The sequence below is a fragment of the Lysinibacillus sp. K60 genome (genome assembly GCF_019731275.1).
Lineage (GTDB): Bacteria > Bacillota > Bacilli > Bacillales_A > Planococcaceae > Lysinibacillus > Lysinibacillus capsici.
The window spans coordinates 173015-230685 of the sequence record NZ_JAASJR010000004.1; the positions used below are offsets into that span (position 1 = coordinate 173015).

The 57671-nt window shown below is 37.7% G+C and carries 51 protein-coding genes, 1 riboswitch and 1 other annotated feature (2 of these 53 running past the window's edge); of the genes, 17 read left to right on the forward strand and 34 right to left on the reverse strand.

Annotated features, from left to right (window positions below; genetic code table 11):
* Both HCH28_RS11185 and HCH28_RS11190 read right to left on the reverse strand, forming a co-directional pair.
* Window positions 1–975, reverse strand: partial view of a DRTGG domain-containing protein gene (locus HCH28_RS11185; RefSeq protein ID WP_004226205.1) — the 5' portion only. The gene continues 333 nt to the left of window position 1, outside the view; only the first 975 of its 1308 coding nucleotides appear in the window; it begins with the start codon at window positions 973–975; the stop codon falls past the left edge of the window.
* Window positions 976–1127: 152 nt separating this feature from the next.
* Window positions 1128–1811, reverse strand: a complete 684-nt coding sequence (locus tag HCH28_RS11190; RefSeq protein WP_221680990.1) for a metal-dependent hydrolase — start codon at window positions 1809–1811, stop codon at window positions 1128–1130.
* A 232-nt stretch (window positions 1812–2043) separates the two neighbouring features.
* Between HCH28_RS11190 and HCH28_RS11195 the strand changes: the two genes are divergently transcribed.
* On the forward strand, window positions 2044–3132 hold the full coding sequence (locus tag HCH28_RS11195) for a M24 family metallopeptidase (protein ID WP_221680991.1): 1089 nt from the start codon (window positions 2044–2046) through the stop codon (window positions 3130–3132).
* A 51-nt stretch (window positions 3133–3183) separates the two neighbouring features.
* Here the strand turns inward: HCH28_RS11195 and ald are convergent, their stop codons facing one another.
* Window positions 3184–4299, reverse strand: a complete 1116-nt coding sequence (gene ald, locus HCH28_RS11200; RefSeq protein ID WP_004226195.1) for an alanine dehydrogenase — start codon at window positions 4297–4299, stop codon at window positions 3184–3186.
* 421 nt (window positions 4300–4720) lie between these two features.
* Between ald and HCH28_RS11205 the strand changes: the two genes are divergently transcribed.
* The gene (locus tag HCH28_RS11205) at window positions 4721–5170 is read left to right on the forward strand and encodes a universal stress protein (protein ID WP_004226191.1); all 450 of its coding nucleotides are present in this window, start codon (window positions 4721–4723) and stop codon (window positions 5168–5170) included.
* 61 nt (window positions 5171–5231) lie between these two features.
* Here the strand turns inward: HCH28_RS11205 and HCH28_RS11210 are convergent, their stop codons facing one another.
* The 5 genes from HCH28_RS11210 to mbcS all read right to left on the reverse strand — a co-directional run bounded on the left by HCH28_RS11210 (window position 5232) and on the right by mbcS (window position 10301).
* Window positions 5232–6161, reverse strand: coding sequence for a class I SAM-dependent methyltransferase (locus HCH28_RS11210; protein WP_221680992.1), 930 nt, complete (start codon window positions 6159–6161; stop codon window positions 5232–5234).
* An 89-nt stretch (window positions 6162–6250) separates the two neighbouring features.
* Window positions 6251–6754, reverse strand: a complete 504-nt coding sequence (gene tpx / locus HCH28_RS11215) for a thiol peroxidase (protein ID WP_004226187.1) — start codon at window positions 6752–6754, stop codon at window positions 6251–6253.
* 124 nt (window positions 6755–6878) lie between these two features.
* Window positions 6879–7505 carry an RDD family protein gene (locus HCH28_RS11220; protein ID WP_221680993.1) on the reverse strand — a complete coding sequence of 209 codons (627 nt, stop codon included), beginning with the start codon at window positions 7503–7505 and terminating at the stop codon, window positions 6879–6881.
* A gap of 12 nt (window positions 7506–7517) precedes the next feature.
* Window positions 7518–8531, reverse strand: coding sequence for a signal peptide peptidase SppA (gene sppA, locus HCH28_RS11225; protein ID WP_048393549.1), 1014 nt, complete (start codon window positions 8529–8531; stop codon window positions 7518–7520).
* 186 nt (window positions 8532–8717) lie between these two features.
* Window positions 8718–10301, reverse strand: coding sequence for an acyl-CoA synthetase MbcS (gene mbcS, locus HCH28_RS11230; RefSeq protein WP_221680994.1), 1584 nt, complete (start codon window positions 10299–10301; stop codon window positions 8718–8720).
* A gap of 190 nt (window positions 10302–10491) precedes the next feature.
* Window positions 10492–10589, forward strand: a riboswitch (TPP riboswitch).
* A gap of 84 nt (window positions 10590–10673) precedes the next feature.
* Between mbcS and thiM the strand changes: the two genes are divergently transcribed.
* From thiM to thiE, 3 genes are read left to right on the forward strand one after another with little or no spacing between them, the layout of a single operon-like run.
* Window positions 10674–11441 carry a hydroxyethylthiazole kinase gene (gene thiM / locus HCH28_RS11235; RefSeq protein WP_221680995.1) on the forward strand — a complete coding sequence of 256 codons (768 nt, stop codon included), beginning with the start codon at window positions 10674–10676 and terminating at the stop codon, window positions 11439–11441.
* Window positions 11429–12253 carry a bifunctional hydroxymethylpyrimidine kinase/phosphomethylpyrimidine kinase gene (gene thiD / locus HCH28_RS11240; RefSeq protein ID WP_221680996.1) on the forward strand — a complete coding sequence of 275 codons (825 nt, stop codon included), beginning with the start codon at window positions 11429–11431 and terminating at the stop codon, window positions 12251–12253. The genes thiM and thiD overlap by 13 nt, the downstream gene beginning before the upstream one ends.
* Window positions 12243–12887 (forward strand): thiamine phosphate synthase, encoded by a 645-nt coding sequence (gene thiE, locus HCH28_RS11245; RefSeq protein ID WP_221680997.1) that lies wholly within the window; start codon window positions 12243–12245, stop codon window positions 12885–12887. The genes thiD and thiE overlap by 11 nt, the downstream gene beginning before the upstream one ends.
* A gap of 71 nt (window positions 12888–12958) precedes the next feature.
* On the opposite strand, the gene HCH28_RS11250 is transcribed toward thiE, so the two are convergent.
* The 5 genes from HCH28_RS11250 to ezrA all read right to left on the reverse strand — a co-directional run bounded on the left by HCH28_RS11250 (window position 12959) and on the right by ezrA (window position 18047).
* The gene (locus tag HCH28_RS11250) at window positions 12959–13177 is read right to left on the reverse strand and encodes an alpha/beta-type small acid-soluble spore protein (RefSeq protein ID WP_004226165.1); all 219 of its coding nucleotides are present in this window, start codon (window positions 13175–13177) and stop codon (window positions 12959–12961) included.
* A gap of 145 nt (window positions 13178–13322) precedes the next feature.
* Window positions 13323–14531 carry a tRNA uracil 4-sulfurtransferase ThiI gene (gene thiI, locus HCH28_RS11255; protein ID WP_048393538.1) on the reverse strand — a complete coding sequence of 403 codons (1209 nt, stop codon included), beginning with the start codon at window positions 14529–14531 and terminating at the stop codon, window positions 13323–13325.
* Window positions 14532–15683, reverse strand: a complete 1152-nt coding sequence (locus HCH28_RS11260) for a cysteine desulfurase family protein (protein WP_221680998.1) — start codon at window positions 15681–15683, stop codon at window positions 14532–14534. It lies immediately after the preceding gene.
* 106 nt (window positions 15684–15789) lie between these two features.
* Complete coding sequence (locus tag HCH28_RS11265; protein ID WP_221680999.1) at window positions 15790–16257, reverse strand: GNAT family N-acetyltransferase; 468 nt, start codon at window positions 16255–16257, stop codon at window positions 15790–15792.
* Window positions 16258–16346: 89 nt separating this feature from the next.
* The gene (ezrA, locus tag HCH28_RS11270) at window positions 16347–18047 is read right to left on the reverse strand and encodes a septation ring formation regulator EzrA (RefSeq protein ID WP_221681000.1); all 1701 of its coding nucleotides are present in this window, start codon (window positions 18045–18047) and stop codon (window positions 16347–16349) included.
* Window positions 18048–18210: 163 nt separating this feature from the next.
* Between ezrA and hisJ the strand changes: the two genes are divergently transcribed.
* Window positions 18211–19005: a histidinol-phosphatase HisJ gene (gene hisJ / locus HCH28_RS11275; protein WP_221681001.1), complete on the forward strand. Its 795-nt coding sequence runs from the start codon at window positions 18211–18213 to the stop codon at window positions 19003–19005.
* A 25-nt stretch (window positions 19006–19030) separates the two neighbouring features.
* Complete coding sequence (locus tag HCH28_RS11280) at window positions 19031–19510, forward strand: GAF domain-containing protein (RefSeq protein WP_221681002.1); 480 nt, start codon at window positions 19031–19033, stop codon at window positions 19508–19510.
* Between the two features lie 89 nt (window positions 19511–19599).
* Here the strand turns inward: HCH28_RS11280 and HCH28_RS11285 are convergent, their stop codons facing one another.
* Entirely contained in the window at window positions 19600–21483 is a 1884-nt protein-coding gene (locus HCH28_RS11285; protein WP_221681003.1) for a sensor domain-containing diguanylate cyclase, read from the reverse strand.
* Between the two features lie 468 nt (window positions 21484–21951).
* On the opposite strand from HCH28_RS11285, the gene rpsD reads away from it, so the two are divergent.
* Window positions 21952–22554 carry a 30S ribosomal protein S4 gene (gene rpsD, locus HCH28_RS11290; protein ID WP_004226141.1) on the forward strand — a complete coding sequence of 201 codons (603 nt, stop codon included), beginning with the start codon at window positions 21952–21954 and terminating at the stop codon, window positions 22552–22554.
* Window positions 22555–22699: 145 nt separating this feature from the next.
* Here the strand turns inward: rpsD and HCH28_RS11295 are convergent, their stop codons facing one another.
* The gene (locus HCH28_RS11295) at window positions 22700–22936 is read right to left on the reverse strand and encodes a hypothetical protein (protein ID WP_221681004.1); all 237 of its coding nucleotides are present in this window, start codon (window positions 22934–22936) and stop codon (window positions 22700–22702) included.
* A gap of 520 nt (window positions 22937–23456) precedes the next feature.
* Here HCH28_RS11295 and HCH28_RS11300 point away from each other — a divergent pair.
* Window positions 23457–24662, forward strand: coding sequence for an iron-containing alcohol dehydrogenase (locus HCH28_RS11300; protein WP_004226138.1), 1206 nt, complete (start codon window positions 23457–23459; stop codon window positions 24660–24662).
* A gap of 141 nt (window positions 24663–24803) precedes the next feature.
* Window positions 24804–25607 (forward strand): cobalamin-binding protein, encoded by an 804-nt coding sequence (locus HCH28_RS11305; protein WP_221681005.1) that lies wholly within the window; start codon window positions 24804–24806, stop codon window positions 25605–25607.
* A 50-nt stretch (window positions 25608–25657) separates the two neighbouring features.
* Here the strand turns inward: HCH28_RS11305 and tyrS are convergent, their stop codons facing one another.
* The gene (gene tyrS, locus HCH28_RS11310; protein WP_221681006.1) at window positions 25658–26926 is read right to left on the reverse strand and encodes a tyrosine--tRNA ligase; all 1269 of its coding nucleotides are present in this window, start codon (window positions 26924–26926) and stop codon (window positions 25658–25660) included.
* A gap of 83 nt (window positions 26927–27009) precedes the next feature.
* Window positions 27010–27218, reverse strand: a binding site (T-box leader).
* 102 nt (window positions 27219–27320) lie between these two features.
* Between tyrS and HCH28_RS11315 the strand changes: the two genes are divergently transcribed.
* Window positions 27321–30353 carry a transglycosylase domain-containing protein gene (locus tag HCH28_RS11315; RefSeq protein WP_221681007.1) on the forward strand — a complete coding sequence of 1011 codons (3033 nt, stop codon included), beginning with the start codon at window positions 27321–27323 and terminating at the stop codon, window positions 30351–30353.
* Window positions 30354–30486: 133 nt separating this feature from the next.
* The gene (locus HCH28_RS11320; RefSeq protein WP_221681008.1) at window positions 30487–31368 is read left to right on the forward strand and encodes an NAD-dependent epimerase/dehydratase family protein; all 882 of its coding nucleotides are present in this window, start codon (window positions 30487–30489) and stop codon (window positions 31366–31368) included.
* A gap of 105 nt (window positions 31369–31473) precedes the next feature.
* Here HCH28_RS11320 and HCH28_RS11325 read toward each other — a convergent pair whose 3' ends face one another.
* The 5 genes from HCH28_RS11325 to acsA form a co-directional block, all read right to left on the reverse strand.
* Window positions 31474–32604, reverse strand: a complete 1131-nt coding sequence (locus HCH28_RS11325; RefSeq protein WP_221681094.1) for an acetylornithine transaminase — start codon at window positions 32602–32604, stop codon at window positions 31474–31476.
* Between the two features lie 73 nt (window positions 32605–32677).
* Entirely contained in the window at window positions 32678–33463 is a 786-nt protein-coding gene (gene argB, locus HCH28_RS11330) for an acetylglutamate kinase (RefSeq protein ID WP_221681009.1), read from the reverse strand.
* Window positions 33426–34658 carry a bifunctional glutamate N-acetyltransferase/amino-acid acetyltransferase ArgJ gene (gene argJ / locus HCH28_RS11335; protein ID WP_221681010.1) on the reverse strand — a complete coding sequence of 411 codons (1233 nt, stop codon included), beginning with the start codon at window positions 34656–34658 and terminating at the stop codon, window positions 33426–33428. Before argJ ends, argB begins: the two co-directional genes overlap by 38 nt.
* Before the next feature lie 56 nt (window positions 34659–34714).
* Window positions 34715–35749: an N-acetyl-gamma-glutamyl-phosphate reductase gene (argC, locus tag HCH28_RS11340; protein ID WP_221681011.1), complete on the reverse strand. Its 1035-nt coding sequence runs from the start codon at window positions 35747–35749 to the stop codon at window positions 34715–34717.
* 237 nt (window positions 35750–35986) lie between these two features.
* The gene (gene acsA / locus HCH28_RS11345) at window positions 35987–37714 is read right to left on the reverse strand and encodes an acetate--CoA ligase (RefSeq protein ID WP_370635378.1); all 1728 of its coding nucleotides are present in this window, start codon (window positions 37712–37714) and stop codon (window positions 35987–35989) included.
* Between the two features lie 321 nt (window positions 37715–38035).
* On the opposite strand from acsA, the gene HCH28_RS11350 reads away from it, so the two are divergent.
* Genes HCH28_RS11350 through HCH28_RS11360 form a run of 3 tightly spaced genes read left to right on the forward strand, consistent with a single transcriptional unit; the run spans window position 38036 to window position 40500 of the window.
* Window positions 38036–38668: a GNAT family N-acetyltransferase gene (locus HCH28_RS11350; RefSeq protein ID WP_221681012.1), complete on the forward strand. Its 633-nt coding sequence runs from the start codon at window positions 38036–38038 to the stop codon at window positions 38666–38668.
* 24 nt (window positions 38669–38692) lie between these two features.
* Window positions 38693–39340, forward strand: a complete 648-nt coding sequence (locus HCH28_RS11355) for an acetoin utilization AcuB family protein (RefSeq protein ID WP_004226115.1) — start codon at window positions 38693–38695, stop codon at window positions 39338–39340.
* The gene (locus HCH28_RS11360) at window positions 39340–40500 is read left to right on the forward strand and encodes an acetoin utilization protein AcuC (protein WP_221681013.1); all 1161 of its coding nucleotides are present in this window, start codon (window positions 39340–39342) and stop codon (window positions 40498–40500) included. The genes HCH28_RS11355 and HCH28_RS11360 overlap by 1 nt, the downstream gene beginning before the upstream one ends.
* Window positions 40501–40685: 185 nt before the next feature.
* On the opposite strand, the gene ccpA is transcribed toward HCH28_RS11360, so the two are convergent.
* Entirely contained in the window at window positions 40686–41690 is a 1005-nt protein-coding gene (gene ccpA / locus HCH28_RS11365; protein ID WP_221681014.1) for a catabolite control protein A, read from the reverse strand.
* 174 nt (window positions 41691–41864) lie between these two features.
* Window positions 41865–42950 (reverse strand): bifunctional 3-deoxy-7-phosphoheptulonate synthase/chorismate mutase, encoded by a 1086-nt coding sequence (locus tag HCH28_RS11370; RefSeq protein WP_004226108.1) that lies wholly within the window; start codon window positions 42948–42950, stop codon window positions 41865–41867.
* A gap of 173 nt (window positions 42951–43123) precedes the next feature.
* Here HCH28_RS11370 and pilM point away from each other — a divergent pair, with 173 nt between their 5' ends.
* Entirely contained in the window at window positions 43124–45277 is a 2154-nt protein-coding gene (gene pilM / locus HCH28_RS11375; protein WP_221681015.1) for a pilus assembly protein PilM, read from the forward strand.
* A gap of 53 nt (window positions 45278–45330) precedes the next feature.
* Here pilM and HCH28_RS11380 read toward each other — a convergent pair whose 3' ends face one another.
* From HCH28_RS11380 to HCH28_RS11420, 9 genes are all read right to left on the reverse strand, one after another.
* Window positions 45331–45831 carry a YtxH domain-containing protein gene (locus HCH28_RS11380; protein WP_221681016.1) on the reverse strand — a complete coding sequence of 167 codons (501 nt, stop codon included), beginning with the start codon at window positions 45829–45831 and terminating at the stop codon, window positions 45331–45333.
* A 135-nt stretch (window positions 45832–45966) separates the two neighbouring features.
* Window positions 45967–46470, reverse strand: a complete 504-nt coding sequence (locus tag HCH28_RS11385) for a DUF948 domain-containing protein (RefSeq protein WP_004226103.1) — start codon at window positions 46468–46470, stop codon at window positions 45967–45969.
* A gap of 109 nt (window positions 46471–46579) precedes the next feature.
* Window positions 46580–47893 carry a UDP-N-acetylmuramate--L-alanine ligase gene (gene murC, locus HCH28_RS11390; RefSeq protein WP_221681017.1) on the reverse strand — a complete coding sequence of 438 codons (1314 nt, stop codon included), beginning with the start codon at window positions 47891–47893 and terminating at the stop codon, window positions 46580–46582.
* Window positions 47894–48122: 229 nt separating this feature from the next.
* Window positions 48123–51281, reverse strand: coding sequence for a DNA translocase FtsK (locus HCH28_RS11395; protein WP_221681018.1), 3159 nt, complete (start codon window positions 51279–51281; stop codon window positions 48123–48125).
* Between the two features lie 262 nt (window positions 51282–51543).
* Entirely contained in the window at window positions 51544–52158 is a 615-nt protein-coding gene (gene ytpR, locus HCH28_RS11400; RefSeq protein WP_221681019.1) for a YtpR family tRNA-binding protein, read from the reverse strand.
* A 2-nt stretch (window positions 52159–52160) separates the two neighbouring features.
* On the reverse strand, window positions 52161–52979 hold the full coding sequence (locus tag HCH28_RS11405) for a DUF1444 domain-containing protein (RefSeq protein ID WP_221681020.1): 819 nt from the start codon (window positions 52977–52979) through the stop codon (window positions 52161–52163).
* Between the two features lie 70 nt (window positions 52980–53049).
* A complete protein-coding gene (locus HCH28_RS11410; protein WP_221681021.1) occupies window positions 53050–53568 on the reverse strand; it encodes a hypothetical protein in 519 nt (172 codons plus the stop codon).
* A gap of 94 nt (window positions 53569–53662) precedes the next feature.
* Window positions 53663–54184 (reverse strand): DUF84 family protein, encoded by a 522-nt coding sequence (locus HCH28_RS11415; protein ID WP_221681022.1) that lies wholly within the window; start codon window positions 54182–54184, stop codon window positions 53663–53665.
* 59 nt (window positions 54185–54243) lie between these two features.
* Window positions 54244–55320, reverse strand: a complete 1077-nt coding sequence (locus HCH28_RS11420; protein WP_221681023.1) for a M42 family metallopeptidase — start codon at window positions 55318–55320, stop codon at window positions 54244–54246.
* 164 nt (window positions 55321–55484) lie between these two features.
* Here HCH28_RS11420 and HCH28_RS11425 point away from each other — a divergent pair, with 164 nt between their 5' ends.
* On the forward strand, window positions 55485–55799 hold the full coding sequence (locus HCH28_RS11425; RefSeq protein WP_004226089.1) for a hypothetical protein: 315 nt from the start codon (window positions 55485–55487) through the stop codon (window positions 55797–55799).
* 52 nt (window positions 55800–55851) lie between these two features.
* Here the strand turns inward: HCH28_RS11425 and HCH28_RS11430 are convergent, their stop codons facing one another.
* Together HCH28_RS11430 and HCH28_RS11435 are read right to left on the reverse strand one after the other, a co-directional pair.
* Window positions 55852–57078 carry a carboxylate--amine ligase gene (locus HCH28_RS11430; protein WP_066037570.1) on the reverse strand — a complete coding sequence of 409 codons (1227 nt, stop codon included), beginning with the start codon at window positions 57076–57078 and terminating at the stop codon, window positions 55852–55854.
* 128 nt (window positions 57079–57206) lie between these two features.
* Window positions 57207–57671, reverse strand: partial view of a YtnP family quorum-quenching lactonase gene (locus tag HCH28_RS11435; RefSeq protein WP_221681024.1) — the 3' portion only. It continues 399 nt past the right edge of the window; 465 of the gene's 864 nt are visible here — the last part of the coding sequence; its start codon lies beyond the right edge, outside the window; its stop codon occupies window positions 57207–57209.

The window sequence follows — 57671 nt, forward strand, 5'->3', positions numbered from 1 at the left end:
ATTTTTCACTAAATCATCAATCGTTTCACCGTGCTGTGGCTGTCTTTGTGCTAATTGCAACGCCTTCAGTACATCTTGACGGCTAATAACACCCTGTAAAATATTGTCGTCATCTACAATTGGTAAGAGATCAATCCCCTCCCAAATCATTCGATGCCCTGCAGAAGCGACACTCATTTTCATGGATCCCGCAATCGGGTTTTTCGTCATTACTTTTTCAATAAGCTCGTTTTCTTCACGACCAATGACGTCTTTTACGGTAATCATACCGACCAGTTTATTTTGGTGGGTAACTACAGGAAATGCACCATGGGTAGTTCGTTCATTCAGCTTCTGGAAATGATGAATTGTTTCATCATTTTTTAATGCTGCAGTGTCAGTCATTGGTACATAAATGTCTTCGATAAAAAGAATATCTTTTTTAATCAACTGGTCATAGATTGCCCGATTAATCATTGTTGCTACTGTAAACGTATCGTAGCTTGTTGAAATAATTGGTAAATCCAATGAATCTGCAAGCAACTTATTATCTTCCGTAGTATCAAAACCGCCCGTGATTAAAACAGCTGCACCCGCTCGAAGGGCATTTTCATGTGCTTTAATACGGTTACCAACAATTAATAAGCTACCTGCATCCGTGTAACGCATCATGTCCTCTAATTGCATGGCACCAATAACAAATTTTGTTAGTGTTTTATGTAGACCTGATTTACCACCTAAAACTTGGCCATCTACAATATTAACAATTTCTGCAAAAGTTAAGCGCTCAATATTTTCTTTCTTTTTTTTCTCAATACGAATTGTTCCAACACGTTCAATAGAACTTACTAAGCGACGATTTTCAGCTTCCTTTATTGCACGGTAAGCCGTTCCTTCACTCACTTGCATTTCCTTTGCTATTTGCCGTACTGAAATTTTATCGCCCACGGGTAGTGACTCGATGTATTGTAAAATTTTCTCATGTTTTGTAGACAAAATATCACCTATTTCCTAAGCTTCAATTCTGCTCTTAGTGTACCATATTTTTTAAGAAAATATTTAATATAAAGTGATGAAATTGTTTAACTTTCCCCATCATTTCAACTACCAGCGTGGTGTCAATTCATATAGTACAGCATTACCAACGATTAGAAACAGTTTACTTTTTCGCCAGCTTTCAAAATTTGAACTTCTGTATTTTGTACTAAATCTGCAAAAATTTGCGGATCTTGCTCGATTGGTGGAAAAGTATTGTAATGAATCGGTACGACAATTTTCGGTTTTAAAAACGAAACTGCACAGGCTGCATCCTCTGGCCCCATTGTAAAATTATCACCGATCGGTAAGAATGCAATATCAATTGGATGTCGTTCACCAATTAGTTTCATATCACCAAAAAGAGCTGTATCACCCGCATGATAAATCGTTAATCCTTCAATAAATAATAAAATTCCAGCAGGCATGCCCATATAAATAATTTCGTTATTTTCTGTTACATAAGAAGATCCATGAAAGGCTTGTGTAAACTTTACTTTACCGAAGTCAAATTCCTTCGCACCACCTATATGCATTGGGTGTGTTTTTACACCTTGCCAAGAAATCCAATTAGCCAGCTCATTTGGCGCAATCACTAGCGCATCTTTTTTCTTCGCTAATTCTACTGTATCTCCAACATGATCATTATGGCCATGTGTAAGTAAAATAATATCTGGCGCTTCATCAGCCACTTTTAAGTCTGTTTGCCCATTGCCATTAATAAAAGGGTCAATTAATATCGTTTTTCCATTTGATTCAATTTTTACAACTGAATGCCCATGATAACTTATTTTCATCTTAACATCCTCCTCGGTTAACAAATACAGTTCAACATTTTAATTCGCTACCCATGCGCTTTTTCCCTTTTTTTGATATGCTTGTACAGAGAATAATGGTAGTTTTCTCTAACAGCCTTATACCCTGTTAGAGCATAATTATTCAGTACTCGATAAGAATCCTCGCTACTTTTTTCGGCAGTCGAAGCTTTCTTACGTAAAATTTTCCATGCAATAAAAGGAGGACATATTGATGTCGAAGGTTGAAGAAATCCAACGTTACTTGCAGCAAAATCATATCGATGCAGCGTTCGTAACAACACCTGACAATGTTTTTTACGTTTCAGGCTTTAAAAGTAATCCACATGAAAGATTACTAGGAGTCATGATTTTTAAAGATGTGGAGCCTTTTCTAATTTGTCCACAAATGGAGATTCCAGATGCAAAGGCTGCTGGTTGGTCTTATGAGGTAATTGGTCATCAAGATACAGAAAATTCGATGGAAGTTCTTGCTCAAGCGATCGTAGCACGCCAAATCACCCCAGCTACATTTGCTATTGAAAAAGCACAACTCATTGTTGAGCGCTTGGAAGCATTACAACAATCTTTCCCTCAAGCTAGCTTTGTGCGTCTTGACGAAAAGATTAATGCGATGCGCGTAATCAAAGATGAAAGTGAATTAGAAAAATTACGTAAAGCTGCTGAATTGGCCGATTATGCAATTGAAATCGGTTGCAAGGAAATTGCTGAAGGTAAAACAGAAATGGAAATCCTAACAGCAATCGAAAGTGCCATTCAAGATAAAGGCTGTAAAATGTCTTTTGAAACAATGGTATTGAGTGGTCCAAAAACTGCCTCTCCTCATGGGAAGCCAGGTGCACGTAAAATTGAAAAAGGCGATATGGTATTATTTGATCTTGGCGTTATTTACGATGGCTATTGCTCAGATATTACACGTACTGTAGCTTTTGGTGAGCCTAGTGAAGCGCAGAAAGAAATTTATCAAACTGTTTTAGCTGCCAACACAAATGCGGTTGCAGCAGTAAAACCAGGTGTTCGTGCGATGGACTTAGACAAAATTGCGCGTGATACAATAACAGAGGCTGGTTATGGTGAATATTTCACGCACCGCCTTGGACATGGTCTTGGTATTTCTGTACATGAATTCCCATCTGTTACAGGTGCAAATGAGATGACGATGGAAGAAGGTATGGTCTTTACGATTGAGCCTGGCATTTATAAATCAGATGTAACAGGCGTACGTATTGAGGATGATGTTGTCGTTACAAAAGATGGCGTTGAAGTATTAACAAAATTCCCGAAAGATTTAATCATTCTATAATGCAAAAAAGGAAGCAATTAGTGTGCTTCCTTTTCCTCTTTCTAACAAAGTTTATTGAATTAACTCATCCACATTGACAAATGGTAGCCCTTGTGAATCTGCCACTGCTTTATAAACTAGTTGTCCATCTAATGTATTCACACCTTTTTTCAGTGCTGCATTATCAAGGCAAGCTTGTTTGTAGCCTTTGTTAGCAATTTGAAGTGCATATGGAATTGTATTATTTGTTAAAGCAATTGTAGAAGTACGTGGTACCGCACCAGGCATATTAGCAACTGCATAGTGTACAACGCCATGCTTCACATATGTTGGATCATCATGTGTTGTCACACGGTCAGATGTTGCAAAAATACCACCTTGGTCAATTGCGATATCGACTACAACAGAGCCGGCTTGCATTGACTGAATCATTTCTTCCGATACAAGTTTCGGTGCTTTTGCGCCTGGGATTAGTACCGCACCAATAACTAAATCTGAATCTTTCACTGATTCTGCAATATTATATGGATTAGACATTAATGTTTGAACATCACGTCCAAACATATCTTCTAATTGACGTAAACGTTCTGGACTTAAATCGATAACTGTCACATCAGCACCCATGCCAACAGCAATTTTTGCAGCATTTGTACCTGCAATACCACCGCCAATTACTGTCACTTTTCCACGTTGTACACCCGATACACCACCTAGTAAAATACCTTTACCAGCATGGTTTCTCTCTAAGAACTGTGCACCAATTTGTGTAGCCATTTTACCAGCGACTTCACTCATTGGTGTTAACAATGGTAATGAACCATTTGCTAATTGTACTGTTTCGTAGGCGATTCCTACTACTTTTTTATTTAAAAGTGCCTGAGTTAATTCAACCTCTGGCGCTAAGTGTAAATAAGTGAATAAAATTTGACCCTCGTAGAAGTAATCATACTCAGAAGCTACGGGTTCTTTTACCTTCATAATCATTTCTTGGGACCAAGCTTCTTTAGCTGTTTGAACAATATGAGCACCTGCTGCAATGTAATCAGCATCCGTAAAGCTTGAACCTAGCCCCGCTCCTGTTTCAATGTACACTTCATGCCCTGCATGTGTTAAAGTGACAACTCCTGCTGGTGTCATTGCTACACGGTTTTCATTGTTTTTAATTTCCTTTGGAATACCAATCTTCATTGTTTCCTATCCCCTTCCATAACATAAGAAATAAGCATCATTTATGTAACTAAACTTGATGCACCCCTTGCACTTCCATATTACCAAACAATTGCAAAAAAAGCTTTAACTAATGCAAATACAGATAAAATTTATAAGATTTCCAAAATAACAAATATTCAAACGTTGTATAACATTATAAATTATTATATTTAAAAACTAAAAAGGAGTCTTAGTAGAAGTTATTGGAGTTGATTCGAGTGTAGTTGAAACCAATCAAAGCACGTTTACACACTGCAAATAGTGGGAATTAGATATTTATAATTAATTAACATTTCTACATGAAATGCCTTCACATTTTCATAATTTTTCTTGCGGAAAGTATTTCCTTTAGAAAATCATTTGGTATAATCAACATATACAAATCAGGGAGGTTTTTCAAATGGCTAATCATTATAAAAGCATTGTTGTTGCAGTAGACGGTTCAAAAGAAGCTGAATACGCGTTTCGTAAATCAATTGATGTTGCAAAACGAAACGAAGGTGCAGTATTAAATCTAGTAAATGTAATCGATACTCGTTCATTTGCTGCTATCGAAGCTTATGACCGTTCCATTGCAGAGCGTGCTCAAGCATTTTCTGAAGAACTATTAAATGGTTACAAAAAGCAAGCTGAAGATGAAGGTTTAACGAATGTTAATCTTATCATCGAGTATGGCTCTCCAAAAAATATCATAACAAAAGAGCTTTCTAACATCGTAGACGCAGATTTAATCATTTGTGGTGCAACTGGTCTAAATGCAGTAGAACGCTTCCTAATCGGTTCTGTATCTGAGGCTATCGTACGTTCAGCTAAATGTGACGTACTAGTTATCCGTACGCCAGAAAACTAATTTGTAATACATAAAAAGGTATCCTTGTATAGGATACCTTTTTACTTGCACTTAAGAGCAATTACTTGCCCTCTTTCCATATCTTCACTTTTTCAAAGAATAGCGCAAGTGCCTGCTTATTCTGCATATTTGGTACTTTAGCTAATAGGACTTCTTTAGGAGCTTTCAATTCCTTCGATTGTTTTTGTAAAATCACAATGCTCTTCTCTAATGATTTATTCGCAAACATGGAGTCAGGTAATTGAATAATCGCTTGAATCCACGCATGCTTTTGAATGTATTTGTGTAATTGCTTAGACTGCTCTGACTCAAAAAGATGAGCTGGTGCAAGGAAAAATAAATAGCCGCCATCCTTTGTATAATTCATTGATTGCTCGATGAATAAATGATGGGCATAACTCATTCCCTCCGCTGGACATAATTCATAATCGAGCGCCACTTCTTCATTGGGATAATAACCTACAGGTAAATCACAAACAACGGCATCAACTGGATTCACCAATAAATCTTCTAATGCATCTTGACGGTATAAAGAAATAGGTTGTTCTGTTAAATCAGCAGTTGCCGCAGCAAGGCGAATAAGTAGCTCATCCACCTCTACACCTGTTGCTTCCACTTTTCCATCTAATAAATTCATAACCGTCAGTAATAAATTGCCCGTGCCTACTGCTGGATCCATGATCGAGATCTTTTCATTTTCAAGACGCTCTGCAAAAATCTGCTCCACAAAGTAGCCCACTAATAGCCCTAACGTATCAGGAGTCATTTGATGATTCGGTTGTGAGCCTTTGCGCATTCCTTTTAAAATAGCAATTTGAATCGCTTTACGAATATCCTCTTTTGTTGCATCTTTTTGAGAAAAATCAACTTCACCATCAAGCCATGCCTCTAACCCATTTAATAATCCCTCTAGTAACGTTATATTGTGTTCTTTTTCGATTTTTTCGGCATGCTCATTTAGCAAACCAAATAACTTTTCGATATTTTCCATATCTAACTTCCTTTCACGCAGAAAAGAGCCGTGACAAACACTTGTCACAGCCCCTTTGTCTAGTATTATCTTAGCCTAAAAGCAGCTTATTATGCTAGTGCTTTGACAGCTGCAATGGCCGCTTCATAATTTGGATGATCTGTAGCTTCAGGTACATATTCAACATATGTTACTTTATTGTTTGCATCCACAACGAATACTGCACGTGTCAGAAGACGTAATTCTTGAATGTATACGCCATATGCCTCACCAAATGAAAGGTCGCGGTGATCTGATACAGTTTGGACTGCATCGATACCTGCTGCACCACACCAACGCTTTTGAGCGAATGGAAGATCCACAGATACTGTATAAATGACTACATTATCACCTAAGTTAGCTGCTTCCTCATTGAATCGACGTGTTTGCGCATCACATACACCAGTATCTAATGATGGTACAACACTAAATAAACGAATTTTCCCTTCTGAATCATTTAATGTTACAGGTGATAGGTCATTCGCTAATACCGTAAAATCTGGAGCTTGATCGCCCACCTTTACTTCATTTCCTACTAGTGTCACTGGACCATTTTTAAATGTTACTTGTGCCATATAAACGCCTCCTAATCATCATATGTACATAATATTACTAAATGAAGGGAATTAATTGCAACTATGATAGCTTACATACTTAGAAATAGATAAGACTGTCTCCTAATTTGAGACAGTCTTATGTTTATTGTTCATTCTTTTCCTCTATCTTGGCTAAGTCTATTTTTTCTTCTTGTACAGTAATTTCTACATGTTCTTCTTGTTTTGGTAAAGTAGTCGGTGTTGAAGCCTTTTCAATAAAGATTTTTTCGTGCACCACTGTTGTATCGGCAAAATAATCATGTAAACCTTGATTTTCTGGTAAAATCACTACCAAAATATACAGTGGCATAAAAATATTATTGATGATACGACCAATCCAATCACGGAATAACACATCTGACCAAGTTAGCTGATCGTACTTTAATGAAATTACACGTAATCCAAACACCATTTTCCCTAGTGTTTGCCCAAAGAACTTGGTCATCAGCACAAAATAGCTATAGTAGAAAATTGCTGTAATAATAGAAATTGGCGCATACCAAACAGAATCAGATAAAGACCAATCCATTAAATAGAAGATAGGATTGACGAGTATTCCACCTACAGCAGAAATGATGAATCCATCTAATAAAAATGCCCAAAATCGTACCCAAAAACCAGCAGTTTTTAAAGCATAGTTTTTTTCATTTACTGATTCTCCTGAGGTATTTATATAGAACCCATTTTCCATAGAGGGTGAACCTTGCATAACAATTTCATTGTTTGTCATTGTGCTCCCCCCTTAGTATTCCCCATATAGATACATCATTTTCGGTGCGCTATAGTCCGTCATGATTTTCATTAGCATTTTTTCTTCGGCAGAGGGACCGAACATGGAGCCAATTTTCATACCTACGTATGATTGCCAGCCACCCATATCGTATGAATACTCAAATAAAGCCGCATCTTCAAGTCCATAATCTTCACGAAGAGCTGCAATGGCCGCTTCTTCATCACCAATTTCATCAATTAACCCTGCTTCAAGCGCTTTTGTACCACCAAGAATACGACCATCTGCAACCTTCTTCACTTCTGCTTCAGACATATTACGTCCTTGCTCTACAATATCTACAAATTCTTCGTACGTTTCATTAATCATATCTTGCATCATTGCACGTTCCTCAGCTGTCACTTCACGCATTGGACTTAGCATATCTTTATGCTCTCCAGATTTAAACGTCTCAAATTTGACCCCTACTTTTTCAGCAAGCTCTTGATAGTTAATAGATTGCATGATAACACCAATAGAACCTGTGATTGTATCACGATGGGCAAATATTTTATCTGCTGGTGCCGAAATATAATAACCACCTGAAGCTGCCATAGAATCCATCGATACATAAATTGGAATTTGTCGTTCTTCTTTAATTTTTAGTAGCTTTTTATAGATATCTGCAGATTCCTTTACACCACCACCTGGTGAATTAACGCTTAAAACAACACCCTGTATGGACTCATCATATAAAATATTATCCAATTGTTCTAAGAAAAATTGATGATCATAGGCAACTGGTTGCCACAATGTACTTGAGCCGATATCTTGAATCGTTCCATCTACCTTTAAATAAGCAATTCGCTTATCAAAATTTTCCCCTTCAATGACATTTTCATATACATCTAAGCTATTACCTGCCATTAAGCTATCAAAATTACCTAGGAAATCTGCTTTAAATAGCGCAAAAATGGTATTAATCCCCAACGAAAATAATAAGAGAACACCTGCCACTACTAAAGCAACCCACCTTTTTACATTCATGTCTTTCCGCCTCCTCAACACGTAATACGTATGACTTGCCAATTTGTTTCATTTTTTTGCAATAATTAAACACAAAAAGCTTTAAGCTATGTATTTCCTCATATTACCTTACCTAAAAAAAATAAAAAAATCAAAGTCCATACCTTTGATGAACTTTGATTTTCGACATTATTTCCTAGGAAATGATTATAATTGGAGGTGTTTGACTTCATGTTGTCGTAATTCGACACGTCTAATTTTCCCAGAAGATGTTTTCGGTAGCTCCTCTACAAATTCAATAGCACGTGGATATTTATAAGGAGCGGTTAATGATTTCACATGACTTTGGAGTGTTTGAATAAGCGCTTCATCACCTTTTTCACCATTGCGCAGAACAATAAATGCCTTGACAATATTTCCCCTTACTTTATCAGGGCTCGCAATAACAGCAGCCTCTTTTACGGTTGGATGTTTCATTAAAGCATCCTCTACTTCAAAAGGGCCAATTGTATAGCCTGAGGATATAATAACATCGTCTCCTCTACCATCAAACCAAAAGTAGCCATCTTCATCTTTATAGGCACGATCTCCTGTAATATACCAATCCCCTCGAAATTGTAAATTTGTACGTTCAGGATCATTTAAATATTTTTTAAAGAGGGCTGGTGTTTCACGATGAACAGCAATATCACCAACTTCTCCGATTGTAACGGGTTTGCCCACATCATTAATAATTTCAACAGTGTTGCCAGGAGTAGGTTTTCCCATAGAGCCAACTCTTGCTTCCATCCCTACCATTGTGCCTACTAATAATGTATTTTCCGTTTGTCCATAGCCATCTCGCACTTGTAATTTAAATGTTTCCAAGAATACTCTAATGACCTCACTATTTAATGGCTCACCAGCTGATACAGCTTGGCGAATTGCACTTAAATCATACTCATGTAAATTATCAAGCGCTGCCATAAAACGATATTCAGTTGGTGTACAGCATAGTACATTGATTTTGAATCTCTGAAGCAATGCTAAATAAGAAGATGCTTCAAATTTACCTTTGTAGACAAATGCAGTAGCACCACTGCCTAAAGTAGCCAGAAACGGACTCCATATCCATTTTTGCCAGCCTGGTGCTGCAGTCGCCCAAACAATATCATTTTCTTGTACACCCAACCAATGTGGTGCTGTTGTTCGTAAATGAGCATAGCCCCAACTATGAGTATGCACTGCTGCTTTTGGATTTCCTGTTGTTCCACTTGTATAGGCTAAAAATGCATTGTCTGTGCTTTTTGTTGGGATAGGATTTATGTAGGTTGTAGATTGATTATACATTTTTTCAAGTATGTTCTGCCAAGGTTTATGTGCATTCCCTATGACAAATTGTTGGATGTCTTGTAAATTCCCCACTTTATCGAACTGTTCAATATAGGGTTCAAATGCAATAACCGCTTTAGCATTTGCATGACGAATTCGATACTCAATATCCTTTGTTCTTAACATTTCAGAACTTGGAATAATAGTTAAACCTGCTTTTAATGCAGCAATATACACAATATATGCTTCCACTGAACGGGGTACCATCACTAAAATGACATCACCTTTCTTTAAACCTTGCTTGGTGAATACATGTGCTGCTTGATTCGCTTTTTCCAATAAATGTGCATATGTAATACATTGGATGTCTTGGTTTTCTTCATAAATGATTAAAGCATTTTTGGTTGCATCCTGAGCATATTTTTCAATTTCCTCTACTATGTTATACCATTCTGGTGCAACTAAATCTTGTCTTTTCATGGCAATTGCCCCCTTTTGTTATGACACATTATAAAACTCTTTTTTCAGCATTTTCAATGGTTTGTGTTTAATTTCGGTAAAGTCATGACAACTATCATACTCTCCTATATGGCATCGGTCACATTTTATCTATAGGAAAACTTGCTATTGAATACAAATGAAAAGTATGGTACATTTTGGTCAACTAAAAGCAAGATTGCAGGGGGACTCGCAAGAGTTGAGAAGGTAAAACCTGACCCTTTGAACCTGTTAGTTAATACTGACGTAGGGAGCAATAAACATCTTTTTTCAGATGAAAGGCTCTTTTCGTGCATTTTTACACAAAAAGAGCCTTTTTTGCATGCTTACGTCCATCCCTTAAGGAGGACTACAATGATTTTTCAAACAATTCGTCAACAACAACCACTTATCCATTGTATTACCAATTATGTAGTGGCAAATTTTCAAGCAAATGGTTTATTAGCGATAGGTGCTTCACCAGTAATGACCGATGACTGCCAAGAGGTAGAGGAGATGGTAGCCATTGCTCAAGCATTATTAATTAATATTGGAACACTTAATAATCGCACAAAAAGTGCCATGTTATTAGCAGGTGAAAAAGCCAATATACTTGATATTCCTGTTGTTTTAGATCCTGTCGGAGTTGGAGCCACAACTTACCGTAAGGAAACCGTAAAATATTTACTTGAAAACATACAATTTGCCGTTATTCGCTGTAATCTCGGCGAGCTAGCAGCAATAGCTGGTGTAAATTGGCAACAAAAAGGTGTCAATAGTGGTCATGGCACTATCGCTATGGAAGCAGAAGCCGTATCATTGGCTCAACGCTATCAATGCATTGTTATTGTCACAGGAGAACGCGATTTTATAACTGATGGCAAGCATAGTCAATGGATCGCTGGTGGTCATCCACAAATGACGGAAGTAACGGGTACAGGTTGTTTACTTAGTGCAATTTGTGGCGCAGCCTATAGTGTAAGCCATAACCCTTACCAACAATTAATAGAAACACTTACTTACTATAAAAAAGCAGGTGTACTGGCATCAGCATTTACTGCAGACATTGGTGATTTTCAAATAGCCTTACTCAATGCTATACATCGCTTATCAAAGGATGGTGTAGCTTCATGCATATTGTAACAACAATCGCTGGCTCAGATAGTGGTGGTGGCGCGGGTATACAGGCTGATTTAAAAACATTTCAGGAATTAGAAGTGTTTGGTACTTCTGTGATTACTGCTTTAACTGCTCAAAATACTTTGGGTGTAACAGGTGTTTGCCCAATTGACGTTTCCTTTATAAAAAAACAATTCGAGGCCTTGGTAGAAGATTTTCCAATCGCTGCGATTAAAACAGGAATGCTTTATTCCTCAGATATTATCAAAGCAATTGCACACACGATCAGTGAGCTAAACATTCCACTGATTGTTGATCCGGTGATGATTGCAAAAGGTGGGGAAAGCCTATTACAGCAAGAAGCTATCGATGCCTTATGCTCAACTTTACTACCACTTGCTACGGTTGTTACGCCTAATATACCTGAGGCAGAGACACTTACTGGGAAAGCTATACATCATTTTGAAGATATGAAAGAAGTAGCTCAAAGCTTGTTACAGCTAGGTGTACAATGTGTCATCATTAAAGGTGGTCATTTAGCAGATCCACTTTATGCCATTGATTATGTATTTTTTAAAAATGGACGTTCTTTTTCGATGCAGTCTCCTCGAATCCAAACAAAAAATACGCATGGTACTGGATGTACATTTTCCGCAGCACTTACTGCTTTTCTTGGACAAGGATTCACTCTGGAAAATGCCATTATAGAAGCTAAAAAATTTATCCAATTAGCTATTATGTATAATTTATCGATTGGAAATGGTCATGGACCCACTAATCATTTTGCTTATCAACAGCATAAAGATGCCTGTGAGGTGATTATTCATGAAACGTGAGGATTTGCAGCTTTATTTTATTATGGGTACGAGCAATGTTCCTCCTCAAGAACAACCACTCTATATCCTAGAAAAAGCCTTGCAAGCAGGCATTACAATGTTTCAATTTCGCGAAAAAGGTCCTCATGCGTTAACTGGACTTGCCTATGAACAATTTGCACGCCAATGTCAAAAACTATGTCATCAATATAATGTGCCCTTCATCATTAATGACGATGTTGATCTAGCGATACGACTCGGCGCTGATGGTGTTCATATCGGACAAGATGATTTACCTGTAAGTGTAGCACGTAAAAGAGTTGGGAAAATGATTCTTGGTGTATCTGTCCATTGCGAGGAAGAATTGCAAATAGCTATTAACCATCAAGCTGATTATGTTGGTATCGGTCCAATCTTTCCAACATCCTCTAAAAGCGATGCACAACCACCATGTGGCACAACTTTTTTACAGGAGGCTCATTCACTGCATCCTGAATTACCAATTGTAGCAATCGGTGGAATAAATTTCACAAATGCACATTCTGTATTTCAAACGGGGGTTGATGGTGTTGCTGTTATTTCAGCTATCTGTCAAAGCAAAGATGTTGATCATACAGTAGCTACATTTAGATCTCTAACTCGTATAAATAAATGATCAAATAAACAAACTAAAACCAGTGCCTTTTACGGTCACTGGTTTTAAGTTTATAAATGCTTAATCTGCATTTATTGGTTGTTGTTTGGCATACCTTTTAATTGAGATTCTGCCATTTGTACAAGACGTTTAGTGATTTCACCACCAACGGAACCGTTGGCACGAGCTGAAGCTTCAGCTCCTAATTGAACACCAAATTCTTGTGCAATTTCGTATTTCATTTGATCTAGTGCTTGTTGTACACCAGGTACTGCAAGCTGGTTTGAACTGCGGTTGTTGTTTGAAGCCATGTTTCTCACCTCCTTGTGAATATAGAATGTGCGATATTAGATTTTTAATACAAAAAAATTAGAGGTAAATTGTACCTCTATTGGAATAACAATATCCATACAAAAAAGCCGTCTCAAAATGGGCTTTGAGACAGCTTTTGAATCCTTATAGTAGATCTGCAAATTTATCTTGTTGTTCTTCTTTCTTAGGGAAAATATAGACCTCGCGATTCTTCACTGCTCGCTCGATCAATTCATCAAAGTCAGAGAAGCTTTCATAATGCTCAACCTTTTCAAGCTTCGGTTTTGTTTTTGGACTTGCTGGTGTAAAAATCGTGCAGCAATCTTCAAATGGCTGAATAGATGTTTCGTATGTGCCGATTTTTTCTGCAATATCAATAATTTCTAATTTATCTGTTGAAATCAGCGGACGAAGAATAGGTGTATTTGTTACTGCGTTTATTGCTGTTAAACTTTCAAGCGTTTGACTCGCTACTTGCCCCAGACTTTCACCCGTTACAATAGCAAGTGCACCAATTTCCTCACGCACCTGATCAGCAACCTTCAACATCATTCGGCGTGTTGTAGTCATCGATACGTTAGAAGGTACTTTTTCTTTAATAAGAACTTGTATTTCAGTAAAAGGAATGACATGTAAACGAATACTAGCACCAAATTTTGTTAATTCATTGGCAAGCACTTTAACTTTTTCCAATGAATTTTGGCTTGTATAAGGTGGACTAAAGAAGTGAATTGCCTCTAATCGCACACCACGCTTCATCATTAAATAACCTGCAACAGGGCTATCAATACCGCCAGATAGCATTAATAAAGACTTGCCATTTGATCCTACAGGCATTCCACCTGCACCAGGAATGACTTGTGCCATCATATAAGTTGCATCATGGCGAACTTCTACACGCAGCTCAATATCAGGCTGCTTCACTTTAACGGATAAATTTTGAAATTGTGGTAAAACATAGCCCCCGATCTCACGTTGGATGGCATGAGATTCTAAAGGAAATGTTTTATCAGTACGTTTTACCTCTACTTTAAATGTATGTGGCTCGTCTTTAAATGTCTCCATAATCGTGATAGCAAGCTTTTTCATACTGTCCATATCTTTTTCGCATGCAGCAACAGGGCTAAATGATTGAATACCAAAAATTTTAGGTAAACCTGTAATTAGCATTTGCATTTGTGCTTCGTCTTCTATGGCAATAAACATACGGTCGCGTTCTGTGCGAATATGCAGTTGACCTAAATCTGCAAAGGCATGACGAATATTTTCACGTAAGCGGCGGATAAAATCCATTTTGTTGCGACCTTTTGTAGAAAGCTCACCATATCTAATTAAAATTTCTTTCCAAATCATTTACTTATTTTCTCCTTTGAGTTCCAACATTACTTCTGCTAGTACTTGTTTAAAGTTTTCTATATCTTCTATTGTGTTATGTGCGCCAAAGCTAAGGCGAATCACACCTTTTTTATAATGCTCATCAAGGTGAAGCGCCTCGACTACATGACTTGTTTTCGTTTGCTTGGAAGAACATGCACTTGATGTCGACACAATGACACCACGTTTTTGCATAGCATTAATAATGACTTCCCCTTTTAAATCTCGAACACTAAATGACACAATATGCGCAGCTCCCTGTGGGGTTGATAAAACATGGACTGCTTCGCCGAAACTTTCTAGCTGAGTGCGGATTTCATCTTGCCATTGACGGTATTTATTTGTGCGTTCGTTCATTGTTTCAACAGCAAGTCGAGCCGCTTTCGCTAAAGCAACAGCTTGCGGAACTGCTACAGTACCACTACGCATACCAAATTCCTGACCTCCACCAAGAGCCAATGGCTGCCATCTTATGGGTTTACGGAATGCTAACACTCCTGAGCCTTTAAAGCCATGTATTTTATGGCCAGAGATAGAAATACAGTCAGGTCCTTCTTCTTTAAAGGATATTGCTAATTTCCCAAAGCTTTGCACAGCATCAACATGAAAGGCAGCACGACTCATTTCATGAATCATTTTTGCAGCTTCCTTTATAGGCTGAATTGCACCCATTTCATTATTCACATGCATGATGCTAACTAAAATTGTTTCTTTTCGTATTTTAGTACGAAGCTCATCTAGAGAAATCACACCATTTCGATCTACACGAAGATATTCAACATCATAGCCCTCTTTTTCAAGCTGTTTCATTGTTTCTAGCACTGATGGATGTTCGATTTCAGTCGTTAAAATATGCTTTCCTATATGCGTATTACTACGTGCTATGCCAAAAATAGCAGCATTATTTGATTCTGTACCACCTGAAGTAAATAGCACATTTTTTGCCTCTGTCTGCAAAATATCTGCTACTTGCTCACGCGCACGTATTAATAAATCATTTGCTTCAACACCCATAGCATGAATGGAAGCTGGGTTGGCATAATACTGCTCATTCACAACCATAAATGCCTGCATAACCTCTTTTAATGGCTTAGTTGTTGCACTATTATCTAAATAAATTGTATTAACCATAACTTTTCACACACTTTCAAAACGTTGATTTAACGGTATTTATCATAACGCAATCTTTGGCGATTGACCACTAACTTTAACGATTCTTTAAATTTTAATTGATATCCTACATTTTTTTCACCATCGTGACAAACTCTGTTGGTGTACTAAATTCAATTGCTTTCACAAAACCAAATTTTTCATAAAGATGAATTGCTCTCTTATTAAATAGGGCAACTGTTAAACGTAATGGTAGATGATGTTCTTCTTGAACTGTTTGAACAATAAACGAAAAAAATGTCGTTCCTAATCCTTGACCTGTTAGATTTGGCTTCATACCAATTCCAATATCTATACAGTATTCTTCATACACTCCGATATCTTGCCCTTTTGGCACTTGTGCTGCCGTACCTGTACAATAATAGCCAATTAAATCACTATGATTATTAAAGATCGCAAAGTAAGGATTCTCAAGCATTTCTTTTACATTTTCACCCGATAATTCATTATTGTAAAAATTGTAAGGTGCTACATATTGCCATTGTAAAATTTCACTTGCAAAATGTTCATTCATTTCTTTGATCGACAGTTTCATACTGAATCACATCCTAATCTAAGCATAAATAGAAAGCTGTCTAAAAAGTAATCGCTATACTTTTTAGACAGCTCAAAATGTTATTTGAATTATTTTGCTATGAATTCTTCGGCAACCATTTCTTGAATACGCTTTAAGGCACCTGGCTCCATTTCTTCCACTGCAGTACCTGCTTCTTCTAAAGCCTTTGCATAACGGAATTGGTGGAAAGCCTCTTCTGCTTCTCGTAAACGTCCGTTCAATTTTGGGTTCGATGCGCGATGGCGATTACCGTACTGAATAATACGTTCGATGAGCATCACATTTTCTATTAACTCATGTGCCTTTACTTTAACATCCTCTACACAGAGTGTTGCTGCATTTAGATTATTATGAACAGTACCCATATTAAGTGGTACTTCTTGCAAGCTTTGCATGACAACATAGATGTGCTCTGCTGCCTCATCAAGTCTTGCATCCATCTCCTCAGGAATTCCTGGAATATTTGCCTTGTTCAATAAACGATCAGTATCCTGTAATATTTTCTTTAAGTTTTCGACTTGAGCGCGTGCCTTATTTTCATCTATTCGAAGTTTCTTCATTGTATTCGATAGATGACCTTGTTCTTCATGAATTCGTTCAAGCTCTTCACTAATTTCGATTAACTCTTCCTGTAAGCTAGAATAAGCTGATTTTTCTTCCCTAACTCGCATAGCTAATAGATCATAGCGACGTTGCAGTGCTTCCAATTGTTTTAAAGCGACTTTTGGAATTTCGGCATCTTTTTCATTTAAATGATAACTTTGCTGTACATACGTTGCCTCGTCATTCACTAATTTTGTTGAAGAAATGACATTGGTAATAGAACTTAATAAACGATCACAATTTTGATCTACATAATTTTTAGCAATAACCTCTTTTTCAAGTAAATCATAAAAATGGTCGATTTCTTCATTTATTTCTGTCACACGCGGTTTAACAACTTTTAAATTCAGCTCTGCAAGTTCGAGTTTTAATGCCTCAAATTCTTTTTCATATTTATTAAGTGCATCTGTCAATTCTAAATGCTGTAAATAGTAAGATTGGTCTTCCATTTCACGCTGACCATTACGCAATTCCTGAACCGCACCTGGTAGCTTTACTTGAATTTCTGTTAAGATGGTTGGAACATCATTAATATATTCGAATGTCTGCTGTGATTCTTGATTTAAGCTAATGACAATTTCTCGCGCTTGCAAATAATTACCTTCATTTGTTAGGACATCGAACTCTTCAAATTTTTGAACAAATGTCTCTAGCTTCTTCTCTAATGCAGGTAATGCTACACCGAATGAATGTTGATGAGCCAGCAATGTCTTTCTTGCAGAGCGATAGTATTCTTTTAATTGTTCGATTTCAATTCGATTTTTTTCTTCGCTGCCAATTAATTCATTCAGTTCTTCTAAAATTTTATTTTTATCTTGGTCGCATTTCTCAATGTAATCTTCAATTTCACGTTCTATAAAAGTTGCCCTTTTAAAACGAAGTCGATTAATTTGATCCTCAGCATCAAATAGAAGAGAATCGATTTTAGTCATATGTACGTCGATGACTTCATCCCAAGTATTACGCCATCGTTCAAACATTTCTTCCGTTTCACCGTTCATGTTTAAAGATTTTACTTTTGAAATTTCTTCATTTATAGGATTATGTTGTATTTGTAATTTTTCATTTTCTAGTTTTGCAATAATTGCAACATGTTTTCTTCGCATCATAAATCCTACTATGGCTAAAATTAATAGTAGGATAATCGGAATGATGATATACTCCATCGTAAGCCTCCTATTCTACAATAAACGAATTGGCTAGTTGTATTTATTATATACTATGTTTTCGCCTTTTGTACTAAAATTTAAGTGTTTTTCAGAAAACTGTATTTTCGCTATTGAGAAATATTTAAATAGCGTATCTATAGAGCTAAAGGAGTGGTAAATTATGAAACGTGATGGGCATATACATAGTCCTTTTTGTCCACATGGCACTACGGATTCATTCCAGCAATATATTGAAAAAGCAATTTCTCAACATTTCACAGATATAACATTTACAGAACACGCCCCATTGCCCAAAAGTTTTGTCGATCCAACCCCGCAACAAGATAGTGGCATGAATCCTGATGATCTCATGTCTTACATTGAAGAATTGCAACATCTGCAACAACAGTATGCACAAGCTATTCGTATCCGCATCGGACTAGAAGTAGACTACATCCAAGGCTACGAACAAGAAACTCGTCAATTCCTTGATACCTATGGACATCTTTTAGATGACGCTATTTTATCAGTCCATTTTTTAAAATGGCAAGATACCTTTGTATGTATCGACTTTTCTTCTGAATGCTTTATTGATTTTTCAAAAAAAGTTGGCTCTGTTGAACAGGTTTATGATTTATATTATGATACTGTCCTACAATCGATTAGAGCAGATCTTGGTCCATACAAACCGAAACGGATTGGGCACCCATCACTTATTCATAAATTCCAACTAGCGCACAACGAAAAAATCAATGACATCCCACGTATCAAAGAAGTATTAGACAGCATGAAATTGGCGGGCTATGAATTAGATTTAAATAGTGCTGGTTTAAGTAAACAATATTGTCAGGAGCCTTATCCACCATTTGCTCTTATCAATTATAGTCAAACTATTAAACTACCATATGTATTTGGTTCAGATGCACATAGCGCAGAAGATTTACATCAACACTATAATGTTATATTACCAATATGAATAACTTTTAAACGAGGTGCTTAGTATGTTTACACAAATTAATTACGAAGGATCAATTGCTGACCAGTATCTGACATTATCAAAACAATTAGATGCACTATTAACTGGCGAAACCAATCAAATCGCCAATTTAAGTAATGCCTCCGCTCTGTTAAATCAATTTTTAACGAACATTAACTGGGTTGGGTTTTATCTCTTGCAGGATAATGAGCTTGTGTTAGGACCATTCCAGGGTCTTCCTGCCTGTGTTAGAATTCCTATTGGGCGTGGTGTTTGTGGTACAGCTGTGGCAACAAGAGAAACAGTTGTTGTAAAAGATGTACATGATTTTCCAGGACATATTGCCTGTGATGCTGCATCGCAGTCTGAAATTGTTATACCGCTAATGAAGCAAGATGAAATTATTGGTGTGTTAGATATCGATAGTCCTATCGTGAATCGATTTACAGAGGAAGATCGTAGTGGCCTAGAGGAATTTGCTAGAACACTCCTTAACCATTTATAATACAATATTAAAAATTGCCCTGAAATGTTTTATATTGTCATTTCAGGGCGATTTATTTAAACAACCATTTACATTTTGCATTATCAATTCTATGAATTCGTTTGGAACGATCCATTGTGAGTACAAAAGCGATTTTTCCCGCTGTTTTTCGCTTCATACAAGGCTGTATCTGCATGTAAAAACACAGATTGGAATGCTGGTCGATCTCGCTCATCCCATGTTATAAGACCCGCAGAAATGGTTACTTGTGGATCTGTGGCACTTGGGATGACTTCCACAATGGTTGATGCTAATTCTAAAGCTTCTTTTTCATCGATATTAGGGACATAGACAGACATTTCTTCTCCACCCCATCTTGCACAAATCCCACGACTTCCAATAGTCTCTTTTAATTGAACCGCAATCTGAACAAGAATTTTATCTCCAACTTGGTGACCATACGTATCATTAATGCGTTTAAAATTATCGATATCAATTAACAAAAACATACCCGATTGATCATATTCAAGTGATTTTTCTACAAACTGATCGAGGTAACTGCGAGCATACAATTTCGTTAAATGATCCAAATCGACCATTTCCTGAAGCTGTGTTCGTAAAATTGAGTTTGCAATGGCTAATGATGAATGGTGAATTAAAGATTGCATTAATTTGAAACTATCGAATGAAAAGAAATATGGCTCTTTATGTAAGACAATACTAAAACCATTAATCTTTTCCTCCATAAGTATAGGAATCGCCATAATAGAGCGATACTCAATTTGATTAGGAGTTAGACGGCTGAAATCGGCAACAAATAGTGGATCATTCGTTTGAGCAAAGTGCTGTTCAACATGTTTTATATAACATTGACCGTTTTCTGAATGGAACAGGGAGGTACTTGCACCTGTTATTTCAAATGTATCGTGTTTTTTAAATGCGAAACATACTTCCATTGGCTGAAAGGATTTCAGTAACTGCTTTTGTAGGAAAAGTAACATTTCATGAATGTCAATTCGCATATTTAAACGATGCGAAGTTTCATTGATGAGTTGTAAGTCACTTACGAGGCGATGCGATTGATGATATAACTTTGCATTTTCAAGAGCATTTCCTGAAGCTTGTGCCAACATCCGTACAAAATCTTTTTCGGTTGTTGAAAAAAGATAAGTGGTGGGAGCACTTACTTGCAAGATGCCATAAATAGCTTGCCTGCCCTTAATCGGTGCATTTAACAACCGACAATTTAAATCGCTCGCTAACTCTGTCGTTAACTCTCCTGATACAAAGGCTTCAATTGTAGCAGGTCTTTCTGATAAATAATCAAAAAGCTTAATATCGATGGTCGTGTGTCGATCTTGATCATTCGATAAAATAAGCTCCACATTAAACTCAGGAAAATTATCCCGTATATTTTTTAATACGTTTTCTAAAATTAAATCAATATCCATTGTTGAATGAAATAAGTCAGTCATGTTATATAGTTTTCTATATTGGTCTTCATTTATTTTGACATCTAAATTGTCTCTAATCATTTGAAGAACCTTTGAAAGTATTTCTATACACTCTTCACCATACTCCGAGGTCATAAAGTCTGTCCAAGACTCTGTTGCCTCCACAAGTAATATACCAATGGGATTTTTGCCCTCTGCTTGGAAAAGCACCATATCTGTCATCATTGAATAGGCCTGTCTTGCTTTCAATACATAAGGAATTTTCACTACTTTTTGTTGATAAAAACTAGCTTCGATCATCAGCCATGACACAGCATTTAGCTTTGTTTCAATTGTTAATGAAGCCATCTCTTCGATTGGGATTAAGGAATTACCTTCAAAACTAAGAAAAGCAGCATTATCAATTTTCAAGCGCTTCTTTAGAAACTGTTTCAATGAACAAAAATACCCATTAAAACTAGTTTGTTCTTCATAAGAACTCACCCAAAAGCTCAAAACATCAGATTTTATATATTTTAGCGTTTGTAAATGGTCTGTCATGAAATCACCTTTTCTATATAACGTCCAAATCAATTACTATTAACTTATAATATATTATACATAATTTGTGTCATTTTGACTATGTAATTATCCCTTACTTTTACAATTTACATAACACAGCGTATCATTAACTATTCCCATATTATTCAAAATAGGTAATGAGGAATTTCCTACTATGTTCTTTTATATTTTTTTACTAGCTAATAATTGACGTCCTTGTCCTAAGCAGTTACAATGGAGTTTGTGTAAAATAAACGCAGCAGTGGTATAAGCTTATGATTGTATTTTATTCCTCTATTTTCTGATGTACAACTACTTAGATGATCAGTAATGAAAATTAGATGGTGTATTGTGTAACCTAACGGCTGCATAGGCGAAAGTACATGAAAATAAAATGCGTGTAAGAACGGGTACTACTGGTTTTTGTTTTACAACAAAAAAACCAAATTTAAAGGAGGAGACAACAATATGTCTCGTTATACAGGTCCATCTTGGAAATTATCACGTCGTCTTGGTATCTCACTAAGCGGTACAGGTAAAGAAATCGAAAAACGTCCTTACGCACCAGGACAACACGGTCCAAACCAACGTAAAAAATTATCAGAATACGGTTTACAACTTCAAGAAAAACAAAAACTTCGTCATATGTATGGTATGAACGAACGTCAATTCCGTACTCTATTTAACCGCGCTGGTAAAATGAAAGGTGTTCACGGTGAAAACTTCATGATCCTTCTTGAAACTCGCCTTGACAACTTAGTTTACCGTTTAGGTTTAGCTCGTACTCGTCGTGGAGCTCGTCAATTAGTTAACCACGGTCACATCTTAGTAGATGGCAAACGCGTTGATATCCCATCATACAGCGTAAAACCAGGTCAAACGATTTCTCTTCGTGAAAAATCTCAAAACCTTGCTGTAGTAGTAGAAGCAATCGAAGTAAACAACTTCGTACCTGACTACTTAACATTTGATGCTGACAAAAAAGAAGGTACATTCACTCGCCTTCCAGAACGTTCTGAATTATCAGCTGAAATCAACGAAGCATTCATCGTAGAGTACTACTCTCGTTAATCAGTTTGCACTGCAAATAATGCTAATAAAAACCCTGAAATCCCTTGCATCCCAAGGCTTCAGGGCTTTTTTATTTTTCAACGTTTGATCGTCCTGATCCTACTTCCTATGAACAATCAATTAGAACCTACGTTTTTTCTTGCTTTTAATCATTAATGCAGAAACTAATCCCGTACCGAGTATTGTAGCAAGTAGGAGGAAGGCTACAGTAAAGAAATTGTTTGAAATAAACAGATATGAACGGTGCAACACTTGTTCCAGCAAATAATATTACTGTGTACATAGAGATTGCAATCCCTCCCATATTCCAACCTAACTGTTTAACAAGCGCCACTAATAAAGGGACAGCAAGTGCAATCCCACCAACAAATAAAATACTCATGATTGTTAAACCAGCCTAACTATAAATTTAAGCGAAAGCAAGAATTTATATTTCCACTAATTTCTCCAAAATGATGCACTACTTTTTCAGCACAGACGCATTGCCCCAATTATTATAATTAACAATAATTTTCCCATCTTATATTGTGACATTTTTATGTACTTTAAAATAGCAATTACATAGTTTCAATATAATATAATCACTACCTTTATATTAAAAACAAAATATCAGTTATTTACTATTCATTAGGTCATCAAAATAGAACTGTTTTCCAAAAAATATAATTTACTTTCATAGTAAAATATTTTTAAAACCTTTTTAAATTCAATATTCTACTACAAAACAACATTCCCCCCTTCTTTCACCGCCTTAACTTTTTTGTAAAATAATAACACGAAAAAAATTAACAATTTTAATAAAAATACGAGTTGAACTTTTACAAAAAATAGAATACGATGAATTGCGAAAGGTGGTTCACCATCATTCAAGCAATAATAATTTTTTAAAAGGGGTTGGAAATATGTCAGACGTTCTAAAGCAATTTGTTATGCCGAAAACAAACTTATTTGGACCTGGAGCAATTCAAGAAGTTGGTAAACGCTTAAATGATTTAGAAGTGAAAAAGACATTAATCGTAACAGATGAGGGCCTACACAAATTAGGTCTCTCAGAACAAATTGCAAACATCATTACAGCTGCTGGAATTGATGTAGCAATTTTCCCTAAAGCAGAACCAAATCCAACAGATCAAAACATTGAAGATGGTATTTCCGTGTATCATGCGGAAAACTGCGATTCTATTGTTTCTCTTGGAGGAGGCAGCGCACACGATGCAGCAAAAGGTATCGGACTTATTGCTTCGAATGGTGGACGCATTCATGATTATGAAGGCGTTGACAAATCACAAAATCCACTTGTGCCATTAATTGCAATTAATACAACTGCTGGTACTGCCAGTGAAATGACTCGTTTCACTATTATCACGGATACAGCACGCAAAGTAAAAATGGCCATTGTTGATAAGCATGTGACACCGTTACTTTCTATAAACGATCCTGAATTAATGATTGGTTTACCTCCTGCTCTTACGGCAGCTACTGGGGTTGATGCACTAACACATGCTATTGAATCATTCGTTTCTACGAATGCTACACCAATCACGGACGCATGTGCTGAAAAGGTCCTTCAACTAATCCCTGAATATTTACCTCGTGCCTATGCAAATGGAGCTGATATAGAAGCTCGTGAACAAATGGTATATGCACAATTTTTAGCGGGAATGGCCTTTAATAATGCATCACTTGGCTATGTTCATGCAATTGCTCATCAATTGGGTGGTTTCTATAACCTACCGCATGGCGTGTGCAACGCAATTTTATTGCCACATGTTTGTCGATTTAATGTCACAGCACGTACAGAGCGCTTTGCTCGTATCGCTGAATTATTAGGAGAAAATGTAGAAGGTTTAAGTAAGCGCGATGCCGCTGAAAAGGCTATTACAGCTATTGAGAAGTTATCACAAGATTTAAATATTCCTAGCGGCTTCCGTGAATTAGGTGCAAAAGATGAGGATATTGAGATCTTAGCAAAAAATGCATTGTTAGATGTGTGTGCTGAGACGAACCCTCGTAAAGCAACACTAGAGGATATCAAACAAATCATCACAAATGCAATGGGTCCTATTGTGAAAAAAGAAGAGTCACTCGAGGCAGTTGCCCTTTCTTAATCGATGGTTTCCTATAAGCCTATACAAAGGGTGGAGAAAACAAATGTTTTCTCCCCTTTTTTTATGGGCTCGATACACACACGTTGTCTATCACGGGAACTCTCGCTATACTTTTCTTAAAAAGAATAGGAGAAAACAATAATGCGTTTAATTTCAATTTGTCCTAGCAATACAGAATTAGTCGCCTATTTAGGGCTGACAGACCAGCTCGTTGGAGTTGATGATTATTCCGATTGGCCATCCTCGGTTAAAGATCTACCACAGCTTGGGCCTGATTTATCAATTAACATGGAGGCATTAGAGGCACTACAGCCTGATCTTGTTCTGGCTTCCTTGAGTGTACCTGGTATGGAAAAAAACATTGAGGCACTAAAAGAAAGAAATATTCCTCATATTATTTTTAATGCAAACTCATTAGAAGAAATTGCGCAAGATCTTCTGACACTCGGGAAAGCTTGTCAAGTGGAGGAACAAGCAAAGAAAATTGCTGAAGAGTACATGCATTCCATCGAAAAAATGTATTCCATTGCACAAACAATTCCGAAGAAACCTACCCTGTATTGGGAATGGTGGCCGAACCCTATTTTTACTCCTGGGAAAATAAATTGGCTAACAGAAATTAGCGCTCTTGCCGGTGGCATTAATCTATTTCAAGATGTTGAGCTTGCTAGTGTTCAAACAGATTGGACAGATGTTGTTAAACGCCAGCCTGACTATATCATGATGGCTTGGGTTGGTGTAGCATTTGAGCGTATCCAACCTGCTAATTTATTAAAACGTCCATATGCCAAAGAGTTACATGCCATTCAATCGGAACAGCTCCATGTAATGGAAGAATGGCTGTATTGTCGCCCTTCTCCACGACTTATTGAAGGTGCTATAAAGCTTGGAAAAATACTGCATCCTAAAGAATATGAACAAATAAAACCTCCAAGTTTCTTATGATTAAAAAACCACATCCAACTTTTTTTGGGATGTGGTTTTGCAAATAGAAATTATATAAATTTCACCATATGATATTTTTTCTTACCTCGTCGAACAATGCTAAATGCATCCTCTAAACGATCCTTCGCATCGACTACATATTCTAAATCCGTTACCTTTTCACCGTTTACACTAATTGCACCATTTGATACATCTTCACGTGCTTGACGTTTGGAAGAGGAAATGCCCGCCTCCACAAGTAGCTCCACAATGTTTTTATCATCTTTAGCCATTTCAATAGAAGGAACATCTTTAAAAGCATCCTTCATTTCTTCAGCTGAAAGTGCTTTTAGATCTCCTGAGAATAATGCAGCTGTAATACGGATGGCTTGCTCTAATGCCTCTTGACCATGTATTAAACGAGTCATTTCTTCAGCTAGTGCCTTTTGTGCCTTACGTAAATGTGGCTCCTCCTCTACAGATACGGCTAAAGCTTCAATTTCTTCACGAGATAGGAACGTGAAGATTTTTAAGTATTTTATGACATCTGCATCAGCTGCATTGATCCAGAATTGGTAGAACTCATATGGAGATGTTTTCTTACTATCTAGCCAAACAGCACCACCTGCTGTTTTACCAAACTTTGTGCCATCTGCCTTGGTTACTAATGGAATCGTAATTCCAAAGGCTTTCGTTTCTTCCTCGTGTGTTTTACGAATAACCTCTAACCCTGTTGTAATATTACCCCATTGGTCAGAGCCACCTACTTGAATACGGCAATTGTAGTGATTGTATAAATGATTGTAATCAATACCTTGAATTAACGTATAGGCAAACTCTGTAAATGAGATTCCTGTATCAAGACGAGAAGCAATCGTATCTTTTGCTAACATGTAGTTTACGTTAATTAATTTCCCATAATCACGTAAAAACTCAATTGTGTTTATATTACCAATCCAGTCACGATTGTTCACAAGCTGAGCACCATTGCCATCTTCTGCAAATTCGAAAATACGTTCTAATTGACTACGGATTCCTTGAACGTTTTTATCGATTTGCTCTACTGTCTGTAATTGACGCTCTTCTGAACGGCCAGACGGGTCACCGATCATCCCTGTTGCACCACCAACAAGTAAAATTGGACGGTGGCCTGCTTTTTGGAATCGACGAAGTGTTAACAATGGAACAATATGTCCAATATGCATGGAGTCAGCTGTTGGATCTACCCCACAGTATAAAGATACGGATTGTTCATTTAATAATTTTGCCATGCCTTCCGCATCTGTTTGTTGGTATAGCAAACCACGCCATTCTAAATCTTGTAATAATTCGTTTGTCATGTTCATTCCTCCTAAAATGGTTAAATTCGTTACGTGCATGGACATGTTTAAATAAAAAAAGTCCCTACACGCAAACAATTGCATGCAGGGACGTTAAGTTGCAAACTAACGCGGTACCACCCAGCTTGAAGATGTCATCCACCTTCCACTTCATTCAGCCGCCTTTATCGCAGGCGCGCACGTCTAAGCTCCAAGTACGTAATTCGTCTCTACATTATGACCAGTTTTCACCAACCACCGGCTCTCTAAACAGGGAATATAGACACTACTGCAAACTCTTCATCACCAGAAAACTATAAACATAATTTTATACGATTCTTTTTCAAAGTCAATAACTATGTTCGTGCCAAAACAATATGTGCTATAATAGACAAGATTTTAGGAGGTCGATACATTGAAAGATTGGATTGAAAAAATCAATGCAAAGATCGATGAATTACTTGAACAAAAATGGATGAAGAAATTACGTATTTCAGGTAGTGTTACCTGGAACTTATTTTTACTATTTTTAGTCTTTGCATTGGTTGGCACTGTATTTGTCGGTTCAGTTGGAGCTGGTTATTTTGCTTCTCTTGTGAAAGAAGAACCCTTACGCTCAAAACAAGAGTTAAGGGATCAAATTTTTAGCTATGAAGAAACCAGTGAGATTTATTTTGCCAACGATATTTATATTGGGAAATTAAGGACAGATTTAGATCGACGTGAAACTTCGCTTAGCAATGTTGCACCAGAGGTCGTGAATGCTGTTCTGGCAACAGAAGATGAATATTTTCGAGAGCATAACGGAATTGTTCCTAAAGCGGTTGTTCGTGGGTTATTACAAGATGTCACTAACTCTGCAACGCAAACAGGTGGTTCTACACTTACCCAGCAGCTTATTAAAAACCAAGTACTAACTAATGAAGTATCATACGAGCGTAAAGCTAAGGAAATTTTACTGGCGATGCGTTTAGAACATTTTATGACGAAGGAAGAAATATTAGAGGCTTATTTAAATATCATTCCCTATGGTCGTAACTCTTCAGGACGAAATATTGCAGGTGTTGAAACAGCTGCGGAAGGAATTTTTGGCGTAAAAGCAAAAGAATTGTCTCTTCCTCAAGCTGCGTACATAGCTGGTATTCCACAGGCACCATTTGCTTATACACCATTTACAAATACAGGTGAACTGAAAAGTGAAGAAGCTTTGAAACCAGGTATTGATCGTATGAAAACAGTACTTTATCGTATGAAAGAAGCTGGTTATATTGATGATGCACAGTATAATGAAGCGTTAAACTATGATATTGCTGCTGATTTCCGTGGACCAGAAATGCGCGCGGAGGATCGATATCCTTGGTTGACTTATGAGCTTGAAGCTCGTGCAAAAGATATTATTGCTGAAAAACTAGCAAAAGATGATGGGATTGACCCAGAGCGCTTAAAGTCAGAAAAGAAATTAAAGGATAAATATACGATTTTAGCAGATCGTGATGTTCGCTCAAAAGGCTATCGTATTTATTCAACCATTAATAAAGATATGTATGATGCAATGCAAAAAGCAGCAAAAGACTTCCAGTATTATGGTCATACGTATACTGGTAAAGGGAAAGACCCTGTTACTGGTGAAGAAATTGATATTGAGATGCCAGTACAGGTAGGTAGTATTTTAATAGAAAATACGACAGGTCGCATTTTAAGCTTTGTTGGTGGTCGAGACTTTAAAACCACTCAAGTAAACCATGCAACACAAGCTTATCGTTCTAACGGTTCTACAATGAAACCATTACTTGTTTATGGACCTGCCATTGAGTATGGCGTAATCGGTGCGGGTAGCCCATTAGTTGACGTGAAATTCTCAGTCGGTTCTTGGAGTCCAAGTAACTATATTACGAGTGATGAGCGAGGTCTTATCCCAGCACGTGAAGCTTTAGCAGATTCTCAAAACATTTCAGCACTACGTTTATATAATGATATTATTAGTAGACGCCCTGCAGATTTGTTAGTAAAAATGGGATTCTCAAAATTACATCCCGATGATTTTACTAACCTAGCAACTGGGATCGGCGCTTTAAGAGAAGGAACTACTGTTGAAGAAAATACAAATGCCTTTGCTACCTTTGCAAATGGTGGCCAATTCATTGACGCTTATATGATTGATCGAATTGAAGACCAAGAAGGTAATATTGTTTACCAACATGAAGTAGAACCTGTTCAAGTATTTAGCCCAGAAACATCTTATATCGTGACAGATATGTTACGTGATGTTCTCACTAAAGGAACAGGGACAATGGCACGAAATACATTAAAGTTCTCTTCTGATTTTGCTGCAAAAACAGGGACTTCTCAAGAATATAAAGATGTTTGGTTAGTTGGTTATAACCCTAATGTATCTCTTGGTGTTTGGATGGGTTACGATCAACCTCGTACACTTTATGCATTTAACAATACCTATTTACAGCCAAGCGTTCGGGTGAATAAGCTATGGGGTACTTTAATGAATGCCGTTTACGATGCGGACCCTCAGCTAATTGACCCACCAACAAGTTTTAAGGCGCCTAAAAATGTTGTGACTGCGTCATTCTGTGGCATTTCCGGCATGGCCCCTTCTGCAGCTTGTGCTAGCGCAGGTCTTGTACGCTCAGATTTATTTAATGCGAAAGTATTTTTACCCTCACAACCTGATGATAGCTTAGCCTCTTCAAGTGTTGTGACGATTAAAGGAAAAACTTATAATGCGTTGCCAAATACACCAGCCGAGTTTGTAAAAGCAGGTGGCGCAGGCATTAATCAAGACTTTATTAAACGAATGTTAGGTAGACTTGGCGGGAACCCTGCTAGTCTGTTACCAAAGAATTCTACATTGTCGAATTCATCTGTATCAGCTGTTGATTTCCCAGCAGATGGTAGCCCTCCAGCAGCTGTCTCAGCTTCAGTAAATGGCTCTACATTATCATGGTCAGAGTCATCGAATGATGTTGTTGGTTATCGTATCTACAACGTTACGAATGGCGGTAATACACTTGTAACGTCCGTACTAGAGTCAACACAAAGCATTACGGTTGCTAGTGGACAAGCTTATGTAGTGGTCGCTGTAGATATTACAGGTTTAACATCACCACACTCCAATGTTGTGTCTACTGGCGGTAGTGAAAACGAACCTGACCCAGAGGAAAACGACCAAGAACCAATACCACCTACAACGCCACCTACTAATGGCAATGGTAATGGTTCGGGTAGTAACGGCAATGGCTCCAATAACGGGAACGGGTCTGGTAATAACGGCAATGGCTCCAATAACGGTGATGGTTCTGGTAGCAACGACAATGGCTCCAATAATGGAAATGGATCCGGAAGCCATGGTGATGGATCTGATAACCCTGGAGATGGCACAAACGGAGGAGACAATGGTAATACCACTACTCCAACTGAAACGTCAAGGCGCTAATCCATTATGCCTTAGCAAGCATTTGTAGTAGATAATCAATTAAACAGACTTACTGCATTTTACTTATGAATTGTAGTTAGTCTGTTTTTTTGTCATTATTAAGAGGACTACTATTTTGAAGGGGTGAAAATATATGAACATATTGATTTTAGGAGGCACGCGTTTTTTTGGAAAAAAGCTAGTTGATCTTTGTATTCAAAATGGACATAATGTAACGATTTTAACACGTGGTCAAAGTGGCAATCCCTTTGGTACACATGTTAAGCAATTAGTAGTAAATCGTAATGATCGTGATGCTTTAGAACAGGCACTAGCCAATACAACATGGGACATTGTCTATGATAATATTTGCTATGCGCCCAACGAGGCACAAGCGATTTGCGAGATATTAAAAGGGAAAACGAAAAAGCTGGTCTTTACTTCTACTCTTTCAACCTATGAGGTAGATGGTAAAATGAAAAAGGAAGAAGACTTTGATCCATACCAGTATCAAATTCGCATGGGACATCAAGAGCAATTTTCTTATGGAGAAGGAAAACGACAAGCGGAGGCAGTATTATTCAAAGAAGCTTCATTCCCAGTCGTAGCTGTACGTTTCCCAATTGTGATGGGTGAAGATGATTATACTCGACGTTTACATTTCCACGTTGAACATATTTTACAGAATCAGCCGATTACTTTACCGAACATTGATGCAAAGATGAGTTATATTACAGATGAAGAAGCAGCTGAATTTTTATACTTTGCGGGTGTTACTCCTATTGAGGGACCATACAATGCTACCGCATCAGGGGCAATGTCTCTCAAAGATCTAATTGCTCTAATCGAAGAAGCGAGTGGTCAGCGCGCAAAAATTTCCCTCATTGGTGGTGATGAGGAATCACAGTCTCCTTATGGGGTGCCTGCTGATTGGTATATGTCCAATGCAAAGGCCGAGAAGGCAGGATTTACGTTTAGTCAGCTTGAAGATTGGCTACCAAAATTAGTGACAACATTAGTAAAACAGCTACAGTAGCATTTATAGCGCAAAGAATCTACTAGATACTAGCAGATTCTTTGTTCATTCCTAATTTCAAAGGGATTTTTGCCGCTGGTGCCTCACTTTCATTGCTTAAGTGTATCACGGTAATATGTTCTTTAAAATAGTTACTGCTTTATCAATCTCTTCCTTTGTGACCGTTAATGGAGGCAAGAGACGAATAACTGTTGGCCCTGCCCCTACTAATAAAAGACCACTTTCTTCCGCTGCCGCGATATAAGGCGCTATTTCCGTGTCCCCACAGCCAATCCCTAACAAGAGACCCTGACCTTGAACAGTATAGCTAGAAGGTAAATGAGACCTTAGTTGTGCCACAAAATAGGTAGATATTTCTCGTACATGCTGTAAAAAATCCGGCTCAAACACATGATTCAAAACAGCTTGTGCCACATTCATCGCAAGAGGGTTTCCACCAAATGTTGTACCATGTGTTCCTGGACTAAATGTAGCATGAAGCTCAGCAGTTCCGAGCATTGCACCAACAGGGAAACCACCACCTAAGCCTTTTGCCAAAGTTATGATATGTGGCTTTAATACCGTTTGTTCAAATGCATAGCGTGTTCCTGTTCGCCCAATGCCCGTTTGCACTTCATCAACAATTAGTAGTATACCTTGCTCCTCACAGACTTTTGCAATAGCTGCTGCAAATTCTGCCGATACACTATTAACGCCACCCTCTCCCTGAATCATTTCTAACATTATAGCTGCCACAGAATCATCAACGGTTGCTTCAAGTGTAGCAGCATCATTAAAGGGCAAAATCGAAAATTTTTCTACGAGTGGTCCAAAGCCATTATGTACTTTGCCTTGACCTGTTGCAGACATTGCTCCAAAGGTACGACCATGGAATGATTTTTCAAATGTAATAATATGATGTTTGCCTGTATGCTTACGAGCTAATTTAATGGCCGCTTCATTAGCCTCAGCCCCGCTATTACAAAAAAAGGCATGTGAAAAGTGTGTATTAGCAATTAATTTTTCTGCCACCTTTTCCTGACCTGGTATTTCAAAAAGATTTGAAATATGCCATAGCTTTTCGCTTTGCTCTTGAAGTGCCTGTACAACGGCTGGATGAGCATGTCCAAGACTCACCACAGCAATGCCACTAGTAAAATCCAAGTATTGCTTCCCTGTTGAATCCTCAACAATTGTCCCCTGACCTTTGACAATTTGTGCACGACGCTTGCCGTAATTCTCAAATAAAACACTCATCTTATCATCTCCACTATCATTTAAAATAGTTTCTTTCAACAACTATACTTCTCAAGCTATCCTATTTAGAACACTAGGAAGAAAGAAGTTCACTTGTGGCTACAATTGTTGTACCAATTAAAGTTGCACCTACGATTTGTACAGAAGGAATCCCTGCCCGTAAACAGTCAATCGCTCCTTGCACTTTCGGAATCATTCCACCGTAAATATGGCCCTGCTCTGTCCATTGATCTATAAGACTAGGTGTAGCTATTGCTTGATATTCATCTTCAATACGGATACCACTCACATCCGTCACGAGTAGTAAGCTATCTGCTCCGACGGCTAAAGCAATTTCACTGGCTACCGTATCGCCATTAATATTAAGAGCCTGACCTGCTTCGGTGGCACCTACGCAGGCAATAACAGGTACAATCCCTACACCCATTAAAGCTTCCAATAAGGATGTATTGATATTTTTAATAGCTCCGACATAGCCATAAGTCTCTTGATCTAAAAAATCTACGACCATCAACTGACCATCAAAGCCATTTAATCCGATGGCTGCTATACCAGCTGTTGTTAACTCATGAACTAATGCAGTGTTTACTTGCCCTATTAGGGTCGATTGGACAACTTTAATTGCAGCCTCGTTCGTGACACGTATTCCATTTAATGTATGTGATTGTATGCCTTGGACAGCTAATTCTCGATTTATGGCTGGCCCACCTCCGTGGGTAATAATCAGCTGTACTCCACTCTCTTGTAATCTTTTAAAATTATCAAAGAAAGCCTCATTTAAACCTTCCAGTGTACTGCCCCCAAGCTTAATGACCATACGTTTATGAGCGGTATGATGCATTGATTTGAACATAGTCATATGTTAAGTCACATCCCCAAGCATGCCCCTTACCATCACCCACACCAAGGGACACATAGATTTTTACTTCATGCATTTTTAATATTTGAATTAACTCATCCTCAGAAAAAGGAATTGGTTCACCGTTTTCTACCATAGTAGCACCACCGATTTGGATGGTAATTTTATCTGGATCAACTGTTGCGCCACTATACCCTACTGCTGCAATAATACGCCCCCAGTTAGCATCACAGCCGAAAACAGCAGTCTTTACAAGTGGTGAACCAACGACTGTTTTTGCAATTTTACGTGCCTCCTCGTCTGAAATTGCACCAACAACTTCCACTTCGATAAGCTTCGTTGCTCCTTCACCATCTTTGGCAATCATTTTTGCTAAATCTTCCGCTACTGTTTGCAAAGTGTAAAAGAAATTTTGCCAATCTGGATGCTCTGGTGTTAAAGAATTATTCCCTGCCAAGCCATTAGCCAATATTACCACTGTGTCATTAGTGGACGTATCCCCATCAACTGTAATAGCGTTAAATGTTAAATTAGTAATAGTCGATAAAGCTGCTTGCAACACCTCAGATTCAATATTGGCATCTGTTGTAATAAAGCCTAGCATTGTGGCCATATTAGGTTCGATCATACCTGAACCTTTTGCTACACCTGCAACAATAACTTCCTTGCCATCCACAGTTGTACTATAGCTTGTGTTTTTCATGACGGTATCTGTTGTCAAAATAGCCTGTGCAAAGTCAATCGCACTTTCTAAATTGTCCTTTGGCTCTAACTGTAGAATACCGTTTGCTACTGGCTCTAATTTCATCATTTCTCCAATAACACCCGTCGAGCAAACTCCCACCAAATTTGGTGCAATCCCTAATTTTTCCGCAGCTAGCGCTTGCATTGTTTGGGCATCTTTTACACCTTGTTTACCTGTACAAGCATTCGCATTGCCTGAATTGACGATCATCGCTTGCATTTTCTTAGTTGCATAAACAACTTCCTTCGTAACTTTTAATGGTGCTGCTTGCACAGCGTTTGTAGTAAAAACACCCGCAACACTTGCTGGGACTTCACTTACCAAAAGGGCTAAATCCTTTTTCTTATGCTTTAAACCACAGTGTAATCCAGCTGCCTTAAAGCCTTTTGGTGAAACAATATTTTTACTTGATAATTTTTTCATTAGAGTCGTTGAAGTGGTAACTGTCATCCGAAATTCCTCCTTAGATTAATAAATAAGAGAAGCATACAGTTTCCTGCATGCTGTTAAATAAAGAACGGTACGACATCTAGCCCTGTCGTTTGGGGTAAGTCAAATTGCACATTCATATTTTGGATAGCTTGCCCTGCTGCTCCTTTGACAAGGTTATCAATTACACTAACAATTGTAGCGCGATTTGTACGGGGATCTACTTTCGCTAGAATGTCACAATAATTTGATCCCTTGACACGATTTGTCCCTAAACTAGATGCATCCGTAACGATTCGAACAAATGGGTGATTCTCATAGGTTGCCTGTAAGCAAGTGATCAATTGCGACTCTGTAATTCCCTGCATTACTGGTGCATAGGAGGTCGCCAAAATTCCCCTAGTCATTGGAACCAGATGCGTATTAAAAGTAACCTTTGTATCTGCTTGAGCAAACATGGAAAGTGCCTGTTCAATTTCGGGAATATGTTGATGTGTATTTACTTTATAGATCGAAAAATTCTCATTTGTCTCACTAAAATGGGTAGTTTGTGAGGGCTTATTGCCTGCTCCTGAAATGCCACTCTTTGCATCAATAACTAGAAAACTAGGATCAATCAAACGTTCTTTTACAAGTGGTAGTAAGGATAATAAAACTGCTGTTGGGTAGCAACCCGGATTAGCAACGAGTGTTGCTTGACGTATAAGCTCTGCATTCCATTCTGTTAAACCATATACACTTTGTTGAACACTATGGAACGGTGCAGCTTTTTTGCCATACCAGGTTTCATAGCTTGCTAGATCTTTTAACCGAAAATCACCAGATAAATCGATTAGCTTTGGTCCTTTCCCAACCAAAGGCGGTAATAGCTCACTTGTCACTCCAGATGGTGTACTCGTAAAAACAACATCGAATTTTTCTAAAGTGTCATACGCTATCTTTTGTAACGGTGTATCAGCTATCCTAACAAGATGACCAAATTTCGAAGAAAATTGGACACCCTCTTCTGAAGAAGTAAATAAATCAATTCGTTCCACAGCTGGATGATTATGTAAAAATCGAATAAGTTCTAGACCACCATATCCAGTTGCTCCAACAATACCTACTTTCACTGCACTCACCTCTGAAATAAGTTAAAAATAGTATACGTCTGCATATTTATTAAGTCAACTGAATTTTTATTTAATTCATTGTTTTTTTGAAACAGATAATATTTCACCTACTCTCACTTCTATACTATTGTAAAAACAGAAAAAAGAAGGCAAGAATCCTTTCGCCCATCGAATGAATCCCTGCCTTCTTTTTATGCACATGTTGTATAAATATCAATTGATGTTTTAGATAATTAATTAATCTTCCATTGTTGATAAATCACCAGTTGGTAAATTTAATTCCCAAGCTTTCAAAACACGACGCATAATCTTACCACTACGTGTTTTTGGCAATTTATCTTTAAATTCTATTTCACGTGGTGCTGCATGTGCAGATAAACCTTTTTTAACAAAATCACGTATATCTTCAATTAATGCATCAGAAGGTTCAACCCCTTCTCGTAAGGATACAAAGGCTTTAATGATTTCGCCTCGCACCGGATCTGGTTTCCCGATAACACCTGCTTCAATTACATCCGGATGCTCAAGTAGCTTACTTTCTACTTCAAAAGGTCCTACACGTTCACCAGCCGTCATAATGACATCATCCACACGCCCCTGGAACCAGAAGTAACCTTCATCATCCATATAGGCAGAATCTCCAGAAACGTACCATTCTCCTTTCAGGAAATAAGACTCATAACGCTCTGGGTTTCCCCAAATTTGGCGCATCATGGCAGGCCAACCACGACGAATAGCTAGATTCCCCATTGTAAATGGTGGTACCTCATTGCCTGCATCATCTACAATCGTTGCATGAATACCAGGAAGAGGTTTCCCCATTGAACCTGGCTTAATATCCATCGAAGGATAATTACAAATCATATGTGCTCCCGTCTCTGTCATCCACCATGTATCATGTATACGATGACCTAGTTCCTCTACTCCCCAGCGAATAACTTCTGGATTTAACGGCTCACCAACAGACAGCACATGGCGTAAAGATGTTAGATCATAGCTTTCAAGCAAGCCACTACCTGCCCCCATCAGCATACGGAACGCTGTTGGTGCACTATACCACACTGTCACACTATAATCTTCAATAGCCTGATACCATGCTTGTGGTGAAAATCTTCCTCCGACGATTAGCATTGTTACACCGTTTAACCACGGACCAAAAATGCCATAGGCTGTTCCTGTAACCCATCCAGGATCGGCTGTACACCAATAAATATCATCTTCACGTAAATCAAGTACCCATTGCGTCGATTGATATTGCTGAATCATAGCATTATGGACATGCAATACGCCCTTTGGAGCACCTGTTGATCCAGAGGTATAGTGAAGAATCATCCCATCTTCTCTGTCTACCCACTCTATATCAAAATGAGCTGAAGCTTCTTTTAAATGTTTAGTAAAGTCTAGGATTTGAGCTGTTTCCTCAATGCCCTCCCCTACTAAAAAGATATGCTCCAATTTAGGTAATTTAGCTAAGGGTACACGTTCAAGTAAAGCGGGTGTCGTGACTAATACTTTCGCCTCACTATCAGCAAGTCGATCATACACGGCACCTTCCATAAAAGCTTCAAACAATGGTCCAACAATAACCCCCATTTTCAACGCACCTAATAATGAAAAATAAAGCTCAGGTGAACGAGGCATAAAAATAAATAAACGATCACCTTTCTGCAGATTAGTAGTCGTTTTAAAAACGTTTGCTGCTTTGTTTGTTAACCTTTTCATTTCATTAAATGAATATGCCTCTTTCCGTTTACCATCATTAAAATACAATGCCACCTTATTTTTGCGGTGTGTTTCGGTATGGCGATCAATGGCCTCATATGCCATATTCACTAAACCTGTTTCGCTCCAACTAAATGCCTTTTCCGTATCTGCCCAATTATGAGATTCTGCCACTTCTTCATAATTCGTTAAATGGTGTTGACCAGGTAAAGCCATTAACTTCTCCTTCATTTTCATCCCCATGAAAATACCCCTTTCTTTGCTTTTGTTTTTGACTAAATTTCAACAATCCCCCCTGTTGAAAATCAGAGAATTTTTCAAAAGCAAAATTGATATGTAGCATTTGTTATATAACAGTTATCCGTAGTATTAATGGTCGAATCCCTAATGGCACTACTTTTATCTGTTAAATAACAGAAGCAATATAATCTTATTTTACACGAATTAGGATGGATTGTCTCAATATTTTTATTTTTCCAAAAATACAGGTATATTTTGCAAAAATAAGCGTTTTTACGCAAGAAATCAGCTATAATGGAATTATTAAACTCAGGTGGTGTAATTATGGAACATAAAAAAACTTTTTTTTCTGTCACAAAGGAAACAAAGCATGGTACTGTGTATGTGGAAGGACCTGTGCCTCCAGAAAAATTAGCTACATATTCATTCCATGAAGGCTTGGTTGCCTTCAGACCTCCAAAACAGCAACAGCAGGCCCTTATAGAAATTGCTGGACTACCCGAAGGCCGAATTATTATTATTCGAAACCAAGATATTATTGTAGGCTATGTTACCTATCTTTACCCCGATCCACTTGAACGATGGGCAGAAGATCGTATCGATGACATGATTGAATTAGGTGCCATTGAAGTCATTCCAGACTACCGTGGTACTGGTGCTGGGAAGGCACTACTAGCCGTTTCATTTATGGGGGATGAAATGGAAGATTATCTTGTGATTACTACCGAGTACTATTGGCATTGGGATTTAAAAGGAACTGGTTTAAATGTTTGGGATTACCGCAAAATGATGGAGAAAATGATGAGCTCTGCTGGTTTCGAATATTTTGCAACAGATGATCCTGAAATTACATCACATCCAGCCAATTGCCTGATGGCACGCGAAGGAAAACGGGTGCCTCCTGAGACAATGGAAAGATTTGATAGACTTCGTTTTAGAAATCGTTTCATGTATTAAAACTAATACAAAGGGGATGCTTATATGATTGTAGAAGAAATTATGAATGATAAGCCTTATACATTAGCTCCTACCAATACAGTGCAGGAGGCACTAAAGTTAATGCGTGAAAAGAAAGTTCGTCATTTACCAGTTGTAGATGATGAACAACACGTTTTAGGAGTAATTACTGAACGAGATATTAAAGAGGTCTTGCCCTCATCTTTGCAGGATGAACCAAACTCTCCTATTTTTAATGCAAAAGTAGAGGATATTATGGTGAAAGACCCCCTTATAGGTCATCCACTAGATTTTGTTGAAGAGGTAGCACTGACGTTTTACGAATCAAAAATAGGCTGTTTACCTATCGTCTCTGGTGGAAAATTGGTAGGCATTGTTACCACAACAGATTTACTCTATACATATATAGAGCTGACTGGTGCTACAGAGCCTGGGTCAAAAATCGAGATTCGGGTATCCGATACACCGGGAGTTTTATTTGAAATTACAAAAATATTTCATCAACATCATGCCAATGTTCAAAGCGTCTTAGTTTATCCTGACTCTGAAAATACACAAAACAAAATTTTAAGCGTCCGAGTAAAAACACTAAATCCTTTAGCAATGATTGAAGATCTACGCAAAGAGGGCTTTGATGTCCTATGGCCAAATTTACCAGGTGTTTCACTATAATGAAAAAGGCTGTATTCGTTTACTCGCCAGAACAACTCGGATATAAATTTTCAGATACACATCCTTTCAATCATAAACGCTTGACGCTAACTATGGATTTACTAAAAAATATTAATGCTCTCGATGATGTAGATATTGTACCAGCACGTGTTGCAACGGAAGAAGAACTATTGCTTGCACATGACTCAAAATATATAGATATCGTAAAAAAAGCAGGGCATGGTGAATTATCAGAAGCACAATGTGAAAGCTACGGGATTGGCACTGAAGATACCCCCATTTTTGAAAATATGCATGAAGCAAGTGCACAGCTAGTTGGTGGAACTTTAACCGCTGTTGATTATGTAATGGAAGGAAAAGCCGAACACGCCCTTAACCTTGGTGGAGGACTCCATCATGGTTTCCGTGGTCGTGCATCAGGTTTTTGTATTTACAATGATAGCACAGTGGCTATTCGTTACTTACAGGAAAAGTACAACGCTCGTGTACTTTATGTAGATACAGATGCCCATCATGGGGATGGTGTCCAATGGAGCTTTTATGAGGATCCTAATGTTTGTACACTGTCCATACATGAAACTGGTCGTTATCTATTCCCTGGAACCGGAAATATTACTGAGCGTGGCAATGGTCAAGGCTATGGAACCTCCTTTAATTTTCCAATGGATGCATTTACTGAGGATGAAAGTTTTCTAGAGATCTATGAACAGTCAATGCGAGAGATTTTTGAATTTTTCAAGCCAGATGTTGTATTAACGCAAAATGGGGCAGATGCACATTATTTTGATCCATTAACACATTTACATGGAACAATGAATATTTATCGCGAAATTCCTAAGCTAGCTCATCAATTAGCACATGAATATTGTGATGGTCGATGGATTGCAGTGGGTGGCGGTGGCTACGATATTTGGCGAGTGGTGCCCCGTGCCTGGTCCATGTTATGGTTGGAAATGACTGACCAAGTGTTACCAATGGGGCCACTCCCTCAAGCATGGTTGGATCGCTGGCAACCAGAAGCCCCTGTTCCTTTTATTCCAACATGGGAGGACCCGATGCCTTTATATGAGCCAATTCCGCGTAAAGCAGAAATAGAGGAAAAGAATGCTCAAATGTTAGCCAAATCGCTACATATTATTCGGAATGAAAGACGGGATTAATTTCTTGGCCTCACGATATTCGTGGGGCTTTTTAAATTAGATTAATGCTTTTGGTCTTTTGGTCGTATATCCATCAATTCTTTTGTTCTATCCCTCATTTTTGAAACGCTATCCTCTATTTTTGACGTTCCTTCCAGTAAAAAAACACGCAAATCCTTCATAAGCGATTTACGTGTTAGGTATCATTATTTACTTTTGACAGATTGTCGATGCTCAATACGGTGTGGTAAAATAACCGATTCGTCCTCAACAGTTTCCTTGCTCATTAATTTTGTCAGCAGACGCATTGCAACAGCTCCAATATCGTAAAGCGGTAGCGCGACACTTGTTAACTGTGGGCGAACCATTCGTGCTAACTTTGAGTTCTCAAAGCTGATAACTTCAATATCTTCTGGAACATTTTTGCCCGCATCTTGTGCGCCATGAATTAAACCGATGGCCAGTTCGTCACTTCCTGCAAAATAAGCTGTTGGTGGCTGTTCAAGAGCAGATAAAATTTCCCATGCCTCTAAGCCCATATCATAGCTGGACTCTTCTGCAGCAATTAATGCTTCATCTATTGGTAAACCAGCATCCTGCAATGCTTTCTTATAGGCTGCTAGCTTGAATTTTCCGTTAATTGTATACGAAAGTGGACCCGTTACGAAACCAATGCGTGTATGTCCATTTTGAATTAGTAAAGATATCGCTTCATAAGCCGCCTGGAAATAATCGATATTGACAGTTGCAATTGTTTGGGATTCATCCACAGAGCCTGCAAGCACAATTGGTACTGGCGAATGATCCATCGTTTGCTGCATCTTTTCTGTTACTTCATCACTCATCATCACAATACCATCAACCTGTTTTCCAAGCATTGTATCCAGTAGCTGTAACTCTTTATCTTCATGTTGATCTGAGTTGGCTAAAATAATATTGTAACGATACATTGTGGCAATATCCTCTACACCACGAGCCAGCTCTGCATAAACATTGTTTGCAATATCTGGGATAATCACGCCAACTGTTGTTGTTTTCTTACTTGCTAATCCACGCGCTACAGCGTTTGGACGGTATTCTAATCGTTCAATTACTTCTAGTACTTTTTTTCGTGTTGCTGGTTTTACGTTTTGATTACCATTGACTACACGAGAGACCGTTGCCATAGAAACATTTGCTTCTCTTGCAACATCATAAATTGTAACAGTCATCGTACGTGCCTCCCTTTTTTCCTATTATAGCCTTATCATACGATAATTTTCATATTATTTTCAAGAAGAACTACGTAAAAACCAAGTACTAATAGTCCTATTCTAGACATTATTTTGTCACGATATAACAAACACCGCCTGCCGAAGTAAGCAAGCGGTGTTCGCTGTTAACAATTAAGCATGAATTTCATGATTTTTCATGAATTTTTGTAGTGTTTCATAGAATGCGTCAAATGTTGGGATGTCCATTTGTTGTTGTGAGTCAGACAATGCAACAGATGGATCTGGATGCACTTCTGCCATGACGCCATCAGCACCGATGGCAATCGCTGCTTTTGCACATGGTAATAATAAATCACGACGCCCTGTTGAATGCGTAACATCTACGAATACTGGCAAATGCGTTTCTTGTTTTAAAACTGGTACGGCTGAAATATCTAATGTATTACGAGTTGCTTTTTCATAAGTACGGATACCACGTTCACAAAGGATAATGTTTTCATTTCCTTTAGACATAATGTATTCGGCAGCATGAATGAATTCATCAATTGTTGCAGCTAAGCCTCGTTTTAATAATACAGGTTTATTTGTTGCACCTGCTGCTTTTAATAATTCAAAGTTTTGCATATTACGTGCACCAATTTGGATGACATCAATATAATCCAATGCTTCCTCTAAATGACCTGGTGTCACGATTTCTGTAATAACACCTAAACCATATTCCTCGGACACACGTTTTAAGATTTTCAGACCTTCTAATCCAAGACCTTGGAAGTCATAAGGAGAAGTACGTGGCTTATAAGCACCACCACGAATTAACTTTTCGCCTTTTGCTTTAATAGAAGCGGCAACTGCTGCTACTTGCTCATAAGACTCAACCGCACAAGGACCGAATACGAAAGATGGTTTTCCTTGTCCAATTAATTCACCATTGATATTAATAATTGTATCTTCTGACTTCTTCTTACGAGATACAAGCAACTCTTTCTTTTTATCAGCTTCAAGTTGTTTTAAAGCTGTTTTAAAGATTTGCTTAAATATATAATCAACCGTCATTTGGTTTAATGGACCTTGATTGTGTTCTTTAATAAGATCAAGCATGTGTCTTTCACGCAGCGGATCATAGCGATTCACACCTTGTTTTTCTTTAATTTTACCGATTTCATCAACTACAGCTGCACGCTCATTAATTAGACGAAGAATTTCTAAGTTTAAACCGTCTATTTGACTACGTAAGCTTTCTAAATCTTTTTGGCTCATGCTTTCTTGCTCCTCTCCTCATGACAGACACTTTCAGAACTCTGAAATGTATGTTACATTTTTAGATAATAGCATTATTATAATCAATGTTGTTCAGAATGTCACGCATTTTTAATTTAGCGCTTCAACTCGCTAAATTATTTTCAAGTATGACGCGAAAGGAAGCGATTACATTGAGTTCTAAACTATTCGCACTTGATATTGGCACTCGCTCTGTGGTCGGGATTATTCTCCAAGAAGAAAATGACCATTTTCATGTGGAAGATATTTTAGTAAAAGAGCATAAAGAACGTGCCATGGTAGATGGACAAATACATAATGTCATGTATGTGGCAGAATTAATTAATGAAATAAAACGTGAACTTGAAGAGAAACATGGACCTCTCACAAAGGTAAGTGTCGCTGCAGCAGGTCGATCTTTGAAAACTGAACAAGCTAGTGTGACCATCAATATACGTAATCGACCCATTTTTACTGAAGAAGATATTAGTCGCTTGGAACTTCAGGCTGTTCAACAAGCACAGCAGCAACTCTTGCAACAAAAAGAGGATGCAAAAATTAGCCACTATTATTGTGTAGGTTACTCAGTCCTGTATTATCGCTTGGATGGCGAGGAGATTGGAAGCCTGTTGGATCAACAAGGGGATGAAGCCCAAATCGAAGTGATAGCAACATTTCTACCTCGGGTGGTGGTGGAATCATTGATTGCTGCTCTTAAACGAGCTGATTTAGAGATGGAAGCATTGACATTAGAACCGATTGCTGCCATTAATGTGCTGATTCCTCCAACGATGCGTCGCTTAAATGTGGCACTTGTTGATATAGGGGCAGGGACATCAGATATTGCCATTACGGATAAAAGTACAGTTGTAGCTTATGGCATGGTCCCTACAGCTGGCGATGAAATAACAGAAGCTTTAAGCGACCACTATTTGCTAGACTTCCCTGTAGCTGAAGAGGCTAAACGTCAGCTACAAACCTCTGAAGAGATATTGATTCAAGATATTTTAGGCTTTGATCAGTTCTATCCCAAAGAAGAGGTTTTTTTAGCTATTGAGCCTGCAGTGAAACAGTTGGCGAAGTCTATCGGAGAAGAAATTTTACGACTCAATAACCGAGTAGCACCCAAAGCCGTTATGCTGGTTGGTGGAGGTAGTTTAACACCCAACCTTACTACAGAACTAGGTCAAGTTCTAAATTTACCAGCTAATCGTATTGCTGTTCGAGGCATTGATGCTATTCAAAACTTAACAAAAGAAGAACATATAAAAGCCTCACCTGAATTAGTCACACCTATTGGTATTGCCATTGCTGCTAAAAAGATGCCGATTCAATATATGAGTTTAACAGTCAATAATCAAGTGGTACGTCTTTTTGAACTAAAAGAAATGACTGTGGCTGATGCCTTTCTAGCTGCAAATATTCGCGCAAAGCAATTATATGGAAAACCAGGACATGGGCTATCTATCAGTGTCAACGGACAGGACATTTTTATACCAGGCGGACATGGTCAGCCTGCTGAAATATTGGTAAACGGGCAACAGGCATCTACAAAAAGCCTGATTAAAACTGGAGATGCCATTCAGTTAATAGAAGGCCAAGATGGGCAACAGGCGACGGCTACAGTAAGAGATCTTATAGATGATGCAGCAATAAAGACAGTGACAATTCAAAACACCCAATATGTGATTGAGCCGAAAATTACTGTCAATAACTCTTCTGCATCACTCGATACCGTTTTAAATGATCGTGATATCGTCGTTTTTGATATTGCCGAAACAATTGAGGATGTCTTTAAAATCACTAATAATTGGCATTTGTTAAAACAATTTGAGTCCTATACGATTCAAGTGGATGGACAACCTTTATATTTACCAGAATTTTCCCCTCAGCTAATGATTAATGGAAAAGTAGCAAAATTGAGCTATGCTGTACAAAATGGAGATGTGATAAGCTTCCAACAACCATCTCTACCAACAGTACAACACATCGCAGACCAAATGAATCTTTTGCTAGAGGATAAAATCATTATTCATTTCCAACAGGAAGTTTTGGAACTAAAGAAGACTGCAAATGAAGCAATTGTTAATAAAATGGTTGTATCACCACAGTCCACTGTACACAATGGAGCGACTTTAATATTTAAAGAAAAGGATCGCAGTCGTTGGATTTATCAAGATGTTTTCCGATTCTCTAATTGGCAGCTACCAAGCAACTTTAAGGGGAATTTTACAATTTTAAGAAATGGCCAGACAGCGAGCTTTGATACAGAGATATTTGGTGGTGATCAATTAGAAATAATATTAGAATCTACACCTATCATTTAAAAAAAGGGATACGTTACAACTTTATCTTGTAACGTATCCCTTTATATTATGCATTATGCACGAACTTCTTCATTTGTTTCTTCTTTTTGATCTGCGTTTTCTGTCGTTTCTTCGGCTTTTGGTTCCTCACTTGGAATGTAATCCTCTAATGGTTCTTCCCCTTCAAAGGAAACCGTACCATCATCAAAAACAGTTGGTGCTTTTGCGGTTTTTAGTGTTTTTACTTTCTCTACTAATTGTGTAGATTGCTCTTGAATTTGTTTAGAAAGTTGAACTGTTTTATCTTTTGCAGTTGTCGAGAAGTCTGTACTCTTATCTTTTAGCTGAACAGCTTGTACAGCCACATCACTGCGTAAATCTTTTCCTGATTTTGGAGCTAACAGTAGACCTGCAGCAGCCCCTACGATTCCACCAACTAATGCGCCAATCACAAAATCCTTCATGTTAACACGCTCCTCTTCATAAATCGAGTCTTGTGGATGATAAAGCTGAGGCAAAGAACTTTCAAGCTGCTGTTCCTTTACTTCGTTAAAATTTGGCTTTTGAGTTGTCATGCAACAATTCCTCCCCATCTAATTATCAAATTTGTCTAGACTGGTTGTCCATCTACTTTCACAGATGCATCTTCAACTTATATGTCTAAGACTTTATTTTTATTCAGCCAGCATAGAATACTCACTGAATAATTATCATTTTTTACGACCCCATTTTCTTTTTGGTGTTTCTTCTACTTGCACAGTTTCAAATGCATAGGCATCTGGTGATACCGATTCCTGCTCGATGATTTTGCGTTTTTTCCATTTATCCGCAATCCCCATCGCAACGTTACTCCATTGTACAACTTGTGCAATTTTTTCTTCATTTTGTTCTACGCTTTTAGAAACAGAAGAAGTGATCTGCTGAACAGAATTATTTAAACCATTAACGGAGTCACCAATACCTTTAACAGCTTGAACAACTGAATTTAATTGTTCAGATTTATGTTGAATATCCTCTGCTAAGCTATTTGTTTTTGATAATAAAGACGTTGTTTCGCGTGTAATGCCTTCCATTTGGCCTTCAATCCCAGATAATGTCCCAGCTAAGCTGTTTAGGATGGATTTAAGCGAGAATAGTGTCATGCCCACGCTCACACATAAGATTAAAAAACCGATTGCAGCAATAATGGCTGCAATATACAAAATCACTTCCATAAGTTGACCTCCTGCTAGTAAATTGTCTTTACTATTACTTTCCCTATCTTCGACAAAAAAAACGGAATTCCTGCTTAAATTTGAGAAAAAACAGCTTAACCCCTACGGACTAAGCTGTTTCATTGTTTTTAAGCACGTCTTCAAAAGCATCTTGGAACTTGTGAACATCACCAGCGCCCATAAATAAGAATACTGCGCCATTATGTTTTGTTAATATATCAATTCCTTCAGTGGTAATCACTGCACTGCCTTCAATAAGTGACGCTAAATCATGAATAGAAAGTGCGCCTTGCGTTTCTCTCGCAGAGCCAAATATATCACATAAATAGGCTGTATCAGCAAGGCTCAAACTATCCGCAAAATCTTGTAAAAAAGCTTGTGTACGTGTAAATGTATGTGGTTGGAAAATCGCAACTAGCTCACGCTCAGGATATTTTTGTCGTGCTGATTGAATTGTCGCACGAATTTCCGTTGGATGGTGTGCATAGTCATCTATTAAAACATTATCCCCTATATTGGTCTCAGTAAAACGTCTTTTTACACCTTTATACGTGTGTAAACGCTCCTGAATAATATCTGGAGAAATGCCTTCATATTCACATAGCGTAATAACCGCCAATGTATTTAAAACAGCATGATCTCCAAATAATGGGATAAAGAAAGTGCTATAAAATTCATTACGTACAAAAACATCAAATTTTGTACCCTCAGTTGTTTTTTCAACATTACGTGCTTCAAAATCATTTTCGGCACCAAATCCATAATACACAACTGGTACTTTTGCTTGAATACGTTGAAGCTGTTCATCATCACCACATGCGATAATTGCTTTTTTCACTTGTAATGCTAATGATTGAAATGCAGAATATACGTCCTCTATATTAGCGAAGTAGTCTGGATGATCAAAATCGATGTTCGTCATCACAGCATAATCAGGATTATAGGCTAAAAAGTGACGGCGGTATTCACACGCCTCCATCACAAAGAAATCAGCATTTTCATGACCTGCCCCAGTACCATCACCAATTAAATAAGATGTCGGTTTATAGCCACCTACTACATGTGCCATTAAACCAGTCGTAGACGTTTTACCATGTGCACCTGTGATGGCAATGGATGTATAGTTGCCAATATATTCACCTAAAAATTTATGGTAACGAATGACTTCTACACCTATTTCTCGAGCACGTACTAATTCAGGGTGATCATCAGAAAATGCATTACCTGCGATCACTGTCATACCTTCTTTAATATTATCTGCATTAAATGTAAAAATTGGAATATTACGTTCACGTAACGGCTGCTCCGTGAAGAAATATTTATCGACATCTGAGCCCTGTACTTGTTCACCAGCATCAAATAAGATTTGAGCAAGCGAACTCATGCCAGAACCTTTAATGCCTGTGAAATGAAAAACTGTCATTAATTAAACCCCCCGGGAATTTCAATATCCCATCTATCATCTATTAGGTGTATCGTATTATTTCACGAATGGTTAGGTATTAATACCTTCACAAGTGTTAAAAAATACGTACTATTCAACACATCTTGTCTATTATAGCACTTTTTATGCATAAGGATAGATGTGTAACTTTTCTAAAAAAACTAAATTCGACGTAAATTAGATAATCTAGACGAAAACAATGCAATTCTTATTCAAACATAGTAATTAAATCTTCTTCGGTAATGTAACTTTCACGTGGCTTACTTCCTCTTGCTTCCGAAACAAAACCATGTGATTCTAACATGTCAATTAAACGAGCAGCACGATTATAGCCTATATGATACTTTCGTTGAATCAATGAGGTAGAAGCGCCACCTTGCTCATAGACAAATCGGCAAACATCTTCAAATAAATCGTCCTGTTCTGCCGACACCTCTGTTTTCTTTAATAATTCCTCTTGATCGAAAATATAATCAGGCTCACCCTGTTCACGAACATGCTCAATAATCGATTCAATTTCATCATCTGTTACAAAAGTTCCCTGTAAACGCACTGGCGCTGACATACCATTACCTAAATATAGCATATCCCCTCGACCAAGTAACCTTTCTGCTCCCTGCCCATCTAAAATGGTACGAGAATCAATTTGAGAGGAAACGGCAAAGGCAATACGTGTAGGGATATTTGATTTGATTAACCCTGTAATAACATCCACTGAAGGTCTTTGTGTTGCAACAATTAAATGGATACCACATGCACGTGCCTTTTGAGCAATACGGCAAATGGCCTCCTCTACATCTGCTGGAGACATCATCATTAAATCAGCTAGCTCATCAATGACAATTAAAATGTAAGGCAACTTCAGGCTATGTTCATTATTTTTATCTGCTATGGCGTTAAAACGTGTAATATCACGTGCACCTGCATGAGCAAATAGTTGATAGCGACGCTCCATTTCCTCAACTGCCCATTTAAGTGCAGCCGTTGCCGCCTTTACATCTGTAATGACAGGACTAACTAAATGCGGAATATGGTTAAAAGGCGCCAGTTCTACCATTTTAGGGTCGATCAGCATGAGTTTTAGCTCGTGTGGTGCAGCTTTATATAATAAACTAACCAAAATAGAATTAATACAAACGGATTTACCCGAACCTGTAGCACCAGCGATTAAGCCATGTGGCATTTTACGTAGATCTAACGTAACAGGCTTTCCAGTCAAATCAAGTCCTAATGCTGCCTCTAATGGTGAATCTGACTCAACAAAGGAGGGACTATTTGTTACCTCAGATAAGCGAACAGCTCGTGATACCCGATTTGGGATCTCAATACCGATCGAACTCTTCCCAGGAATTGGTGCTTGAATACGAATATCTTTTGCTGCTAAGGCAAGTTTTAAATCATCTGCTAAGTTTCGAATTTTACTAACCTTTGTACCATGGCTCACCGTTATTTCAAATTGAGTAACGGCAGGACCTTGCATAATCGATTCAATTTGTGCAGAAACTTGGAAATAAGATAGTGCTTCGACTAATGTGTCGCCCTGTTGCTCCATCCAATCCGTATCTTGTGTTTTTTCCTCTGGTGGCTCTAGGTATTCATCCGTAGGCTTTTGATAGACGTGAGCAGGCTTTGCTGGTAACTCAACTTCTACTTCTACTACTTGATTCTCAACAGATTCTACTGGAGCATACTCTACAATTTCTGAAACGACTTCAGGTTCGATAGCTAGTTCTGGTTCTGACACTTGTTCCCGTTCTGAAGCTAGTTCAAGTCGTTCTGAAGCTAGTTCAAGTTCTGGTTCTAACTCAAGCTTTGGCTCAATAGTTGCAGAAATTTCATCTGCAGTGGTTTTTTCAATTTCTATTCTTTCATTTGTTGAGATACTTGACATTGATGTAACAGGAGCCATTGTAATTACAGCAATAGGCTCTTCAGCATTGCTTTTTGTAGTGACACTTTCTACTTCATCTTTTATATCAAGTTGCACTGGACCATCTACTTGCAATTGAACATTCTCTGTCATATGGAAATCGTTGTCATCTTTTGATGGTGAAACGGACATTTCATTTGTTGTCATGCTGTCTAAGGACGATGATTTTTCTGGCATCACATCCACTAGTTTGTTTTTCTCTGTTTCCGGCTTGCTCTCTACACGTATAGGCTGATGAGCCATCTTTAATTGCTGTTGGATTCTCCATTTTTCTTTATCTGTTTTTAACATGAGTACATTAAATGGAATTCGACTTTTGTCTTCCCTCGATGCAGTATCAGGAGATTGGTCATCCATTGACGGTTGAACGACAGTAACTTCTCCAATATGGATCGTAGAATTTTCAATTTGTACTTGTTCCACAATCATTTCTTTGACATGGATTTCGGATTGATCTGCTGAAAGTTGTTGAACTGTTTGATCTTGAACAACAGCTTCCTTCTCTTGCCCTTCAAAATCCATAGCAAAAGAAGTCGTTTGAGGCACAGCTACATTTGATGCCAAATTTTCCTTATCATCGTTCTCTTCAACCAACAGTTCTTCCTCAAAAATAATTGGTTCACTTACTGTCAAAATTTCTTTCGATTGAATAATCTCATGGTGTTCGGATACAACCGTTTGGTTTGTGCTAGCCGGCTCTTTTTCTTCTAGTATATTTTCATTGACCTCATTTGTTGTCGCTTCTTTTAAAGGCTTTGCAACAGTTACCTTTTCAACTGCCTGTACATCGGTTTCTTGCTTCTCGTATTCCTCTTTTCTTTTATCTAATAATTCTTTGATGGGACTTGGTTTTGCAAAACCATAGACAGGTGAAGGCACATCTGTTGGAACAAATCTTTTGCGATTCTCAGGCATAATATTTTCAACTTTTTGTTCTTTTCGCTGACTCTTTTCTTTTGGTGCAGGTGCAGTCATAGGACTTATATTAGCTGTTTCATTTTGTGCATCACGAAACACTAAGCTTGCTCTTGAACGAAATTCTTGTTCTGAAGGCTGACTTTTCATCGTTGTTTTTCTACCTGTACGTTTAGAGCGATTTGCTAGTAAATCTCGAATTCCTGAAACCTCTACATCATAAACACTAGAATCGACAATATGATGATTTAAATGTTTTGGTAACGATAATTCCCCTATTTGTCCATATTCATCATCTTCCATTTGATCAAACATTTCTTTTGAGGACGTATAGGAAGCCTCACCTTCATCATCGTCAATCAAAGGAAAACGGAAAGTCTTTTGCTTAGAGATTGGTGGTTCTTTTTGTGTATGTAATTGCTCCGACTGAACTTCTCCATAATCCTCATAATATTCTTCATACTCATAGTCTTCATCTTCTTTATTAATAAATTTACTAATTTGTTTTTTAAACCAGTTCACTTCGTTTCACTCATTTCTCTTACACTTCATTTATAGCATTGTCTAGTTTTAAATTTATCAATAGCTCAATGTCTACATCAAAAAGCATACCATAAAAACGGTCTTGAAACTTGCATTTAGAGGCTCATTCTAAACAAAAAAATCGTTATGCTACTAGCATATTAGTAACATAACGATTTAGGGCATTTCACCTTGACACAAGGAATAATATCATGATAAAACCTTTAAATTTTAATAATTTCTTTTTTAAATAGGGAAATTTTTATTTAGTTGGTGCTTCAAAAGCACTACCTACTATAGCATCCTCTGGTAATACTAAAATTCCTTTTTCAGATGGTGCATTAGGAATCGCTAATTCACGCGCTGAACAAAGCATGCCGTAAGACTCAACACCGCGTAAATTCCCTTCTTTAATAAGCATTCCTGAAGGCATTACGGCACCAATTTTCGCAACAACTACCTTCTGACCTGCTTCTACATTAGGGGCACCACATACAATTTGTAGTATCTCATCTCCTACATTGACTGAACAGATACTCAATTTGTCAGCATTAGGATGCTTGTCCTTTGTTTCTACATAACCAACAACAAATTTTGGTGAAAAATCAACATCAAGATTAATATTAGCTCCATTTTTTTCGATTGCCACTGCTAGCTGTGCTACTAATTCTGGTGTCACTTCTACTAAGCCTTTAGCATCTGTTTGGATGTAACTGCTCGCATTAAATAAATTGAAGGCTTTAATTTCTCCCGTTTGAGCTTCTCTTAAAATAGCAATATCACCAGCACGTTCTACTTCTGTTTTCACTATGGCCTCCGTTGCTAGTTGAACTAGTAAAACATCTCCTACATGCTCTTTGTTGTAAAATACGTTCATTGTTATTCTTGCTCCTTTTTCACTCTGTTTTTTGCTAAGATAAAGATTGGTTCTAGTTCCCCATCTTCATAAATAAAAGATAATGACGTAATCGGTACAGTACCGACTGCAAAGAAATGCATTGTCATCTGTGCTAATACATCATACCCTGTTTCATTACGAATATCACCTATAATTAATACATCTTGATGAGGCACAGATAATGTCATATCGCCCTCCACTTGTGCCTGCATTTCTTTTAAAAAGCTCTCATTTAAAATACGGCTAGCATCATAGCCATCATTCACATTGACAAAGTAAAAAATATTACCTGCTACCTCATCTTTTTTATAGGCGGTTGGTAGTTGTTTCACCGAAAAGCGTGCCATTTCTCGAATTTGTTCTACAGTTAATTGTAAGGCTTCTAGCATGGATTCATCAATAAAGCGATAGGTTTTACCTAAATCGAGTGCATAAAAAACGCGCGTTTCAGCTGTATGCTCAGTTGTAATAAAAGCATGCCCTTCTTTCGATTTCTGTGGATAAGAAGTGGCACGAATTACGGGATAAATCTGTGTAGTCGTTTGGAAACCCTGTTCTTTTTCTTGTACCATCGCATTAAAGGTTTGCTCAATTGTATATATAACTTCTTCAATCGCCGACTCTTGCTTCTCATTATATTTTGCTAAAATCCCAGGTAAGGAGAGCTCCATCCCTTTTTCAATCATCTTATGATTCAAGCGTAATTTATCGTACTTTTTATCAAAATGAAATTCATATTTCTCTTCAGTTAAATGCTTTTTTAATAGCTCGACTAGTTGTTCAGACTTCATTTGCTTCATCTTTTTCACATCCTAACTTCAAAATGAAACGGCTCACATGTTTGTGAACCGTTCTGTTCATTCCTTCTATTTACTTTATCTTAACCGAATGAACGATTTTCGTCATCTCACGCAAATTATTTTCAATTTGTTTAGCCTTTGAAATGGTTGTCATCTTCACACCACCACTACTTACAATGAGTTCCATTTCATTTTCTTCGTCCGTTTTTAGAACCGCTGTAAAGCCAAAACGACCATCCTTATCAAAAGTCGATTCCTCGATAATTTTGTCCGCATCATTTTCTTTTAAAAGACTATAATAAAGTTTACTGTCTTGTGCTTCACGATCATTGATAAAAAGAATGTAGCTTTCTTTTCCTTTTGAAATCACAATATTATAAGCATCTGAACTGTCTTCAATTTTAAAGTTTGAAGGTAAGTATAATTTGATATCCCCAATTTCTACTGTATGTTCTTCTGGCTCTTCAGCAAAAACCTTCTCCGTTAATTGGAGCCCATTAGCAATTTGATCATCAATAGATTGATTGCAGCCAGAAAGGACAAGAAGTAAAAGCATTAGGCCAATTGCTCTTAGCCATGAAAATAACATGTCTCTCTTCCTTTCACTACTAACTTTTTTCTATTTTAAAAAAATTATTCATAAGATGCAACCTAACTACCCTCTCGCCACTAATTCTTTTTAACTATTTTTGTGAAAATGTGAACAAATATTGACCAACCAAAAGCGAGACAATATGCTCAAACATCATCTGTCTACTCACTAAACCTTGCGTAAAAATACCTACAGCACCTGCACCCTGTCGAATATCTCGACGCTTTGTATATTGCTCCATAATCGGTCCAAGTTCTCCACCAGTTCTTATTTCCTGGGCAATTTCTTTTGGCAGAATAATTTGTGCGCCGGCAGCTGTAAACATTGTTCCGTCTGATACAGTTAATGCACCCCAGTTACAAACGTACATTTCATCATCGATTTCAGTTACGCCACCTTCTAAGCCAAATGATAATTCTGCATCCGTTAAAATCAATGCGTTTTTAGCACGATTCATTGCTCCTAATCTAGTTTCTTCATTACTTATCGGTTGATCTGATACTTCAGAAGCAGCTTTGACATGAGTAAAGAGAGAATCCTCAAAGTATTTGCGAACAATTACTTCAACTGCGTCTGTTTTGGCTTTATTGGTTGTGCCAATTGCTATCTTCATTTAATCCCTACTTTCTTTCCATAGAAAAAGATGCCTCTAAAAGGCATCTTCCTAACTTCTTATACATTAGCGTGAATTGTCTCCAATGTCGAACGATCTGCTTTTTTTACTAATTCAACAATTAATGCTTTGGCAGCTGCATAATCATCAATGTGAATAATTGACGCTGATGTATGAATATAACGTGAGCATACACCAATAACTGCACTTGGAACGCCATCGTTTGCCGTATGCACTCGACCAGCATCTGTTCCACCTTGGGAGACAAAGTACTGATAAGGGATATGATTGGATTCGGCTGTATCTAAAATAAATTCACGCATACCTCGATGTGTTACCATTGTACGATCTAAAATACGAAGTAAAGTACCTTTGCCGAGCTGTCCAAATTGACTTTTTTCACCTGACATATCATTGGCAGGAGAAGCATCTAGTGCAAAGAATAAATCTGGTTTAATCATGTTTGCTGATACTTGTGCACCGCGCAAGCCAACTTCCTCCATTACATTTGCACCTGAGTATAAATGTGAGCCTAATTTTTCGTGCTGTACTTCTTTCATTAATTCAATCGCTAGACCACAGCCATAGCGGTTATCCCAAGCTTTAGCCATAATTTTCTTCGGATTTGCCATTGGTGTGAATGGACAAATTGGTATGATGGATTGTCCAGGACGAACACCCATAGACATAGCATCTTCTTTATTATCAGCACCAACATCGATAAGCATATTTTTTATATCCATTGGCTTCGCTCGTTCTGCATCTGTTAATAAATGTGGTGGGATGGATGAAACTACACCAGGAATTGCCCCATTTTTCGTATATACTTCTACACGCTGTGCAAGCATAACCTGGTTCCACCAGCCGCCCAATGTTTGAAAGCGGATCATTCCATTATCTGTGATAGAAGTAACCATAAATGCAACCTCATCCATATGACCAGCAACTAATATTTTCGGTGCATCCGTAACATCGCTGTGCTTAACACCAAAAATACCCCCTAAATTATCTTGAACGATTTCATCCGAGTACTTTTCTAACTCAGAACGCATGAACGCACGTACTGCGTGTTCATTACCCGGAGCGCCTGGTAATTCTGTTAATGTTTTAAATAATTGTAATGTGTCCTCATTCATGATGACTCTCTCCCCACGAAGTAGAATATTCTTCCTTGCCTATTGTAACACAATTATTTCCGAATTCGAAATATTGATACATTTTCTAAAACCGCTAATTGTGAACGTGCATTCACTCTATAGGCTATGCTAAAATAAAGGTATAGAAAAAGGAGGAAAAAAGTATGAAATTACGTGATTTTTTAATTGGTGTCGCAACTGGCTTAGCTGCCGCAGTCATTATTAAAGAAGCTAGTGAAAAAGTTTCTCCGTTCGTACCTGCAGGACAAGTACTTGAAAACATAAAAAGAGAATTTAAAAAGGATTCGCCGATTGATGGTTCTTGGATTTTTATGAAAACTGAAGATTTCACAAACGGTATTATTACCATCCCAGTATATCGTGGGGGGATTTCGCGTATGCATGAAGGTGAGATGCAGACATTCGAATTTGCTGCCGATGCACGCTCTGGTGTTGTCGTGGAACTAACAGAAGTTTAATTATGTATATACAATAGAAGCCATCTCATAAAATGGAGATGGCTTCTCTATGTTATTCGGATAATCCTTTATTATTAAAGTACTTTTTATACTTACGATAATAATTTAAATTATTGAGTGTTAGTTTCACCCAACGCTTCGCATTCATATCCTCATTAAAGTAAAGAGAATTTGTGTATTTACCCTCACTAATTAATTTTTTTGCTTCTAGTTTGAGCTTTTCATTGGATGCATATTTGAATAATACACCTTTAGGAATAATCATCCATAAATGCTTGTCCTGCACATATGTGACTTCTTGCTCGATATTTAACATATGGTCATCCGCAACATACTTCATTAAATTATGCCCACTTGCTGTTACATAATAGCTAGAACGACCATTACGTAAATTGATTTCAAAAAGTTTATATTGCTTGTCTCGAATATCATATTTCATATCAAAATTCGCAAAACCTGTATAGCCAATGTCTTCTAGGAAGAAACGTACTTGATCCATTAATTCTTTATCATAGGTTGTCACGATGGCTGCATAACTTCCGATTCCTTCAGGAGAATGTTCTTCTAGAATAGGGTTACCTAGACACATCAGCTTCACTTTTCCATCCTTCCCTACATAGGCATTTAACACACGCATATAGGAATCATCCCCAGGAATAAATTCTTGAATAATCATTGTATCCTGATAAGTAGAGCTATAAATAGCTTTTAATATAGCCGTTTTTTCCGCTTCATCATGTGCAACAAATACTTTTTTCTTCCCAGGGAATTTACAAGCCCAATACTCTACAGAGTTTGAAGCCTTTAAAATAATAGGGTAAGCAAATGGTGGTGTAAAGTTTTCATAGTTGTCCGCTGTCACCGTTGTTGTACCTGGATATTTAAAATTATATTGATCACACATTTTATAGAAATTTTCTTTCAATAAAATTTCGTCCATCAACGATTCATCGATATAAGGTACGGTAAAATGCTCTTGTAACGCTGGTTTATTTTTGATGATCAGCTTGGCATAATCGTCCCCACATGCTAAAAGTAACAGTTTTTTATCAGCATATTTTTTTGCAACTTCTGCAAGGGCAGGTGCAAAAACATCTTGTTCATTTAAACGGTCTATTTCTTGAAATTGTAGGATATGGCTATCTTGTGTTGCTGTTAAATGAGAACGTCCTAAGACAAGTGGTTTTATACCATATGCTTCATAAAACGCACGTGCCATTCCATATGCATTCATATCTGATCCAAGTAAAACGGGTAAAAATGGTTGTTCAGTTGCCATGTTTATTTCAACTCTCTTTTGTATTTTAGTATCGTGTTAAGTGTATCATATTTTCTATCCTGTTCACGAACAAAAACGCGAGGTATTGACATTTTATATGCCAAAATACCTCGCCTTTGCTTGCTCTATTAAAATGTAATAACAGCTTGTCTACTACGCTCTAATTTATCCACAATCTCTTTACCTGACTCATCCCATCTAATCATACGGTAATAAGCATCGTGATAGAAAATAAAGCCATAGTTATTTGCAAGGGCTTCCTTCATCAGTCGCTCCTTTGCAAATACACTTGTCATTGGATAATCGTCATAGGCTAATACCCATAATGGATTTTGATGAGCATGAGTCGGCATAATATCTGCCATATGCAATAACACTTCATCATTTTGCGTTAGCTTAATGACAGCATGTCCCTCACTATGACCACCAGTATGAATCATTTCGATTCCAGGTACTACTTCCAATGACTCTTCGTAGGTTTCAACTAAATGCTGAACTGGCTCCCAATTTTCTTTCCAATAAGTATTTTTAGAACGGATATTGGGGTTACGCATTTCATCCCATTCAATTTTCGTTACAAAAATCTTGGCATT

Excerpts from the sequence above, each read along its gene's own strand:
- HCH28_RS11190 (WP_221680990.1), bottom strand. The coding sequence starts at position 1,811 with ATGAAAATAAGTTATCATGGGCATTCAGTTGTAAAAATTGAATCAAAT.
- HCH28_RS11195 (WP_221680991.1), top strand. The coding sequence starts at position 2,044 with ATGTCGAAGGTTGAAGAAATCCAACGTTACTTGCAGCAAAATCATATC.
- ald (WP_004226195.1), bottom strand. The coding sequence starts at position 4,299 with ATGAAGATTGGTATTCCAAAGGAAATTAAAAACAATGAAAACCGTGTA.
- HCH28_RS11205 (WP_004226191.1), top strand. The coding sequence starts at position 4,721 with ATGGCTAATCATTATAAAAGCATTGTTGTTGCAGTAGACGGTTCAAAA.
- HCH28_RS11210 (WP_221680992.1), bottom strand. The coding sequence starts at position 6,161 with ATGGAAAATATCGAAAAGTTATTTGGTTTGCTAAATGAGCATGCCGAA.
- tpx (WP_004226187.1), bottom strand. The coding sequence starts at position 6,754 with ATGGCACAAGTAACATTTAAAAATGGTCCAGTGACACTAGTAGGAAAT.
- HCH28_RS11220 (WP_221680993.1), bottom strand. The coding sequence starts at position 7,505 with ATGACAAACAATGAAATTGTTATGCAAGGTTCACCCTCTATGGAAAAT.
- sppA (WP_048393549.1), bottom strand. The coding sequence starts at position 8,531 with ATGAATGTAAAAAGGTGGGTTGCTTTAGTAGTGGCAGGTGTTCTCTTA.
- mbcS (WP_221680994.1), bottom strand. The coding sequence starts at position 10,301 with ATGAAAAGACAAGATTTAGTTGCACCAGAATGGTATAACATAGTAGAG.
- thiM (WP_221680995.1), top strand. The coding sequence starts at position 10,674 with ATGATTTTTCAAACAATTCGTCAACAACAACCACTTATCCATTGTATT.
- thiD (WP_221680996.1), top strand. The coding sequence starts at position 11,429 with ATGCATATTGTAACAACAATCGCTGGCTCAGATAGTGGTGGTGGCGCG.
- thiE (WP_221680997.1), top strand. The coding sequence starts at position 12,243 with ATGAAACGTGAGGATTTGCAGCTTTATTTTATTATGGGTACGAGCAAT.
- HCH28_RS11250 (WP_004226165.1), bottom strand. The coding sequence starts at position 13,177 with ATGGCTTCAAACAACAACCGCAGTTCAAACCAGCTTGCAGTACCTGGT.
- thiI (WP_048393538.1), bottom strand. The coding sequence starts at position 14,531 with ATGATTTGGAAAGAAATTTTAATTAGATATGGTGAGCTTTCTACAAAA.
- HCH28_RS11260 (WP_221680998.1), bottom strand. The coding sequence starts at position 15,683 with ATGGTTAATACAATTTATTTAGATAATAGTGCAACAACTAAGCCATTA.
- HCH28_RS11265 (WP_221680999.1), bottom strand. The coding sequence starts at position 16,257 with ATGAAACTGTCGATCAAAGAAATGAATGAACATTTTGCAAGTGAAATT.
- ezrA (WP_221681000.1), bottom strand. The coding sequence starts at position 18,047 with ATGGAGTATATCATCATTCCGATTATCCTACTATTAATTTTAGCCATA.
- hisJ (WP_221681001.1), top strand. The coding sequence starts at position 18,211 with ATGAAACGTGATGGGCATATACATAGTCCTTTTTGTCCACATGGCACT.
- HCH28_RS11280 (WP_221681002.1), top strand. The coding sequence starts at position 19,031 with ATGTTTACACAAATTAATTACGAAGGATCAATTGCTGACCAGTATCTG.
- HCH28_RS11285 (WP_221681003.1), bottom strand. The coding sequence starts at position 21,483 with ATGACAGACCATTTACAAACGCTAAAATATATAAAATCTGATGTTTTG.
- rpsD (WP_004226141.1), top strand. The coding sequence starts at position 21,952 with ATGTCTCGTTATACAGGTCCATCTTGGAAATTATCACGTCGTCTTGGT.
- HCH28_RS11295 (WP_221681004.1), bottom strand. The coding sequence starts at position 22,936 with ATGAGTATTTTATTTGTTGGTGGGATTGCACTTGCTGTCCCTTTATTA.
- HCH28_RS11300 (WP_004226138.1), top strand. The coding sequence starts at position 23,457 with ATGTCAGACGTTCTAAAGCAATTTGTTATGCCGAAAACAAACTTATTT.
- HCH28_RS11305 (WP_221681005.1), top strand. The coding sequence starts at position 24,804 with ATGCGTTTAATTTCAATTTGTCCTAGCAATACAGAATTAGTCGCCTAT.
- tyrS (WP_221681006.1), bottom strand. The coding sequence starts at position 26,926 with ATGACAAACGAATTATTACAAGATTTAGAATGGCGTGGTTTGCTATAC.
- HCH28_RS11320 (WP_221681008.1), top strand. The coding sequence starts at position 30,487 with ATGAACATATTGATTTTAGGAGGCACGCGTTTTTTTGGAAAAAAGCTA.
- HCH28_RS11325 (WP_221681094.1), bottom strand. The coding sequence starts at position 32,604 with ATGAGTGTTTTATTTGAGAATTACGGCAAGCGTCGTGCACAAATTGTC.
- argB (WP_221681009.1), bottom strand. The coding sequence starts at position 33,463 with ATGACTATGTTCAAATCAATGCATCATACCGCTCATAAACGTATGGTC.
- argJ (WP_221681010.1), bottom strand. The coding sequence starts at position 34,658 with ATGACAGTTACCACTTCAACGACTCTAATGAAAAAATTATCAAGTAAA.
- acsA (WP_370635378.1), bottom strand. The coding sequence starts at position 37,714 with ATGGGGATGAAAATGAAGGAGAAGTTAATGGCTTTACCTGGTCAACAC.
- HCH28_RS11350 (WP_221681012.1), top strand. The coding sequence starts at position 38,036 with ATGGAACATAAAAAAACTTTTTTTTCTGTCACAAAGGAAACAAAGCAT.
- HCH28_RS11355 (WP_004226115.1), top strand. The coding sequence starts at position 38,693 with ATGATTGTAGAAGAAATTATGAATGATAAGCCTTATACATTAGCTCCT.
- HCH28_RS11360 (WP_221681013.1), top strand. The coding sequence starts at position 39,340 with ATGAAAAAGGCTGTATTCGTTTACTCGCCAGAACAACTCGGATATAAA.
- ccpA (WP_221681014.1), bottom strand. The coding sequence starts at position 41,690 with ATGACTGTTACAATTTATGATGTTGCAAGAGAAGCAAATGTTTCTATG.
- HCH28_RS11370 (WP_004226108.1), bottom strand. The coding sequence starts at position 42,950 with ATGAGCCAAAAAGATTTAGAAAGCTTACGTAGTCAAATAGACGGTTTA.
- HCH28_RS11380 (WP_221681016.1), bottom strand. The coding sequence starts at position 45,831 with ATGACAACTCAAAAGCCAAATTTTAACGAAGTAAAGGAACAGCAGCTT.
- HCH28_RS11385 (WP_004226103.1), bottom strand. The coding sequence starts at position 46,470 with ATGGAAGTGATTTTGTATATTGCAGCCATTATTGCTGCAATCGGTTTT.
- murC (WP_221681017.1), bottom strand. The coding sequence starts at position 47,893 with ATGACAGTTTTTCATTTCACAGGCATTAAAGGTTCTGGCATGAGTTCG.
- ytpR (WP_221681019.1), bottom strand. The coding sequence starts at position 52,158 with ATGAACGTATTTTACAACAAAGAGCATGTAGGAGATGTTTTACTAGTT.
- HCH28_RS11405 (WP_221681020.1), bottom strand. The coding sequence starts at position 52,979 with ATGAAGCAAATGAAGTCTGAACAACTAGTCGAGCTATTAAAAAAGCAT.
- HCH28_RS11410 (WP_221681021.1), bottom strand. The coding sequence starts at position 53,568 with ATGTTATTTTCATGGCTAAGAGCAATTGGCCTAATGCTTTTACTTCTT.
- HCH28_RS11415 (WP_221681022.1), bottom strand. The coding sequence starts at position 54,184 with ATGAAGATAGCAATTGGCACAACCAATAAAGCCAAAACAGACGCAGTT.
- HCH28_RS11420 (WP_221681023.1), bottom strand. The coding sequence starts at position 55,320 with ATGAATGAGGACACATTACAATTATTTAAAACATTAACAGAATTACCA.
- HCH28_RS11425 (WP_004226089.1), top strand. The coding sequence starts at position 55,485 with ATGAAATTACGTGATTTTTTAATTGGTGTCGCAACTGGCTTAGCTGCC.
- HCH28_RS11430 (WP_066037570.1), bottom strand. The coding sequence starts at position 57,078 with ATGGCAACTGAACAACCATTTTTACCCGTTTTACTTGGATCAGATATG.